This is a genomic window from Mycobacterium sp. (assembly GCF_035640695.1).
Classification (GTDB): domain Bacteria; phylum Actinomycetota; class Actinomycetes; order Mycobacteriales; family Mycobacteriaceae; genus Mycobacterium.
In genome coordinates this window covers 56,832-114,502 of sequence record NZ_DASQVQ010000111.1, presented here as the reverse complement: position 1 = coordinate 114,502, position 57,671 = coordinate 56,832, and the positions used below count along the sequence as shown (strand labels likewise).

General features: G+C 67.1%; 51 protein-coding genes and 3 pseudogenes (2 of these 54 cut by a window edge). 34 read left to right on the top strand and 20 right to left on the bottom strand.

Annotation, left to right across the window (positions count from 1 at the left end):
* The 4 genes in view from iolD to iolC are tightly spaced (at most 11 nt apart) and all read right to left on the bottom strand, a layout consistent with a single transcriptional unit that may run on beyond the window.
* A protein-coding gene (gene iolD, locus VE759_RS13060) for a 3D-(3,5/4)-trihydroxycyclohexane-1,2-dione acylhydrolase (decyclizing) (protein ID WP_324932818.1) crosses the window boundary here: on the bottom strand, nucleotides 1-1,350 show its 5' portion. Its footprint begins 564 nt before the window's first position; only the first 1,350 of its 1,914 coding nucleotides appear in the window; the start codon lies at nucleotides 1,348-1,350; its stop codon lies beyond the left edge, outside the window.
* 2 nt (nucleotides 1,351-1,352) lie between these two features.
* Complete coding sequence (gene iolB / locus VE759_RS13055) at nucleotides 1,353-2,225, bottom strand: 5-deoxy-glucuronate isomerase (RefSeq protein WP_324932815.1); 873 nt, start codon at nucleotides 2,223-2,225, stop codon at nucleotides 1,353-1,355.
* Nucleotides 2,226-2,236: 11 nt separating this feature from the next.
* Complete coding sequence (locus tag VE759_RS13050; RefSeq protein ID WP_324932812.1) at nucleotides 2,237-3,121, bottom strand: Cgl0159 family (beta/alpha)8-fold protein; 885 nt, start codon at nucleotides 3,119-3,121, stop codon at nucleotides 2,237-2,239.
* Entirely contained in the window at nucleotides 3,114-4,082 is a 969-nt protein-coding gene (gene iolC, locus VE759_RS13045; protein ID WP_324932809.1) for a 5-dehydro-2-deoxygluconokinase, read from the bottom strand. Before iolC ends, VE759_RS13050 begins: the two co-directional genes overlap by 8 nt.
* A 155-nt stretch (nucleotides 4,083-4,237) precedes the next feature.
* On the opposite strand from iolC, the gene VE759_RS13040 reads away from it, so the two are divergent.
* From VE759_RS13040 to VE759_RS13020, 5 genes are all read left to right on the top strand, one after another.
* The gene (locus VE759_RS13040) at nucleotides 4,238-4,969 is read left to right on the top strand and encodes a GntR family transcriptional regulator (protein WP_324932806.1); all 732 of its coding nucleotides are present in this window, start codon (nucleotides 4,238-4,240) and stop codon (nucleotides 4,967-4,969) included.
* A 59-nt stretch (nucleotides 4,970-5,028) separates the two neighbouring features.
* On the top strand, nucleotides 5,029-5,466 hold the full coding sequence (locus tag VE759_RS13035) for a type II toxin-antitoxin system Rv0910 family toxin (protein ID WP_324932874.1): 438 nt from the start codon (nucleotides 5,029-5,031) through the stop codon (nucleotides 5,464-5,466).
* Between the two features lie 229 nt (nucleotides 5,467-5,695).
* Nucleotides 5,696-6,682, top strand: coding sequence for a substrate-binding domain-containing protein (locus VE759_RS13030; RefSeq protein ID WP_324932803.1), 987 nt, complete (start codon nucleotides 5,696-5,698; stop codon nucleotides 6,680-6,682).
* The gene (locus VE759_RS13025; RefSeq protein WP_324932801.1) at nucleotides 6,682-7,731 is read left to right on the top strand and encodes an ABC transporter permease; all 1,050 of its coding nucleotides are present in this window, start codon (nucleotides 6,682-6,684) and stop codon (nucleotides 7,729-7,731) included. The genes VE759_RS13030 and VE759_RS13025 overlap by 1 nt, the downstream gene beginning before the upstream one ends.
* 4 nt (nucleotides 7,732-7,735) lie before the next feature.
* Nucleotides 7,736-8,560, top strand: a complete 825-nt coding sequence (locus tag VE759_RS13020) for an ATP-binding cassette domain-containing protein (RefSeq protein ID WP_324932798.1) — start codon at nucleotides 7,736-7,738, stop codon at nucleotides 8,558-8,560.
* Nucleotides 8,561-8,612: 52 nt separating this feature from the next.
* On the opposite strand, the gene VE759_RS13015 is transcribed toward VE759_RS13020, so the two are convergent.
* Nucleotides 8,613-10,871 carry a YncE family protein gene (locus VE759_RS13015; protein WP_324932795.1) on the bottom strand — a complete coding sequence of 753 codons (2,259 nt, stop codon included), beginning with the start codon at nucleotides 10,869-10,871 and terminating at the stop codon, nucleotides 8,613-8,615.
* A 647-nt stretch (nucleotides 10,872-11,518) separates the two neighbouring features.
* On the opposite strand from VE759_RS13015, the gene VE759_RS13010 reads away from it, so the two are divergent.
* The 5 genes and pseudogenes from VE759_RS13010 to VE759_RS12990 all read left to right on the top strand — a co-directional run bounded on the left by VE759_RS13010 (nucleotide 11,519) and on the right by VE759_RS12990 (nucleotide 17,129).
* Nucleotides 11,519-13,489, top strand: a complete 1,971-nt coding sequence (locus VE759_RS13010) for a 2-oxoacid:acceptor oxidoreductase subunit alpha (RefSeq protein ID WP_414687903.1) — start codon at nucleotides 11,519-11,521, stop codon at nucleotides 13,487-13,489.
* Entirely contained in the window at nucleotides 13,486-14,553 is a 1,068-nt protein-coding gene (locus tag VE759_RS13005) for a 2-oxoacid:ferredoxin oxidoreductase subunit beta (protein WP_324932792.1), read from the top strand. The genes VE759_RS13010 and VE759_RS13005 overlap by 4 nt, the downstream gene beginning before the upstream one ends.
* A gap of 1 nt (nucleotide 14,554) precedes the next feature.
* The gene (mobA, locus tag VE759_RS13000; protein WP_324932789.1) at nucleotides 14,555-15,133 is read left to right on the top strand and encodes a molybdenum cofactor guanylyltransferase; all 579 of its coding nucleotides are present in this window, start codon (nucleotides 14,555-14,557) and stop codon (nucleotides 15,131-15,133) included.
* A 1,045-nt stretch (nucleotides 15,134-16,178) separates the two neighbouring features.
* Nucleotides 16,179-16,412 (top strand): annotated as a pseudogene (locus VE759_RS12995) (transglycosylase family protein); the annotation flags it as partial.
* A 282-nt stretch (nucleotides 16,413-16,694) separates the two neighbouring features.
* Entirely contained in the window at nucleotides 16,695-17,129 is a 435-nt protein-coding gene (locus VE759_RS12990; protein WP_324932786.1) for a transglycosylase family protein, read from the top strand.
* A gap of 39 nt (nucleotides 17,130-17,168) precedes the next feature.
* Here VE759_RS12990 and VE759_RS12985 read toward each other — a convergent pair whose 3' ends face one another.
* Nucleotides 17,169-18,338, bottom strand: a complete 1,170-nt coding sequence (locus tag VE759_RS12985; protein WP_324932783.1) for an FAD-dependent oxidoreductase — start codon at nucleotides 18,336-18,338, stop codon at nucleotides 17,169-17,171.
* Nucleotides 18,339-18,363: 25 nt separating this feature from the next.
* Here VE759_RS12985 and VE759_RS12980 point away from each other — a divergent pair, with 25 nt between their 5' ends.
* The 12 genes from VE759_RS12980 to proB all read left to right on the top strand — a co-directional run bounded on the left by VE759_RS12980 (nucleotide 18,364) and on the right by proB (nucleotide 33,878).
* Nucleotides 18,364-20,337: a S9 family peptidase gene (locus VE759_RS12980; protein ID WP_324932779.1), complete on the top strand. Its 1,974-nt coding sequence runs from the start codon at nucleotides 18,364-18,366 to the stop codon at nucleotides 20,335-20,337.
* An 11-nt stretch (nucleotides 20,338-20,348) separates the two neighbouring features.
* Nucleotides 20,349-21,617 carry a trans-acting enoyl reductase family protein gene (locus tag VE759_RS12975; RefSeq protein ID WP_324932776.1) on the top strand — a complete coding sequence of 423 codons (1,269 nt, stop codon included), beginning with the start codon at nucleotides 20,349-20,351 and terminating at the stop codon, nucleotides 21,615-21,617.
* Between the two features lie 97 nt (nucleotides 21,618-21,714).
* Entirely contained in the window at nucleotides 21,715-22,332 is a 618-nt protein-coding gene (locus tag VE759_RS12970; RefSeq protein WP_324932773.1) for a DUF937 domain-containing protein, read from the top strand.
* 40 nt (nucleotides 22,333-22,372) lie between these two features.
* Nucleotides 22,373-25,024, top strand: a complete 2,652-nt coding sequence (locus VE759_RS12965) for a valine--tRNA ligase (protein ID WP_324932770.1) — start codon at nucleotides 22,373-22,375, stop codon at nucleotides 25,022-25,024.
* On the top strand, nucleotides 25,021-26,427 hold the full coding sequence (gene folC / locus VE759_RS12960) for a bifunctional tetrahydrofolate synthase/dihydrofolate synthase (protein WP_324932767.1): 1,407 nt from the start codon (nucleotides 25,021-25,023) through the stop codon (nucleotides 26,425-26,427). Before VE759_RS12965 ends, folC begins: the two co-directional genes overlap by 4 nt.
* Nucleotides 26,424-26,825 (top strand): DUF4233 domain-containing protein, encoded by a 402-nt coding sequence (locus tag VE759_RS12955; protein ID WP_324932763.1) that lies wholly within the window; start codon nucleotides 26,424-26,426, stop codon nucleotides 26,823-26,825. The genes folC and VE759_RS12955 overlap by 4 nt, the downstream gene beginning before the upstream one ends.
* A 103-nt stretch (nucleotides 26,826-26,928) precedes the next feature.
* Nucleotides 26,929-27,339, top strand: a complete 411-nt coding sequence (gene ndk, locus VE759_RS12950) for a nucleoside-diphosphate kinase (protein ID WP_324932760.1) — start codon at nucleotides 26,929-26,931, stop codon at nucleotides 27,337-27,339.
* A 297-nt stretch (nucleotides 27,340-27,636) separates the two neighbouring features.
* On the top strand, nucleotides 27,637-30,411 hold the full coding sequence (locus tag VE759_RS12945) for an Rne/Rng family ribonuclease (RefSeq protein ID WP_324932757.1): 2,775 nt from the start codon (nucleotides 27,637-27,639) through the stop codon (nucleotides 30,409-30,411).
* 201 nt (nucleotides 30,412-30,612) lie between these two features.
* Entirely contained in the window at nucleotides 30,613-30,936 is a 324-nt protein-coding gene (gene rplU / locus VE759_RS12940) for a 50S ribosomal protein L21 (protein WP_324932755.1), read from the top strand.
* A 14-nt stretch (nucleotides 30,937-30,950) separates the two neighbouring features.
* A complete protein-coding gene (gene rpmA, locus VE759_RS12935; protein WP_324932751.1) occupies nucleotides 30,951-31,217 on the top strand; it encodes a 50S ribosomal protein L27 in 267 nt (88 codons plus the stop codon).
* Nucleotides 31,218-31,314: 97 nt separating this feature from the next.
* Entirely contained in the window at nucleotides 31,315-32,766 is a 1,452-nt protein-coding gene (gene obgE / locus VE759_RS12930; protein WP_324932748.1) for a GTPase ObgE, read from the top strand.
* On the top strand, nucleotides 32,763-33,878 hold the full coding sequence (gene proB, locus VE759_RS12925; RefSeq protein ID WP_324932744.1) for a glutamate 5-kinase: 1,116 nt from the start codon (nucleotides 32,763-32,765) through the stop codon (nucleotides 33,876-33,878). Before obgE ends, proB begins: the two co-directional genes overlap by 4 nt.
* On the opposite strand, the gene VE759_RS12920 is transcribed toward proB, so the two are convergent.
* The 7 genes and pseudogenes from VE759_RS12920 to VE759_RS12895 form a co-directional block, all read right to left on the bottom strand.
* Nucleotides 33,875-34,267, bottom strand: coding sequence for a DUF1330 domain-containing protein (locus VE759_RS12920; RefSeq protein WP_324932741.1), 393 nt, complete (start codon nucleotides 34,265-34,267; stop codon nucleotides 33,875-33,877). The genes proB and VE759_RS12920 overlap by 4 nt on opposite strands.
* 136 nt (nucleotides 34,268-34,403) lie before the next feature.
* Complete coding sequence (locus VE759_RS12915) at nucleotides 34,404-35,252, bottom strand: NAD-dependent protein deacetylase (RefSeq protein ID WP_324932738.1); 849 nt, start codon at nucleotides 35,250-35,252, stop codon at nucleotides 34,404-34,406.
* 39 nt (nucleotides 35,253-35,291) lie between these two features.
* Nucleotides 35,292-35,744 carry an Hsp20/alpha crystallin family protein gene (locus VE759_RS12910; RefSeq protein WP_324932868.1) on the bottom strand — a complete coding sequence of 151 codons (453 nt, stop codon included), beginning with the start codon at nucleotides 35,742-35,744 and terminating at the stop codon, nucleotides 35,292-35,294.
* A gap of 109 nt (nucleotides 35,745-35,853) precedes the next feature.
* A pseudogene (locus VE759_RS12905) lies at nucleotides 35,854-36,060 on the bottom strand (hypothetical protein); the annotation flags it as partial.
* Nucleotides 36,056-36,235 (bottom strand): annotated as a pseudogene (locus VE759_RS22915) (hypothetical protein); the annotation flags it as partial. The pseudogenes VE759_RS22915 and VE759_RS12905, both read right to left, overlap by 5 nt.
* Nucleotides 36,236-36,279: 44 nt before the next feature.
* Nucleotides 36,280-37,815 (bottom strand): DUF4407 domain-containing protein, encoded by a 1,536-nt coding sequence (locus VE759_RS12900; RefSeq protein WP_324932735.1) that lies wholly within the window; start codon nucleotides 37,813-37,815, stop codon nucleotides 36,280-36,282.
* 163 nt (nucleotides 37,816-37,978) lie between these two features.
* The gene (locus VE759_RS12895; RefSeq protein ID WP_324932732.1) at nucleotides 37,979-38,518 is read right to left on the bottom strand and encodes an isochorismatase family cysteine hydrolase; all 540 of its coding nucleotides are present in this window, start codon (nucleotides 38,516-38,518) and stop codon (nucleotides 37,979-37,981) included.
* A gap of 57 nt (nucleotides 38,519-38,575) precedes the next feature.
* Between VE759_RS12895 and VE759_RS12890 the strand changes: the two genes are divergently transcribed.
* On the top strand, nucleotides 38,576-40,630 hold the full coding sequence (locus VE759_RS12890; protein ID WP_324932729.1) for an NAD(+) synthase: 2,055 nt from the start codon (nucleotides 38,576-38,578) through the stop codon (nucleotides 40,628-40,630).
* Nucleotides 40,631-40,643: 13 nt separating this feature from the next.
* Here the strand turns inward: VE759_RS12890 and VE759_RS12885 are convergent, their stop codons facing one another.
* Entirely contained in the window at nucleotides 40,644-41,501 is an 858-nt protein-coding gene (locus tag VE759_RS12885; protein ID WP_324932726.1) for a ribokinase, read from the bottom strand.
* 76 nt (nucleotides 41,502-41,577) lie between these two features.
* Here VE759_RS12885 and VE759_RS12880 point away from each other — a divergent pair, with 76 nt between their 5' ends.
* The 8 genes from VE759_RS12880 (at nucleotide 41,578) to VE759_RS12845 (ending at nucleotide 48,558) form a co-directional block, all read left to right on the top strand.
* On the top strand, nucleotides 41,578-42,828 hold the full coding sequence (locus VE759_RS12880; protein WP_324932723.1) for a glutamate-5-semialdehyde dehydrogenase: 1,251 nt from the start codon (nucleotides 41,578-41,580) through the stop codon (nucleotides 42,826-42,828).
* 28 nt (nucleotides 42,829-42,856) lie between these two features.
* Nucleotides 42,857-43,756: a MoxR family ATPase gene (locus VE759_RS12875; RefSeq protein WP_324932720.1), complete on the top strand. Its 900-nt coding sequence runs from the start codon at nucleotides 42,857-42,859 to the stop codon at nucleotides 43,754-43,756.
* The gene (locus tag VE759_RS12870; RefSeq protein ID WP_324932717.1) at nucleotides 43,756-45,204 is read left to right on the top strand and encodes a VWA domain-containing protein; all 1,449 of its coding nucleotides are present in this window, start codon (nucleotides 43,756-43,758) and stop codon (nucleotides 45,202-45,204) included. Before VE759_RS12875 ends, VE759_RS12870 begins: the two co-directional genes overlap by 1 nt.
* A 94-nt stretch (nucleotides 45,205-45,298) precedes the next feature.
* Entirely contained in the window at nucleotides 45,299-45,931 is a 633-nt protein-coding gene (gene nadD / locus VE759_RS12865) for a nicotinate-nucleotide adenylyltransferase (protein WP_414687902.1), read from the top strand.
* The gene (gene rsfS, locus VE759_RS12860; RefSeq protein WP_324932714.1) at nucleotides 45,928-46,296 is read left to right on the top strand and encodes a ribosome silencing factor; all 369 of its coding nucleotides are present in this window, start codon (nucleotides 45,928-45,930) and stop codon (nucleotides 46,294-46,296) included. The genes nadD and rsfS overlap by 4 nt, the downstream gene beginning before the upstream one ends.
* The gene (gene gpgP / locus VE759_RS12855) at nucleotides 46,293-46,964 is read left to right on the top strand and encodes a glucosyl-3-phosphoglycerate phosphatase (protein WP_324932712.1); all 672 of its coding nucleotides are present in this window, start codon (nucleotides 46,293-46,295) and stop codon (nucleotides 46,962-46,964) included. Before rsfS ends, gpgP begins: the two co-directional genes overlap by 4 nt.
* Entirely contained in the window at nucleotides 46,954-47,718 is a 765-nt protein-coding gene (octT, locus tag VE759_RS12850) for a diglucosylglycerate octanoyltransferase (RefSeq protein WP_324932708.1), read from the top strand. Before gpgP ends, octT begins: the two co-directional genes overlap by 11 nt.
* Before the next feature lie 3 nt (nucleotides 47,719-47,721).
* Nucleotides 47,722-48,558 carry a DegV family protein gene (locus VE759_RS12845; protein ID WP_324932707.1) on the top strand — a complete coding sequence of 279 codons (837 nt, stop codon included), beginning with the start codon at nucleotides 47,722-47,724 and terminating at the stop codon, nucleotides 48,556-48,558.
* Between the two features lie 21 nt (nucleotides 48,559-48,579).
* Here VE759_RS12845 and VE759_RS12840 read toward each other — a convergent pair whose 3' ends face one another.
* The 4 genes from VE759_RS12840 to VE759_RS12825 are packed head-to-tail and all read right to left on the bottom strand — an operon-like array spanning nucleotide 48,580 to nucleotide 53,334.
* Nucleotides 48,580-49,638, bottom strand: coding sequence for a dihydrodipicolinate reductase (locus VE759_RS12840; RefSeq protein WP_324932704.1), 1,059 nt, complete (start codon nucleotides 49,636-49,638; stop codon nucleotides 48,580-48,582).
* 49 nt (nucleotides 49,639-49,687) lie between these two features.
* Nucleotides 49,688-50,752 carry an ABC transporter ATP-binding protein gene (locus tag VE759_RS12835; protein WP_324932702.1) on the bottom strand — a complete coding sequence of 355 codons (1,065 nt, stop codon included), beginning with the start codon at nucleotides 50,750-50,752 and terminating at the stop codon, nucleotides 49,688-49,690.
* On the bottom strand, nucleotides 50,749-52,320 hold the full coding sequence (locus VE759_RS12830) for an iron ABC transporter permease (RefSeq protein ID WP_324932699.1): 1,572 nt from the start codon (nucleotides 52,318-52,320) through the stop codon (nucleotides 50,749-50,751). Before VE759_RS12830 ends, VE759_RS12835 begins: the two co-directional genes overlap by 4 nt.
* Nucleotides 52,321-53,334, bottom strand: a complete 1,014-nt coding sequence (locus VE759_RS12825; protein ID WP_324932696.1) for an iron ABC transporter substrate-binding protein — start codon at nucleotides 53,332-53,334, stop codon at nucleotides 52,321-52,323.
* 192 nt (nucleotides 53,335-53,526) lie between these two features.
* On the opposite strand from VE759_RS12825, the gene holA reads away from it, so the two are divergent.
* Nucleotides 53,527-54,468: a DNA polymerase III subunit delta gene (gene holA / locus VE759_RS12820; RefSeq protein WP_324932862.1), complete on the top strand. Its 942-nt coding sequence runs from the start codon at nucleotides 53,527-53,529 to the stop codon at nucleotides 54,466-54,468.
* Between the two features lie 10 nt (nucleotides 54,469-54,478).
* Here holA and VE759_RS12815 read toward each other — a convergent pair whose 3' ends face one another.
* Together VE759_RS12815 and rpsT are read right to left on the bottom strand one after the other, a co-directional pair.
* Nucleotides 54,479-55,864, bottom strand: coding sequence for a cytochrome P450 (locus VE759_RS12815; RefSeq protein WP_324932693.1), 1,386 nt, complete (start codon nucleotides 55,862-55,864; stop codon nucleotides 54,479-54,481).
* A gap of 69 nt (nucleotides 55,865-55,933) precedes the next feature.
* A complete protein-coding gene (gene rpsT, locus VE759_RS12810) occupies nucleotides 55,934-56,197 on the bottom strand; it encodes a 30S ribosomal protein S20 (RefSeq protein ID WP_324932691.1) in 264 nt (87 codons plus the stop codon).
* 212 nt (nucleotides 56,198-56,409) lie between these two features.
* On the opposite strand from rpsT, the gene VE759_RS12805 reads away from it, so the two are divergent.
* Nucleotides 56,410-56,817, top strand: a complete 408-nt coding sequence (locus tag VE759_RS12805) for a PPOX class F420-dependent oxidoreductase (protein ID WP_324932689.1) — start codon at nucleotides 56,410-56,412, stop codon at nucleotides 56,815-56,817.
* A 173-nt stretch (nucleotides 56,818-56,990) separates the two neighbouring features.
* A protein-coding gene (locus VE759_RS12800) for an esterase/lipase family protein (RefSeq protein ID WP_324932686.1) crosses the window boundary here: on the top strand, nucleotides 56,991-57,671 show its 5' portion. 561 nt of this gene lie beyond the right edge of the window; only the first 681 of its 1,242 coding nucleotides appear in the window; its start codon is at nucleotides 56,991-56,993; the stop codon falls past the right edge of the window.

The window sequence follows — 57,671 nt, the reverse complement described above, 5'->3', positions numbered from 1 at the left end:
GGAGTAGCCATACTCGACGTGATAGCCCTTGGGGTCTCGGGTGCGCCACAGCTTATGCAGGTCCCCGGGCATCGAGCCCGCCGCGCATACCATGACGTCGTGCGGGTCGGACAGCGTGTTGACCAATCCGATGACCTGGTTCTGGTTCAGGCCGACGCTGTCGTCGTCGACGCGGTAGGCCGTGGCGACGGTGTTGTCCCACTCCGCGTTCAGCCGCGCGACCTCGTCAAGCATGTCGGTGGCGACGGCGTAATCGGGCAGCGCGGCGTCGAGCGCCTCGATCGTTTCGCGGGCGTCCGCGACGATCGAAAACCCGCTGTGCTTCACCGAATCCAGGGGAGCAACGTTGATGTTGACGAACCGCACGTCAGGGTTCGTGAACGCGCTGCGCGACGCGGTCGTGAAATCGCTGTACCGAGTTCCGATCCCCACCACGACATCGGCATCGGCGGCCACCGCGTTGGCGGCCGTGGTGCCCGTCGACCCGATTGCGCCGAGCGACCTGGGATGGTCATACGGCAGCGAACCCTTGCCGGCCTGGCTCTGCCCGACGGGGATGCCGGTGCGGGTGCAGAACCGGTCGAGCGCTTCGGTGGCGCCGCTGTAGATCACGCCGCCGCCGGCGACAATCAGCGGCCGTTTGGCCGAAGCGACGATCGACGCGGCGCGCTCGACCTCCGCACGTTCGGGCACCGGTCGGCGAATGTGCCAAGCACGTTCGGCGAACAGCGATTCTGGCCAGTCGAATGCCTCAGCCTGCACATCCTGAGGCATCGCGATCGTGACGGCGCCGGTATCGGCGGGATCGGTGAGCACCCGCATCGCTCCGATCAACGCGGCCGGCAACTGCTCGGGCCGCCAGACTCGGTCGAAGAACCGCGATACCGGCCGGAACGCGTCGTTGACCGTGACGTCGCCCGCGTCGGACCGCTCGAGTTCTTGCAGCACGGGAGCGCTGACCCGAGTGGCAAACGTGTCGGCCGGCAGCAGCAGCACCGGGAGCCGGTTGATGGTGGCCAATGCGGCCCCGGTCACCATGTTCGTCGCGCCCGGCCCGATCGACGTGGTGACGGCCCACGTCCGCAGCCGGTCCGTCATCCGCGCATACGCGACCGCGGAGTGGACCATCGCCTGCTCGTTACGACCCAGCACGTAGGGCAGTGTCGTCGGGTCCTCGAGTTCTTCCTGCAACAGCGCCTGCCCGAGGCCGGCCACGTTGCCATGGCCGAAGATGCCGAAGCAGCCGGCAAAGAAGCGGTGTCGTTCGCGGTCGCGCTCGACGTACTGGGCGGCAAGGAATTTGACGGTCGCCTGCGCTACGGTGAGCCGGACAGTGGGTTCTGTTGCCATGGCTAGTCTCCTGCTCGCAACGGGAGTCGCGGGTCGACCTGTTGGTGGTCCCAGGTATCGCGGAGCCAATCCTGATGCGGGTCGAAACTGATCAGCCAGGCCCGCTTCGGGCCGGAGCCCGCCATCACGTTGAGGTAATACATGTGGTGGCCCGGTGCGGCGATCGACGGGCCGTGGTAGCCGTGCGGTACCAGAACGACGTCCCCCGACCGCACTTCCTCGAGCACCTCGATCGGGCGTGCGGGCGTGCCATACACCCGGTGATAGCCGAACCCCGGTGTGCCGGTTGGCCCGTCGTGGATCTCGAAGTAGTAGATCTCCTCGAGCTGTGTCTCGACCGCGGTGTTCTCGTCGTGCTTGTGAGCCGGATAGGACGACCAGTTGCCCGCTGGCGTGATCACCTCGCACGCGATGATCGAGTCGGCCTCGAAGACGTCGGCGGTGGCGAAGTTGTGCACCTCGCGACTGCAGTTGCCGGCACCGCGCAGTTCGACCGCCACGTTGGCCGCGGCACCGTAGCGGAACGGCAGCTGCCGGCCGGCCCGCGCGCCGCACAACGCGACCCTAGCACCGGTTGCGCTGGAGATGCGGAAGTCGTTGTCGCGGCCGACGTAGGCGAAGTCCGTCGGTCCGTGGAACACCGATTGCCTTCCCGCCAGATCGAACTCGTCGCCGTCGCACGAAACGTCGGCCGAGCCGGAAAGCGGCACGACAAGAATCTCGTCATCACCCGACTGGCGATCGATCGATTCACTCGGGCCCAGTTCGACCACCCACAGACTGGATTCGGCCCAACCCGCCGACTCCGGCGTGATCGACACCGTGAACGGGTGGGTTCCGCTCGACTCCGCGGGCACGTACAGCTTGCCGTTCACGTTTGAATCCCTCAGCGCACCAAAGACACCGCGGTGTCGACCGCGGCGGAGACGTTGTCGTCAGCGGGGTACAACAAGGTCCGACCGACGACCAGTCCACGAACCGACGGGAGCGTCAGCGCCTTGGCCCAGCTGGCGAACGTTGCGTCGGCGTCGGTAGGGTCACCGCCGAGCAGCAGCGTCGGCAGCGTCGTCGCATCCATGACGCGCTCCATCTCGTCGACCACGGGCAGTTTCATCCAGGTATACGCCGACGTCGAGCCGAGACCCTGCGCGATGTGGATGGACTTGATCACCGCGTCTGGGCTCAGGTCATTTCGCACCTTACCGTCGACCCGGTTCGACATGAACGGCTCGAGCATCGCCATCAGCCCGTGCTCGGCCAGTTCGTCGACGGCGCGGGCACATTCGGTGAGCATCGACAGGGTGCCCGGGTCCTGCGGATCAATGCGGCACAGCATCTTCGCGCCGTTCATGCGGGCTCGCGCGCTGGCGGCCGCGGTGGTGCCGGTCATCCGGTCGTCGAGTTCGAAGCTGGCGCCTGCCAGGCCGCCGCGGTTCATCGACGAGATGACGACCTTGTCCTGCAGCGCGCCGAGCAGCAACAGGTCTTCCAGGATGTCGCTGGTGGCCAGCACGCCGTCGACGCCCGGATTGGCCAGCGCGGTGCGCAGCCGGTCGAGCAGGTCGGTGCGGCTGTTCATCGCGGTCGGGCGGTCGCCGACCGACAGCGCGCCGCGCGCCGGGTGGTCGGCGGCGACGATCATCAGCCGGCCGTCGCCGCACACGGTCGGCCGGGTGCGACGGGCGGCCCAGGCCCGCGCGATGGCGGCCGGATCCGCCATGCGGAGATCGGTCAGTTCGGCGTAGGTGGTGGCGAAGCCGCGGTCAGGCATTGGCCGCCTCCGTGGCAGATTCGGCGAGATCGGCCACCTCGGAAGCGGTTGGCATCGCCGTCGAGCACTCCAGCCGAGCCGCGACGATCGCGCCGGCAGCGTTGGCGTAGCGCAACGTCTTCTCGAGTGGCCAGCCACCGAGGAGACCGTGGCACAGACTGCCGCCGAAGCTGTCGCCCGCGCCGAGGCCGTTGACCACCTTCACCGGAACCGGTGCGACGGTGACACTTTCGTTGCGGGTGCGACCGAGGACACCCTTGGGGCCCTGCTTGACGATCGCCAGCTCGACGCCGAGGTCTAGCAGCGCGTCGGCGGCGCGACCCGGATCGGACTCGCCGACCGCGACCGCGCACTCCTCCCGGTTGCCGACCGCGACGGTGACGTGCCCGAGCGCGCGGCGAATGTGTTCGCCGGCCGCGGCGGGGGATGCCCAGAACATCGGCCGCCAGTCCAAGTCCAGTACGGTGAACGGCTTGCGTGCGCGCGCCTGGAACGCCGCAAGATGCGTGCTGCGGCTTGGCTCTTCGGACAACCCGGTGACGGTGGACCAGTACAGCCGCGCGTCGTGAACCGCACGCATATCGATATCCTCGGCACGCACCTGCAGGTCGGGCGCCGTCGGCTTGCGGTAGAAGTACAGGGGGAAGTTGTCCGGCGGGAAGATCTCGCAGAACGTGACGGGCGTCGAGTTCTCGGTATCGGTCACCAGACGAGAGTTGTCGACGCCGAGCCGCGCCAGCTCGCGCGACACGAAACGGCCGAACGGGTCGTCACCGACGCCGGAAATGAGCGCCACCTGCCGGCCCAGCCGCGCGGCGGCAACGGCCACGTTCGCCGCGGTGCCGCCGAGGAACTTGCCAAACGACGTCACGTCTTCCAGGCCGACGCCGACCTGAAGCGGGTAGATGTCGACACCGCTGCGGCCGATGGCGAGGACGTCCAGTGCCTGCGTGCTGGTCAAATCGGCTCCCGGGCATTGTGGCGAGTGATTGATTACGACTGTGCACTGTGTCACCCGATCGTGTCAACCATTTGTCCTGACATTCGGACTTTCAATCATGACGATGTTACGATGCAGCTACTCTTATCTGGTCCGAGTACGAGATCGGAGACGACGTGCCGCTGTCGGTTGAACTCGACAGGTCAAGCCCTGTGCCGCTCTACTACCAATTGGCACAAGCGATCGAGGCGGCCATCCGCGACGGGGAGCTGTCGCCGGGCGATCGCTTCGAGAACGAGCTGGCGCTGGCGAAGCGGCTCACGCTGTCGCGGCCGACCACCCGCCGGGCGATCCAGGAACTCGTCGACAAGGGTCTGCTGGTGCGCAAGCGCGGTGTCGGCACGCAGGTGGTGCAAAGTTCCGTGCACCGGCGGGTAGAACTCACCAGCCTGTTCGACGACCTCGTCCGGGCCGGCCAGGAGCCGACCACCCAGCTGCTGGACTACCAGGTCGGAAGGCCAGATGAAGAGGTGGCGCGGGAACTGAACGTGTCTGGCGACCACGACGTGGTGGCGATCCACCGGTTGCGCCGCGCGAACGGCGAGCCGTTGGCGCTGATGATGAACTACCTGCCCGTGGAGATCGCGCCGGAGCCAACCGAGCTGGAGCACACCGGGCTCTACCAGTCACTGCGCGGGCGCGGCGTGCACATCCGGCTGGCCCGCCAGCGTATCGGCGCCCGCGGCGCGACCAGGGCCGAGGCTCGTCTGCTGGAAGAGAAGCCCGGTGCGCCGCTGCTGACCATGAACCGCACCGCGTTCGACGACTCGGGCAGCGCCGTCGAGTACGGTACGCACTGCTATCGCGCGTCCCGCTACTACTTCGACACCACGCTCGTCGACCGGTAGTGGCCGACGCCTGGCGCGCATCCGTTATCGCGCCCACGGCACCGGGTACGTCCCTCGGCATGGCAACGGTCAATGTGACGGTGCGCTCGGACATCGAGCCCTCCCAGGCGTGGGCATTGGCGTCGGACCTCAAGCGCTTCGGCGAGTGGATGACGATTTTCGGTGGCTGGCGAGGCGAGGTGCCGACGACGATCGGCGAAGGCACTTGCGTGTCCTCCTGCATCAAGGTCAAGGGTTTTCGCAACGTCATTCACTGGACGATCACCCGGTACGAGGAACCGCACCTAATCGAGTTGACCGGGCGAGGCCGCGGCGGCATCCGTATCGCCTTGAGAATGATCATCACGGATTGCCGGCCGGGCTCGGCGTTTCATCTGATTGCCGATCTGTCGGGCGGTCTTCTCGCCGGGCCCATCGGCCGGTTAGTGGCCAAGATCATCGAGGCGGATGTGCGCAAGTCGGTTGCCAATCTCGCCGCGTTGCAAGGCGCGCGGTGAACGCGTCGCGAGAACCTCTGCGGCGCCACCACGCTGTCGCCCGTCGATCCGCCGGACGCGCTCGAGGATCGGCGGGTCGCCGAACACCATCTGCGTGCACACTGCAACGATGCAGACGAGCATTTGACATGCAGTCTTAATGTCCGAACAAAGTCTTGACTTTCAGCTGTAAGCCGTATTACATCGATTCCTATCGGGTGTCGTCGGCCCTGAAGGGCAAGGAGTAACGATGAGGTTTCGTCCACTCGCCGCGATCGCCGGAGCAAGCATTCTCATCGTCGGCCTCGCGGCGTGTTCGAGCACGGGCGGCAAACCCCGCGAAACGGGCGGCGGGATGGGCGCGGGGACCGCGGACACCCCACGGATGACGGTCGCGATGATCACGCATGAAGCGCCCGGCGACTCGTTCTGGGATCTGATCCGCAAGGGTGCCCAGACCGCCGCGAAGAAGGACAACATCGAACTGCGCTACTCGAACGACCCCGAGGCTCCCAACCAAGCCAACCTTGTGCAGACCGCCATCGACAGCGGCGTCAAGGGAATCGCGGTCACATTGGCTAAACCCGACGCGATGCGGGCCGCCGTCGCAACCGCCGAGTCGAAGGGAATTCCGGTCGTGGCCTTCAACTCCGGGCTGAAGGACTGGCAGGCGATGGGCGTGAAGGAGTACTTCGGCCAGGACGAGTTCATCGCCGGGCAGGCCGCCGGCGACCGGCTGGCAAAGGACGGCATCAAGAAGACGCTGTGTGTGATCCAGGAGCAGGGCCACGTCGGACTGGAATCCCGCTGCGCGGGCGTCAAGAGCAGCTTCGCGCAAACGGAGAACCTCAACGTCAACGGCAAGGACATGCCTTCGGTCGAGTCGACGATCACCGCGAAGCTGCAGCAGGATCCGGGCGTCGACAGCGTTCTGGCGCTGGGCGCACCATTCGCGCTGACCGCCGTGCAGTCGGTCAAGAACGCCGGCAGTTCGGCGAAGGTGGAAACCTTCGACACGAACGCCGCGCTCGTGCAGTCCATCAAGAATGGCGAAGTTCAGTGGGCGGTCGATCAGCAGCCTTTCCTGCAGGGTTATCTCGCCGTTGACTCGTTGTGGCTGTACCTGAACAACGGCAACGTGATCGGTGGCGGACAGCCCACGCTGACCGGACCGGCCTTCATAGACAAGTCGAACATCAACGCCGTCGCCGACTACGCCAAGAACGGAACGCGCTAATGACTACTCAGGTCGAGATCTCCCATGAAGTCGTCCGCGACGAGCGAGTCAAGGAACGAAACAAGCTGCAGCGTCTGCTGATTCGCCCCGAGATGGGTGCGCTGATCGGGGCTGTCGCGATCTTCGTCTTCTTCATGATCGTGGCACCGCCGTTCCGCAGCCCAGAGGCGCTGGCCACGGTGCTGTACGCCAGCTCGACGATCGGGATCATGGCGTGTGCCGTGGCGCTGTTGATGATCGGCGGCGAGTTCGACCTATCGGCCGGCGTCGCGGTGACCACCAGCTCGCTCGCCGCGTCGATGCTTGCCTACAACTTGCACCTGAATCTGTGGACCGGTGCGGGTCTGGCACTGATCGTGGCGCTGGCGATCGGGTTCTTGAACGGGTATCTGGTGATGAAGACGAAAATCCCCAGCTTCCTGATCACGCTGAGCACGTTCCTGATGCTCACGGGCGTCAACCTCGCTGTCACCAAACTGATTTCGGGCCAGGTGGCCACACCGAGCGTGTCCGACATGCAGGGCTGGGATTCCGCGCGGGCGGTGTTCTCGTCGACGTTCACGTTCGTCGGTGTGCAGGTGCGAATCACCGTGTTGTGGTGGCTGTTGTTTACCGCCGTTGCGTCGTACGTGTTGTTCAAGACCCGCATCGGCAACTGGATCTTTGCCGTCGGCGGCGATCAGGACAGTGCCCGCGCTGTCGGTGTGCCGGTGAACAAGGTGAAGATTGGCCTGTTCATGTTCGTCGGCGTCTGCGCCTGGTTCGTCGGCATGCACCTGTTGTTCGCGTTCAACACCGTGCAGTCGGGTCAGGGCGTCGGTAACGAGTTCCTCTACATCATCGCCGCGGTCATCGGCGGCTGCCTGCTCACCGGCGGCTACGGCACCGCGATCGGCGCAGCGATCGGTGCGTTCATCTTCGGCATGACGAATCAGGGAATCGTCTATGCCGGCTGGAACCCCGACTGGTTCAAGTTTTTCCTCGGCGCGATGCTGCTGTTCGCGGTGATCGCCAACAACGCCTTCCGTGCCTACGCCGCGAAGAGGTGACCCCGTGACCGCAACCGTCGATCGTCCCGTGGAGGAAGCTCCGTCCGGGGGCAAGGTGCCGCTGGTCGAGATGAAGAGTGTGGGCAAGACTTACGGCAATATTGTTGCGTTGAAGGATATTTCGCTGCGGTGCCACGCCGGTGAGGTGACGTGCATCCTCGGCGACAATGGGGCGGGCAAGTCCACGCTGATCAAAATCATCGCCGGCCTGCACCAGCCGACAGAGGGTGAGTTCTTCGTCGACGGCGAGGCGACGAGGTTCAACTCGCCGGCCGAGGCGCTGGCCAAGGGCATCGCGACCGTGTACCAGAACCTGGCCGTGGTCCCGCTGATGCCCGTGTGGCGCAATTTCTTCCTGGGTCAGGAGATTCGGAAGAAGAGCTTCCCGTATTCGTTGGACGCCAATGCAATGCGGGCAACCACGCTGTCGGAGCTGTCGAAGATGGGCATCGACCTCCCCGACGTCGACGTACCGATCCAGTCGCTCTCGGGCGGCCAGCGGCAGTGCGTCGCGATCGCGCGGGCCGTGTTCTTCGGAGCGCGCGTGTTGATCCTCGACGAGCCGACCGCCGCACTGGGCGTCAAGCAATCGGGGGTTGTGCTCAAGTACATCACCGCGGCCAAGGAAGCCGGTTTCGGCGTGGTGTTCATCACCCACAACCCGCACCACGCGCACATGGTGGGCAACCACTTCGTGCTGCTGAACCGCGGCAGGCAGCGGCTTGACTGCACCTACGACGACATCACGCTGGAGCATCTGACCGCCGAGATGGCCGGCGGCGACGAACTCGAGGCGCTGTCACACGAACTGCGCGGCGGCCAAGGGTAGATCGCCCTGCGCTCGAGCGTGCGTGTCGCGCCAACGACGCGCCGTCCGGGTATCAGGTCGAGATCACCGACACGCCGTCGCCGTGGTGCACATAGACCCGTGATCCGTCGGAACTGAGGGTCAGGTCAAACGGGTCGGCGCCGACCGCGATCGTCGATGCGACGGTGCCGCCGGCGGTGTCGATTACCGAAACCGAGTCGTCGCGGGTGTTGGCGACATACGCACGTGACCCGTCGGGGCTGACCGCGATGCGGCAGGGCTGACCACCGACCGCGATCGTGGCGGTGACGGTGCCGTTGTCGGTCTCGATCGCCGAGACGGAGTCGTCACGGAGGTTGACGGCGTAGGCCCGACTGCTGTCCGGACTGACCGCGACGTCCCAGGGGTGGCGGCCGACCTTAATCGTGGTGACCACGCTGGTTTCGGTATCGATCATCGACACGGCATGGCGATTCGTAGACGTGACGTACGCACGGGCGCTGTCCGGGCTAAACACCAAGGGAGACAGCTCATCACCGAACCTGAGGGTTGCGATCACGTTGTGGTACGCGTCGCTGCGCGGGTCCGCGTCGATCACATGCAGCGATCCGTGGTGAGTGGTGTTGACGTAGACGCGGTGACCGTCGGGGCTGACCGCCACGCGGTACGGGCGACCGCGTACCGGGATTGTCGCGATCGCGTTCGTATCCATCTCGATCGCGGTCACGGCGTTGTTGCCGCGACCGATCGCGTAGACCCGCGTTCCATCCGGCGTCAACCGCACGTCCGCGGGCGAATCGGTGAGGTCGATCCGGGTAATGACGGTGTTGCAGCTCGGACTGCGGGGGTCGGTGTCGATTATCGAAATGTAGGCCTCGTTCTCGTTGATCGCGTACGCGCGAGTGCCACCGAGACCCGGCACCACGCCGGTGCACCATGCGGCACCCACATCGATGGTGGCGATCACTGTGCGGTAGGTGCCGCTGCGGCGATCCGTGTCGATGACCGAAATCGACCCGTCGTGGTAGTTACTGACGTAAGCGCGGGTGCTGTCGGGGCTGATCACCACAGCCGACGGATACGCGCCGACCGCTACGCTGACCGGCTCGGCCGACGCATCTTGCACCGTGACCGACTCGTTGTCGGTGTCGGTGGTGTAAATGCGGTCGGCGTTCGCATCGAGCGTGACGTCGCAGACGGCCCTGTCCACGTCGACCGTTCGCACTGTTTGCTTCGGACGCCAGCCTTGGGTGACCGTTCGCCGCCGGTCCGGCGCGATCACCGAGACGGCGTTCGACGAGAAGTCAGTGAAATAGGCCCAGCCGGTGCGCGGGTCCACCGTGATGTCGTACGGCGCACCGGCGGAGATGGTTGTGACGGCTGCCGTTGCGAGATCGATCACCGAGATCGAGCCCGCTTGTCGCGACGTGTCCAGCTCGGTGACGAAGGCGAACCTGTTATCGCTGCCGATCGCGACACCGATGGGGTGAGCACCAACCAGGATGGTCTCGTCAACCGTTCCGGTGAACAGGTCGATCACCGACACCGAGCCGCTCCCAACATTGGTCACGTACGCGCGATCTCCGTCGGGGCCGACGGCCACGCGGCCCGGATTCTTGCCGACCCGCACCGTCGTGGTCACGGAATGTGTGGTGGCCTCGATGAGCGAAACGGAGTCGTCGTCGTTGTTGACGACGTAGATGTACTTGCCGTCGGGGGTGATCGCCACACCCGTCGGGCCGGCGCCGACCGCAACGGTGTCGCACACGGCGCCGAGCGCGGTGTCGATCACTGAAACCGAGTTGTCGGACTGAGTAGTGATGTACGCACGTGCGCCGTCCGGGCTGACGACAACCCCGAATGGGTTGTTTCCTACCGGAACCGTGGCCGTGACGACGCGGCTGGCCGTGTCGATCACCGAGACCGAATTATCGGCGGCGTTAGCAACATATCCACGGGTGCTATCCGGGTCCATCGCTATGCCATACGGGCCGCTGCCAACGCGGATCGTTGCCGTGACTGTTCTGGTTGCGGTATTGACAACCGACACCGATGCATCGGCACTATTCACCACGTATGCGCGGGTACCGGCGGGGTCGAGCGTAATCGCGGTGGGGAAGGCGCCGACTGGCACGGCTGCGCCCAAGATCTTGAAATTTCTGTGGGTTTCGGCGTAGTCGACGGATTCGGCAGTCGCCGGTTTGACGAGTGTCTGCCGCCGACGGGCGTGGCGGTGCGGTGTGCGGCGAAACGTCCCACCGACCCGATCGAGCACCGGCGGCGGCGTTGCTGACGCGACGGCGCTAGCAATAGCTGGCGGCACGAAGCTCATGGGCCCCGCCCGGATTGGCAAATCCCGACCCATGGTTATTGAGCATATGTTCGACACATGCGTACGGCATGCGTAATGCACTACCCGAATTTGCGCGCCTTCGAATTCAACTGCTTCAAACTAGCCAGGGTGATGCCAGCCACTGGTGGGCCGCGTCGGCGGTGCCGAGCGGCGGCGGCGCCACGGCACATGTCGTGCGTGAACTACACGCTGGCCTGACCTCGCCCGAGCGCCTCGCACACCCCAGGAGATCGGCGGCCCCGGCGATTTCACTGCCCGATCTGCTGGACCGGCGCGTGCCGCCGCCGTGTTGCCTGCGGAGCCGCTTCGACCGTCGCCGGTTCAGGTGGTGACGCCGTTGCACATGCCCGGCTAGTGCCCGCCCCGCAACGAGCCAGCTCGGCTGAGAAGTGCTAGCTGAGCTAGCAAGCGTCCTTAGAATTCGCACGACACAACAGTGACGAAAACCACAGTTCCAGCGTGCGGGGCGCGTGTCACGCTCGGTGACCTCCCTATTTTGGTGCACCCTGAGTGTGGAGCTATACGCGAGGGCGGCGAAGGATACCTAAGGAAAGTGCAATAATGGTACTGACAGTGACAGAAAATTGGTGGCACGCCAGCGAGCAGCGGTGAAAGGTGGGTTGTCCGTGGGCCTCAGCGGCAACGGCGCCAAGTTAGACAGTTCAGACACTGAGGTAGGCGGCGGCTCCGCAGGCTCGGCGCCGGGGCGCCAGAAACTGGAAAAGGTCGTTATCCGATTCGCGGGCGACTCCGGCGACGGCATGCAGCTGACCGGCGACCGATTCACGTCTGAAGCAGCGCTTTTCGGCAACGACCTGGCCACCCAACCGAACTTTCCCGCCGAGATTCGCGCCCCGCAGGGCACGCTGCCCGGCGTGTCGTCGTTCCAGATTCAGATCGCCGATTACGACATTCTCACCGCCGGCGACCGCCCCGACGTCTTGGTCGCGATGAATCCGGCCGCGCTGAAGGCCAACGTCGCCGACCTGCCCCGCGGCGGATTGATCATTGCCAACTCCGACGAGTTCACCAAGCGCAACCTCGCCAAGGTCGGTTACGAGTCCAACCCGCTGGAATCCGACGGCCTGTCGGACTATGTCGTGCAATCCGTACCGATGACGTCGCTGACGCTTGGCGCGGTCGAGTCGATCGGCGCCTCTAAGAAGGACGGCCAGCGCGCCAAGAATATGTTCGCGCTCGGGCTGCTCTCGTGGATGTACGGCCGCGAGCTCGAGCACAGCGAGGCGTTCATCAGGGAGAAATTCGGCCGTAAGCCCGACGTCGCCCAGGCCAACGTGCTGGCGCTGCGCGCCGGCTGGAACTACGGCGAGACCACCGAGGCGTTCGGCACCACCTATGAGGTACCTCCGGCCAAGCTGCAACCGGGCGAGTACCGGCAGATCTCCGGTAACACCGCGCTGGCCTACGGCATCATCACGGCCGGCCAGCTTGCGGGCATCCGGGTCGTGCTCGGTAGTTACCCGATCACGCCAGCGTCCGACATCCTGCACGAGCTGTCCAAGCACAAGAACTTCAACGTCATCACGCTGCAGGCCGAAGACGAGATCGCAGGCATCGGCGCGGCGCTGGGCGCGTCCTACGGCGGCGCGATCGGCGTGACGAGTACGTCGGGCCCCGGCCTGTCGCTGAAGTCCGAGGCGATCGGCCTCGCCGTGATGACCGAGCTGCCGCTGTTGGTTATCGACGTGCAACGCGGTGGCCCGTCCACGGGTCTGCCCACCAAGACCGAGCAGGCCGATCTGCTGCAGGCGTTATATGGGCGCAACGGCGAATCGCCGGTCGCGGTGCTGGCCCCGCGGTCGCCGTCGGACTGCTTCCGGGCCGCCCTGGAGGCGGTGCGTATCGCGCTGACCTATCACACACCGGTGCTGCTGCTGTCCGACGGAGCAATCGCCAACGGCTCCGAGCCGTGGCGCATCCCGGATGTCAGCACGTTCGAACCGATCGAGCACACGTTGGCCCAGCCCGACACGCCCTTCCAGCCCTATGCCCGGGATCCCGAGACGCTGGCGCGTCAATTCGCCGTTCCCGGCACGCCCGGTCTCGAACATCGCATCGGTGGACTGGAGGCGGCCAACGGCTCCGGAAACATCTCTTACGAGCCGGCCAACCACGACCTGATGGTCCGGTTGCGCCGAGCCAAGATCGACGGTATTACGGTTCCCGACCTCGAGGTCGACGACCCGACCGGCGACGCCGACCTGCTGATGCTGGGTTGGGGCAGCAGCTACGGTCCGATCGGCGAAGCCTGCCGGCGCGCGCGCCGCAAAGGCCTGAAGGTGGCTCAGGCGCATCTACGTCACCTGAACCCCTTCCCGGCCAACCTCGGTGACGTGCTGCGTGGTTACCAGAGGGTCGTGCTGCCGGAGATGAACCTCGGTCAGTTGGCGCTACTGCTGCGCGGGAAGTATCTGGTCGATGTGCAATCGGTGACCAAGGTGGCCGGGATGGCGTTTCTGGCCGACGAGGTCGAGGGCATCATCGATGCCGCCCTGGACGGGACGCTTGCCGGGAAGGAAAGTGACAAGGCCAAGTTCGCCAGGCTGGCGGCGGCCACCATAGGAGCTAGTGCATGACTGACGCGATAGGTACGGATCTGGGCCTGACCGCTACCAGCGGTGTGCCCGCCACCGACCAGCCGCAGAAGGCCAAGGACTTCACCAGCGACCAGGAGGTCCGCTGGTGCCCCGGCTGCGGCGACTACGTCATCCTCAACACGATCCGCAACTTCCTGCCCGAGTTGGGGTTGCGCCGCGAGAACATCGTGTTCGTCAGCGGCATCGGATGCTCGAGCCGCTTCCCCTACTACTTGGAGACCTACGGCCTGCACTCCATTCACGGTCGCGCGCCGGCCATCGCTACCGGGCTTGCCGTGGCGCGGGAGGACCTGTCGGTCTGGGTCGTGACGGGTGACGGCGACGCCCTCTCGATCGGCGGCAATCACCTGATCCACGCGCTGCGCCGCAACGTCAACATGACCATTCTGCTGTTCAACAACCGGATCTACGGCCTTACCAAGGGCCAGTACTCGCCGACGTCCGAGGTCGGCAAGATCACCAAGTCGACGCCGATGGGTTCACTGGACTATCCGTTCAACCCGGTCTCGCTTGCACTGGGCGCGGAGGCGACGTTCGTGGCCCGTGCGTTGGACTCCGACCGCAAGGGGTTGTCCGAGGTGCTGCGCGCCGCCGCCGCCCACCGCGGCTCGGCGCTCGTGGAAATCCTGCAGGATTGCCCCATTTTCAACGACGGATCGTTCGACTTGCTGCGCAAGGACGGCGCGGAGGAGCGCGTGATCAACGTCGCCCAGGGCCAACCGATCACCTTCGGCAACAACGGCGAGTACTGCGTGGTGCCGTCCGGGTTCGGGCTCGAGGTGGCCAAGACGGCGGACGTTTCGGTCGGCGAGATCGTCGTGCACGACGCCACCCTCGAGGACTCGGCCTACGCATTCGCACTCTCGCGGCTGTCGGAGCAGAATCTCGAGCACTCCGTGATGGGTATCTTCCGCAACATCACCAGACCGACGTACGACGATGCGGCGCGGGCCCAGGTCCACGGCGCCGTCGAGGCGAAGGCACACGACAGCGCGGCGCTGCAGCAGCTGCTGAGCGGCCGCGACACATGGACGGTCAACTGACGTGACCGCCGCCGCTCCGCTCGCCGGGGTGGTGCTGGCGGGTGGAGCGTCGCGCCGCATGGGCCGCGACAAGGCCACTCTGCCGTACCGCGGCGCGACACTCGTCGAATACGTGGTCGGGGTCGTGAAGCACCGCTTCGATCCCGTTTTCGTCGTCGCCGCGCCGGGCCAGCGGTTACCGGCGGTCCAGGCCAAGATCCTGCGTGACGAGGTGCGCGGCGTCGGACCACTGGCCGCGACGGGGATTGGCTTGCGCGCCGCCCGACAGGTCGGCGCCGAATGGGCGTTTGTCTGCGCCACCGACATGCCGTTCCTGGACACTGAATACCTCGACATGTTGCTGGGCTGCTCGCGGAACCTGGCCGCCGACGTGGTGCTGCCCTGGGACGGGCGAGACCACTACCTGGCCGCGCTGTATCGTACGACGCTGGCAGAGCGCATCGACGCGCTCGTTGCCGACGGCGAACGCAGCATGGCCGCGTTGGTCAATGTCGTCGACGCGCAGCGCATCGTGACCGACCGCTCCATACCGCTGACCAACGTCAACAGCGCCACCGACCTGAGCGCCATCAGCTCCTAGCCCCAAATAAATCAGCAAATTCTCTTAGCAACATTATTTGATGTCCGTCAGGCTAATAGCTGTTGTGGCTTATCACGCGCATCGTTATCTTATCGCTACTTGTGGCGAGGTGTCTCTGCCGAAACACCTTAAAACCATTGACGATTGAACCGACGGTGGGCGGGAACCCCGTCCGTCCGACCAAGATCGCAATTTGGATGCTCGGCCGCCAAAGTGGGGCCTTCATAATAACTTTCGGCGAGCATCGAGTTAACCTAGCGCCGTGTCCGTTGAGGCGAGGGTACGTCCCACGGTGCACGTTATCTCCATAATCCGTTGCGCTGAAGGCGATTTGAGTTCCGCAGGTGACTACCGCCGAATTGTGCTCACATGCGAGCCAACGTGTCTGAAACAGGCTGTGGCACAATCAGTTTAGGTGTATTGACCACGAATTAACCGGCTGTGCAGCATCCTACGAGGGTCATGGGCAGCTTGGCGACCAATGTCGGTGTCGCCGAACAATCTTGACGATGCTGATTGGGGTGGCCCACGTCACAGATTCCGGGTGATTTGAGTCACGCTGCGCTCCGTGAAGCCGCGTGTCGTACCGAACGCAAATTGACGTGGTGACCTGCGGGAACCATAAGTTTCCCTCGCCGTGATCGTTCCGTTACCTGCTTGCGATCTGTGCGTCGCCGATGTGACTTACCGCGAACTGGTTTGTACGGTCCCCTTCGTCCCGCAATGGGCAAACAAATTCAAATCGCGGAACCTGCGTGTGAGTTGGGGCTGCGGAGGGCCGAACGGCCCTCGGTGGCCGCCGGGTGCGAGGCCCGGTGAGGCCGGTGGTGCCTCCCCGTCGGGCCTGACCGAGACGGCCCGATCCGATCAACTACCCGCCGACGGAAGGCAGTCAAAGCCGGATGTGGGCGGTGTGCGGCGCGCGCTTGGCGAAAGGAATGAAGTGACGAAGATCCGTAAGCCGTTCACCAGGGCGCTCACGCTTGCCGGCGTTGGCGGCGCGCTCGCCGTCGCCCCCCTGGCGATGTCCACGAGTACCGCGCACGCAGACAGCGTGAATTGGGACGCCATCGCCGCATGCGAGTCCGGCGGCAACTGGTCGACCAGCACCGGCAACGGCTACCACGGCGGCCTGCAGTTCACGTTGGGCACGTGGCGCGCCAACGGCGGCGCCGGCACGCCGGAGAACGCGTCGCGTGAGGAGCAGATCCGGGTGGCCGAGAACGTGCTGTACACACAGGGGCTGGGCGCCTGGCCGGTTTGCGGCAGGCGCGGCTAACCACAGCGTCCGACGGGAGTGTGACGGCGTCGGGTGCTTTGCCCGGCGCCGTCGTGCTTTGCCCGGTGCCGTCGTGCTTTGCCCGGCGCCGTCGACCTGCTAGACCTCACCAGTTCCATCAAACACATCTGCTATCTCAGATAACTCTGAACGCGGCTGTAACGGCTGCCTCAAATAACACGATCTACACCACGACCGCACCCTGGGAAGGCGCCTCCTCACTCGCGGCCTTTGTTTTGGCGCGTCGGCGACGCGCTCGGCGAAAGGATCGAAGTGAGGAGCATGCGCGCGCCTCTTGGCATGGCCGCGTTCACTGTTGCGCTCATTGCCGTCCCGATGGCGCTATCGACCGCCACGGCGAAGGCGGACAGCGTCGACTGGGACGCGATCGCACAGTGCGAATCCGGCGGCAACTGGGCAACCAACACTGGCAATGGCCGTTACGGCGGCCTGCAGTTCAAGCAGTCCACCTGGGCCGCCAATGGCGGCGTCGGCTCGCCGGCCAACGCGACGCGTGAGGAGCAGATCCGGGTCGCCGAGAACGTGCTGCACACACAGGGGGTGGGCGCCTGGCCACGGTGCGGCACAAGTGGCGGAGGTCCTTCGCTGTGGAGCACCTCGGCCCCGTCGAGCTGCCAACTGCTACCGGGCGGCCTGCTACCCGTGGTGAACCTGCAGCGCCTGTGCTCTTCCGTGCTGAGCCCGCTCGGCCTGTAGAGCCCCGCACGAGCAGCCCGGCCCAGGCGAGTCCGGCGGTCACGCCGGCTCGGGGTCGCGGTCGGCCGGCATCGTGAAGGCCGCCGAGGAAGCGACGGCGGCCAGATGCCGGGTGAGCACCGCCTCGGGCACGAGAACTGTGACGCGGCTGGCGGCGGCGCCGAGAAACGCCGGACGCAGGTTCACGATGCGACCGATCAGCGCCGACTCGCGGACCAGCGGCTGGATCCGGTGACGACGGAACGCCTCGAAACTCGCAAACGCGGTCGGCAGGTCATCGCCGTCGCCGACGAACGCGGCGAGTATCGCCGCGTCTTCCAGCCCCTGGCAGCCACCCTGACCCAGATGCGGCCGCATCGGATGCGCGGCATCGCCAACGAGCACGATCCGTGCGCTGGACCAGTGCCGTGCGGTGGCGCGGTCATAGAGGTCATTCCTCAGCACGGCCGCCGGATCGGTGGTTGTCAGGATCGCGGGCATCGGCTGCGCCCAGCTCAGATACTTCCGCTGGAGATATGCCAGCTCGCCTTCGGCTGCGGCGGATCCCTCGGGCGTGCGTTCGGTGGCGAACCAATAGGTGCGGCCGGCTCCCATCGGCACGTGTCCGAACTCCACGCCGGCGCCGAGCGTCTCGCCGGCCAAATCCGGGTCGATGTCACAGTCGGCGACGCCACGCCACGCGGTGTAGCCGGCATACCGGACGGGCAGCGGTCCATTGAGGTGCCGGGCCACCACAGAGCGGACGCCGTCGGCGCCGACAACCGCCGCGGCCGCGCGCGTGCTGCCGTCCGAGAGCCGCAACCGGACCCCGTCGGTGGTGGCCGTCAGATCCCGCACCGCAATGCCGTACTGGATGCCGTCTGCGGCCAGTCCGCTGGACAATATCTCGGTCAGCGTGCAGCGCCGTATCACCACCAACGGTTCCCCCAGCGCGCTGACGATGCGGTCGCGCTGCGGCCGGCGCAACCACGTGCCGTCGCGCCAGCGCAGCGCTCCCGCCGTAACACGGCCCCCCGCCGCACGCACGGCGTCGCCCAGCCCGATCTGATCAAGTGCGGCCAGGGCGTTGGGCCAGATGGTGATGCCCGCACCCGACGACGTGTCGGTGCGCTCCTCGAGCACCGTGACGTCGTGACCGCGACGCTGCAGCGCAACCGCGGTCGCCAGCCCGGCGATCCCGGCCCCCACCACGACGATGCCCCGCGCCATGGGTCGACTGTGCTACCAACGGGGAATGGACGCAACGCCGTTCGGTGAGCTCGACGACTATCTCGCACTGCCGCGGGTGTCCGGCCTGGCCATGTCGGCTGACGGATCACGGATGGTGACGACGATCGCCGAATTGAACGAAAAACGTACGGAATTCGTCGCTGCGATCTGGGAAGTCGACCCGCAAGGCCGACGGCCCGCGCGCCGCCTCACCCGCGGCGCCAGGGGTGAATCCTCGCCGTCGTTCACCGCGGACGGGGACGTGCTGTTCATCGCGTCGCGACCGAGACCCGACGACGACAAACCACCCGCCGCGCTGTGGCGGCTACCCGCCGACGGCGGAGAGGCGGTCGAAGTACTGAACACGCCCGGCGGCATCACCGCGGTGCGCACCGCCAGGGACGCCGGTACCGCCGTGGTCGCCACGCCAATCCTGCCCTCGGCCGAGAGCATCGACGACGACCGGCGATTGCGGCGGCTGCGCAAGGACAACGAGGTGACAGCGATTTTGCACACCGGCTACCCGGTACGGTTCTGGGACTCCGAGCTCGGACCCGATCAGCCCCATCTGGTCGAGGCTAACGTCAGAAGCGACCTCACCCCGCAGCCCGGAGATGCATTGCGGGAGGCCCATTACGACATCAGCCCCGACGGACAGTTCGTCGTGACCACCTGGCGGGCGCCCGCACCGGGTGCATCGGTGCGCTCGGTGCTACTCCGCATCGATCTCGAGACAGGTGAGCGTTACGTGATCGCCGGCGATCCCGGTGCGGACTTGGAGCATCCGGCAATCGCACCGGACGGTTCCGCCGTCGCGTTCACCCGCGAAACCGTCTCGACACCACAACAGTCACCGCGAATCACCCTGTGCCGGCTGGCGTTCGGCCACGACGCGGTGTGTGCCACACCGGGCTGGGACCGCTGGCCCGCGTCGGTGGCCTGGTCGCACGACGGCGCCGCGTTGATCGTCACCGCCGACCAGGCGGGGCGCACACCGATATTCCGGATCGACCTGGGCACTTCGACGATCACCCAACTCACCGACGACGAGTTTGCATACACCGATGTCACACCGGCGCCCGACGGCGTGCTCTACGCGCTGCGTAGCTCGTACCGAACTCCGCCGCACCCCGTGCGTATCGACGCCGACGGAGCCGTCACCGTGCTGAGATGCATCGAATTGCCAGCTCTGCCCGGCGAATTGACCGAGATCACGGCCGCCGCAGCCGATGGGCCGCCGGTGCGGTCCTGGCTGGTGCTGCCCGACCGCGTTGACCCTGCCCCGCTGCTGCTGTGGATACACGGCGGACCGCTGGGTAGCTGGAACAGCTGGCACTGGCGGTGGAACCCGTGGCTGTTCGCCGCCCAGGGCTACGCCGTGCTGCTTCCCGACCCCGCGCTGTCCACCGGATACGGGCAAGACTTCGTCCAGCGCGGCTGGGGTGCTTGGGGCAAAGCGCCATACGACGACTTGATGGCCGCCACCGACGCGGCGGTCGCACACCCGCGGATCGACGCCGCCCGTACCGCGGCCATGGGCGGTTCGTTCGGCGGTTACATGGCCAATTGGATTGCGGGCCACACCGATCGGTTTGGGGCAATCGTCTCGCATGCCGGCCTGTGGGCACTGGATCAGTTCGGGTCGACGACCGACACCGCGTACTATTGGCGGCGCGAGATGACGCCGGAGATGGCCGAGGCGAACTCGCCGCACCGCTTCGTCGACCGGATCGCCACGCCGATGCTGGTGATCCACGGCAACAAGGACTTTCGCGTGCCGATCGGCGAGGGACTGCGGCTGTGGTACGAACTGCTGGCCCGTTCGGCGCTACCCGCGGACGAGCACGGTGGCAGTCCGCACCGGTTCTTGCATTTTCCTACCGAGCACCACTGGGTGCTCGCTCCGCAGCACACCAAGATCTGGTATCAGGCGGTGATCGGTTTCCTCGCACGTCACGTACTCGGCCAAGACATCCAATTGCCCGAACTGCTCGGGTAGCGTCGACCGCCATGAACGCCGCGCAGCGTGAGTTCGACATCGTCCTGTACGGCGCGACCGGCTTCGTCGGCAAGCTCACCGCGGAATACCTGGCCCGCGCCGGCGGAGAGGCCCGTATCGCCTTGGCGGGCCGCTCGTCCGAGCGACTCCGGGCGGTCCGGGACAGCCTTGCCGACACTGCGAAGGGTTGGCCGGTAATCGTGGCCGACGCATCGCAGCCGTCGACGCTCAATGCGATGGCCCAGCGGGGCCAGGTGGTGGTGACGACGGTCGGGCCCTACACGCGCTACGGGCTGCCGCTGGTCGAGGCCTGCGCGACGGCCGGCACCGACTATGCGGACCTCACCGGTGAGCCGATGTTCGTCCGCAACAGCATTGATCTGTACCACAAACAGGCCGTCGCTAGCGGCGCGCGAATCGTGCACTCGTGCGGGTTCGACTCCATCCCCTCGGATCTGACTGTTTATCAACTCCACCGCCACGCGAAAGACGATGGCGCCGGCGAACTTACCGACACCACCTTAGTGGTGCGTGGCTTCGCCGGCGCGTTGTCCGGCGGCACGATCGCGTCCGGCATGGAGATGATGCGCGCCGCGTCGAGCGACCCGGAGGTACGACGTGTGGTGGGCGACCCATACACCCTGAGCCCAGACCGTGTCGCCGAACCGGAGTTGGGCTCTCAGCGTGACCTGACCCTGCGCCGTGGCAGCGAGATTGCCCCTGAGCTGACTGGCATCTGGACGGGCGGATTCTTACTGGCGCCGCACAACACTCGTATTGTCCGGCGCAGCAACGCATTACAAGAGTGGGCCTACGGCAGGAAGTTCCGCTATACGGAGACGATGAGTCTCGGCTCGTCGTTTGTCGCGCCGGTCGGCGCGGCTATGGCTACGGGCGGCTTGACGGCGTTTTTCGGGCTTGGGAACCGATTCCTGAAGTATTTGCCGCGCCAGCTCGTGGAAAGGGCCGCGCCGGCTCCTGGCAGCGGGCCCAGCGAAAACACCCGCGAGCGCGGCTACTACAAAGTCGAGACATACACCACCACGACCACCGGGGCGCGCTACGTCGCCACGATGGCGCAGCGAGGCGATCCGGGGTACAAGGCGACGTCGGTGCTGCTGGGGGAGAGCGCGCTGGCTCTCGCGCTCGACCGCGAGCGGCTGTCCGATCTGCGTGGCGTGCTCACTCCGGCCGCGGCGATGGGCGACGTGCTGTCGGAACGGCTACCGGCCGCCGACGTGTCGATGGGTACGAGGCGGCTGCAAGAGCGTTCGAGCTAGAAGAATCTCGTTGTGATCGAACCGGATACACCGGGTTCGAACTCGATTATCGTCATCATCGATGGTCTCGAATCCCAGCAACGAAGGTGGAGCAGTCATGGCCAATCTCGACGAACTCTTTGCCGAAATTCCGACCCAGGAAATCGCGAACAAGCTCGGCGCGGACGCCGGCGAGGTCGACAACGCCATCAAGACGCTGGTGCCGGTGCTCGTAGGCGGGCTGCAGCAGAACGCCCAGGATCCCGACCACGCTTCGAAGATCGAGTCGGTTGCCAACAATCACGCCGCGAGCGGCCTGCTGGACGGCGGGGTCAGCGTGGACCAGGTCGACGAGAACGAAGGCCGGCAGGCGGTCGCGCGAATCTTCGGCGGCAACGACACCAACCAGGTCGCATCGGCGCTTTCCGGTGGCGGCGTCGGCAATAGCGATCTGCTCAAGAAGCTGCTGCCGATCCTCGCGCCGATCGTGCTGGCCTACATTGGCAAGCAGCTCACGCAGCGGACCCAGGCCCCGGCGCCCACACCGGCGCCCGCGCCGCAACAGCAGTCCGCCGGCGGTGGTGGGCTCGGCGACGTTCTTGGCAGCATCCTTGGCGGCTCGTCGAGCGGCGGAGGCAACAACCCGCTCGGCAGCATCCTGGGCAGCGTGCTCGGCGGCAGCCAGGGCAACGCGGTCGGCGAGATCCTCGGTGGCCTGCTCGGCGGCAAGAAGTAGCCCGTTCGTCGCGCGGCGCCGTCGTTCCTAGAATTGACTGGTGCCCGCCCGTTCGAGTACCGACCCGGCTAACGCCCTTCCCAAAACGTGGGACCCGGGCGCGGCGGAAAGCGCGCTCTATCAGGGCTGGGTGGACGCGGGCTACTTCAAGGCCGATCCGCACAGCGACAAACCGGCCTACTCCATCGTGCTGCCGCCGCCGAACGTCACCGGCACTCTGCACATGGGCCATGCGCTCGACCACACGCTGATGGACGCGCTGACCCGGCGCAAGCGCATGCAAGGGTTTGAGGTGCTCTGGCTTCCCGGCATGGACCACGCCGGCATTGCGACGCAGACGGTGGTGGAAAGGCAGCTCGCCGTCGACGGCAAGACGAAGGAAGACTTCGGCCGGGAACTGTTCATCCAGAAGGTGTGGGACTGGAAGCATGACGCCGGTGGCGCCATCGACGCCCAGATGCGCCGCCTCGGTGACGGCGTCGACTGGAGCCGCGGCCGGTTCACGATGGACGACGGCCTGTCCCGCGCGGTGCGCACGATCTTCAAGCGCCTCTACGACGCCGGGCTCATCTATCGCGCCGAGCGGCTGGTGAACTGGTCGCCGGTGCTGCAGACCGCGGTCTCGGACCTCGAGGTCAGATACGAAGACGTTGAAGGGGAACTGGTGTCGTTCCGGTACGGCTCGCTAGACGACAGCGAGCCGCACATCGTGGTCGCCACCACTCGTGTCGAAACGATGCTCGGCGATACCGCGATCGCCGTGCATCCCGACGACGACCGCTACCGACACCTGGTCGGAACGACGCTGCCGCACCCGTTCGTCGACCGGCAGCTCATCATCGTCGCCGACGAACACGTCGATCCCGAGTTCGGCACCGGTGCGGTCAAAGTCACGCCCGCCCATGACCCGAATGACTTCGAGATCGGACTGCGGCACGGCCTGCCGATGCCGAACATCATGGACACCAAGGCCCGGATTACCGACACCGGGACCGTGTTCGACGGTATGGACCGGTTCGAGGCGCGCGTCAAAGTCCGTGAGGCGCTTGCCGAGCAGGGCCGCGTCGTCGAGGAAAAACGACCCTATCTGCACAGCGTCGGGCATTCCGAGCGCAGCGGCGAGGTGATCGAGCCGCGGCTGTCGCTGCAGTGGTGGGTGAAGGTTGACTCGCTGGCCAAGGCCGCCGGCGACGCGGTCCGCAACAGCGAGACCGTTATTCACCCGGCAAGCCTCCAGCCGCGCTGGTTCGACTGGGTCGACAACATGCACGACTGGTGCATTTCCCGCCAACTGTGGTGGGGCCACCGGATCCCGATCTGGCACGGCCCGGACGGCCAGATGGTTTGCGTCGGGCCCGACGAAACCCCGCCCGAGGGCTGGGAGCAGGATCCCGATGTGCTCGACACATGGTTCTCGTCGGCATTGTGGCCGTTCTCCACGATGGGTTGGCCGGCGCACACGCCTGAACTGAAAAAGTTCTATCCAACAACCGTTTTGGTCACCGGTTACGACATTCTGTTTTTCTGGGTGGCCCGGATGATGATGTTCGGCATGTTCGTCGCCGACGACGACGCGATCACCAACTATGGCAAGCGCGGTCCTCAGGTGCCGTTCAAGAACGTGTTCCTGCATGGACTGATTCGCGACGAGTTCGGCCGCAAGATGAGCAAGTCGCGCGGCAACGGGATCGACCCGCTGGACTGGGTGGACAAGTTCGGCGCCGACGCGTTGCGATTCACGCTGGCCCGCGGCGCCAGCCCGGGCGGTGACCTGTCGATCGGCGAAGATCACGCCCGCGCGTCGCGCAACTTCGCCACCAAGCTCTTCAACGCCACCCGCTTCGCGCTGATGAACGGCACGCGGCCGGCGCCGCTACCCGATCTTGCGGCGATGACCGACGCCGACCGCTGGATGCTCGGCCGTCTTGAGGATGTTCGCGCCGAAGTGGATTCGGCCTTCGACGCTTACGAGTTCAACCGTGCCTGCGAGGCGCTGTACCACTTCGCCTGGGACGAGTTCTGCGACTGGTACGTCGAACTGGCCAAGGTGCAGCTGAGCAACCGAGTGGAGCACACCACTGCGGTGCTCGCCGCCGTGCTGGACACGCTGCTGCGGCTGCTGCACCCGGTGATGCCGTTCGTCACCGAGGCGTTGTGGAAGGAGATGACCGGCGGCGAGTCGCTGGTGATCGCCGCTTGGCCGACGCCATCCGGGTTCGCACGGGATCCAGTTGCGGCCCGACGCATCTCGGATATGCAGAAGCTGGTGACCGAGGTCCGCCGGTTCCGCAGCGATCAGGGGCTGGCCGACCGCCAGAAAGTTCCCGCGCGGATCTCCGGCATCGACACCGCCGACCTGGCAGGCCTCATCCCGGCCGTCACGTCGTTGGCCTGGCTGACGGATGCGACGGACGGCTTCAGCCCGACCGCGTCGGTGGAGGTGCGGCTGAGCACGGCCACCGTCATCGTCGAACTCGACACGTCGGGAAGCGTCGATGTCGAGGCCGAACGCCGCCGTCTGGAAAAGGATTTGGCCGCGGCCCACAAGGAACTCGCCGGCACCAGCGCAAAACTCGACAACACGGCGTTTCTGGAAAAGGCGCCCGCCGCGGTGGTGGACAAGATCCGCGCCCGCCACCAGTTCGCCCGCGAGGAAGTCGAGCGGATCACCGGCCGCCTGGCTGTCCTGTGAATTCTCCGCGCGCCGCGCCGACCCCCGACGAGATCGCGTCGCTGTGGCAGGTCGAGCATCTGCTCGACCAACGCTGGCCGGAAACGCGCATCGAACCAAGCCTGACTCGCATCGCGGCGCTGATGGACCTGCTCGGCTCGCCGCAGCTGAGCTACCCGTCCATCCACATCGCCGGCACCAACGGCAAGACGTCGGTGGCCCGGATGATCGACTCGCTGCTGACCGCGTTGCATCGGCGAACCGGCCGCACCACCAGCCCGCACCTGCAGTCTGCGGTCGAGCGGATCGCCGTCGACGGTGTACCGGTTACGCCCGCGCAGTATGTCGAGACCTACCGCGAGCTCGAGCCGTTCGTGCAGCTGGTCGACCGGCGTTCGGAGGCCGACGGCGGGCCGGCGATGAGCAAGTTCGAGGTGGTGACCGCGATGGCGTTCGCGGCGTTCGCCGACGCACCGGTCGACGTGGCCGTCGTCGAAGTCGGGCTCGGCGGCCGTTGGGACGCGACCAACGTCGTCAACGCACCGGTCGCTGTGATCACCCCGATCGGGGTGGACCACACCCAGTACCTCGGCGACAACATCGCCGACATCGCCGGCGAAAAGGCCGGCATCATCACCAAATCACCCGACTCGCCGGTGCCGGTCGACACCGTCGCGGTCATCGGCCGACAGGTGCCCGAGGCGATGGAGGTGCTGCTGGCACAGACCGTGCGCGCCGACGCCGCCGTCGCCCGTGAGGGTTCCGAGTTCGCGGTGCTGGACCGGCGAATCGCCGTCGGCGGTCAGGTACTGCAACTGCAGGGCCTCGGCGGGGTTTATTCGGATCTCTTCTTGCCGCTGCACGGGGAACATCAGGCGCACAACGCGGTGCTGGCGCTGGCCGCGGTGGAGGCGTTCTTCGGCGCGGGCGCACAGCGGCAACTCGACCTCGACGCGGTCCGCGCCGGGTTCGCCGCCGCGACCAGTCCCGGCCGGCTGGAACGGGTGCGCAGCGCGCCGACAGTGTTTCTCGACGCCGCGCACAACCCGGCCGGGGCCGCCGCGCTTGCCCAGGCGCTGTCCAGTGAGTTCGAGTTCCGGCATCTGGTCGGCGTGGTCTCGGTGATGGCCGACAAGGATGCTGCCGGCATTCTTGCCGCGCTCGAGCCGGTGTTCGACGAGGTAGTGGTTACCAACAACGGCTCACCGCGCGCGCTCGACGTCGAGGCGCTCGCCGAGGTGGCCGCCGAACGGTTCGGGGCCGCACGGGTCGTCACGGCGGCGACGCTGCCCGATGCGATCGAGTCGGCGACGGCGCTCGTGGAGGCGTCGTCGGAGACGTTCTCGGGCACCGGCATCGTGGTTACCGGGTCGGTGGTGACAGCGGGCGCGGCCCGCACACTGTTCGGCAAGGATCCGGAATGACTGAACCGCCGACGTCACCCCGGCCGGCGGTCCCCGATCCGTGGAAGAGCTTCCGCGGCGTGATGGCCGGCACGCTGGTGCTCGAGGCCATCGTGGTCCTGCTTGCGCTGCCGGTCGTTGCGGTCGTCGGCCGGGGACTGACGGCGGCGTCCGGCATTTACCTGGTCGGGCTGGCGGTCGCGCTGATCGGGCTGGCCGGGCTACAGCGCAGGCCGTGGGCGATCTGGGTCAACCTCGCGGTGCAACTGGTAGTAATCGCCGGCGTTGTAATGCACCCGTCGATCGGCTTCATCGGTGCGATCTTCGCCGCAGTCTGGCTACTCATCCTCTACCTGCGCTTCGAGGTGCTTCGCAGGCAGAAGCGCGGGCTGCTGCCCGGCCAACAGCCGCCCGATTAGCGACGCCGACCGAGTTCGGATCGGCCCACCGCGATTGTCGGCACCAGCATGCCGATTCCGAGCGGGAAGTGCCGCGAGGTATCTCGCAGGTACGCTGTGCGCCGTGACTGAGCGGACCCTTGTTCTGATCAAGCCCGACGCTGTCGGCCGCAAGCTGGTTGGCGAGGTCATCAGCCGCATCGAGCGCAAGGGCCTCACGCTGGCCGCGCTCGAATTGAAAAATGTCGGCGAGGAGCTGGCCCGCCGGCACTACGCCGAGCACGAGGGCAAACCGTTCTTTCCGTCGCTGCTGGAGTTCATCACGTCGGGTCCGGTGGTCGCCGCGATCGTGGAGGGGCCACGAGCCGTCGCCGCGTTCCGGCAGCTCGCCGGTGCGACCGATCCGGTGGACAAGGCAGCACCCGGCACCATCCGCGGTGACCTGGCACTTGTGATCCAGGACAACCTCGTGCACGGGTCCGATTCGCTGGAATCCGCCGAGCGCGAGATCGCGCTGTGGTTCCCCGGCGAATAGCGCTGCAAGCAAACCCGTAGCCCGATGTGGGATACTGACGTCGGGTAGCCGACGCCACGGCGCTTGCCGCAAGGTGTCGGAGACCCGAATGAAGACTTCGACGGGAGCGCGACCACCGCCACGAAAGCGATGCGGCGCCGACCGTCCAGCCGTCATTCAGCCAGGCACCGGGTGGGCTCTTCACGAGTCGCCCGGAGCGAGACCATACAAGCTCGGCGCACGTGAGCCGAGCGTATAGCGATAGTCCTCGCGTGGCCGCGTCGTACGCGACGCGCCCGGGGGCTCCTAGGAGAATACGTGGCCGACGATGACCTATCACATGACCGACCTGAGAGTTCGACACCGCGCGACGAGGTTTCGCCAAGCGCGCTGAGCGTGGACACGCTGGCTCAGGAGCTCGGCACCACCAGCAAACGAATCCTGGACGCGCTGACCGAATTGGAGGGTCGGCCTCGGGATCCGGATGCCACCGTCGGACAGGACATTGCCGCACGGGTGCGGGCGGTGCTGGCCGCGGATTCCGATGGTGGCGCCGATAGCGACATCGGCGACGACACCGTGGTCGACGCCTCGATCGAGGTGGCCGTTGCGGTAACCCGTCCCGACTACATGCCGCTGTTCGTCGAACCGACGCCGATTGCGCCGAGCCGCCGCGACGACTCGGACGACTCGGACGACTCGGACGGCTCCGAGGATGACGACTCCGCCGAGATGGATGAGGGCGACGAGGAGCCGAGCCGGCCGGCGAACCGGCGTCGCAGGCGGGGACGTCGCGGCCGCGGCCGCGGGCGCGGCGAGCAGGGCGGAGGCGACGTCGATGAGCCGGGGGAATCCGACGGCGACCTCGACGCCGCGGCCGACAGGGACGACCAGTCCGACGACTCCGACGAGGGCGACGAGGACGCTGAGGACACCGGCGCACAAGAGGGCGCCACCCGTCGCCGCCGCCGGCGGCGGCGCCGCAAGGCCGGTGCCGGTGACGACAACGACGTCGAAGCATCGCCCGACGATCCGCCGAACACCGTCGTGCACGAGCGGGTCCCGCGCAGCGGCGACAAGTCGGACAAGGACAAGCAAAAAGACGACGGGGAGATCCAGGGCATCAACGGGTCCACCCGGCTGGAGGCTAAGCGGCAGCGCCGTCGCGATGGCCGTGACGCCGGCCGGCGTCGATCACCGATCCTGAGCGAGGCCGAGTTCCTGGCTCGGCGCGAGGCGGTGGAACGCGTAATGGTGGTGCGAGACAAGGTGCGCACCGAACCGCCGCACGAGGGCGCTCGCTACACGCAGATCGCCGTGCTCGAGGACGGTGTCATCGTCGAGCATTTCGTCACCAGCCCCGCGTCGGCGTCGCTGGTCGGCAACATCTATCTCGGCATCGTGCAAAACGTGCTGCCGTCGATGGAGGCCGCGTTCATTGACATCGGCCGCGGCCGCAACGGCGTGCTGTACGCCGGCGAGGTGAACTGGGAGGCCGCCGGGCTCGGCGGGGCGAGCCGAAAGATCGAGCAGGCCCTCAAGCCCGGCGACTACGTCGTCGTACAGGTCAGCAAGGACCCGGTGGGCCACAAGGGCGCTCGACTGACCACCCAGGTGTCGCTGGCCGGGCGGTACCTGGTGTATGTGCCGGGCGCGTCGTCCACGGGCATCAGCCGCAAGCTGCCCGACACCGAACGCCAGCGACTCAAGGAGATCCTGCGCGAAGTGGTGCCGTCGGACGCCGGCGTGATCATCCGCACCGCGTCCGAAGGCGTCAAGGAAGAAGACATCCGCGCCGACGTGGAGCGCCTGCAGACACGCTGGGCCGAGATCGATGCCAAGGCTACCGAGACCAAGGAGAAGGCGGCCGGTGCCGCGATCGCCCTCTACGAGGAACCCGACGTGCTGGTCAAGGTGATCCGCGACTTGTTCAACGAGGACTTCTCCGGGCTCATCATCTCCGGCGACGAGGCGTGGACCACCATCAACGGCTACGTGAATTCGGTTGCGCCCGACCTGGTTCCGAAACTACAGAAATACGAGCCGGCCAGCCCGGACGGGCCGGACGTGTTCGCGGTGCATCGCATCGACGAACAGCTGGCCAAGGCGATGGACCGAAAGGTGTGGCTGCCGTCGGGCGGCACCCTGGTGATCGACCGCACCGAGGCGATGACGGTCATCGACGTCAACACCGGCAAGTTCACCGGCTCGGGCGGCAACCTCGAACAAACCGTGACGCGCAACAACCTCGAGGCCGCCGAGGAGATCGTGCGCCAGCTGCGGTTGCGCGACATCGGCGGCATCGTCGTCATCGACTTCATCGACATGGTGCTGGAATCCAACCGTGACCTGGTGCTGCGGCGGCTGACCGAGGCGCTCGCCCGCGACCGGACCCGCCATCAGGTGTCCGAGGTGACCTCGCTCGGGCTGGTTCAGCTGACCCGGAAGCGGTTGGGCACCGGGCTGATCGAGGCGTTCTCGACGGCCTGTCCGCACTGCGGCGGCCGGGGCATCCTGCTGCACGCCGATCCCGTCGACTCGGCGCAGGCGGCCGGACGGAAAGCGGAAGCAGGCGGTCGGCGCGGCAAGCGTTCGCGCAAGAACCGCAGCGAAGACCTCCCGGTGGCACGGGTGCCCGCCCATGCACCCGGTGAGCACCCGATGTTCAAGGCGATGGCCGCCGCGAACGGCCGCCACACCGACGAGGAATCGGATGACGACGAGGCCGGGCGCCAGGACGTCGAGGACGTCGCAAACGTCGAACCCGAGGTCATCGCCGAGGCCGCCAAGGAGCTTGCCGAGGAAGACCTCGTCGATGACGACTTGGACGAGGATGAGGACGAGGACGAGTCGGAAGACACCGACGACGAGGACGAGATCGACGTCGACCTCGACGAGGATGACGAACTTGATGACGATCTCGACATCGTCGACGAGGGCGAGTCCGACGAGGATGATTCGGCCGAAGACGTCGTCGGCACCGAAGACGAAGAAGCCGAGCCACCTGTGATCAGCACGGTTTCGCTGGCCGGGCCGCATCGCCGCCGGCGCGCGGCCGCCCGGCCCGCGGGACCGCCGATCCACGACGATTAGACGGCTTTCGGCGACGAGGAGATCGCGTTTCTGCGGTCACAGCCGGCGGCGGTTTGACCCTGTAGCCGCTGGTCACGTACCCTTGATCAGTTGTCCCCAGGCTGACGCCGGCGACAGCGGGCCGTCAGGTGCCCGCACCCCTAGACCCGCGCTCGCACCCACCCGGGTAGCGCGCGCCCCGCAGAGCGAACAGAGGTAACGATGGCAGCCGAAACGGCCACGTACGCGATCGTCAGGACAGGCGGCAAGCAGTACAAGGTCGCCGTCGGAGACGTCGTCAAGGTCGAGAAACTCGACTCCGAGCCGGGCTCGTCCGTCAAGCTGCCCGTCGCCCTGGTCGTCGACGGCGCGAACGTGACCACCGACGCCGAGGACTTGGCGAAGGTCTCGGTCACCGGGGAGGTGCTCGAGCACACCAAGGGCCCGAAGATCCGTATCCACAAGTTCAAGAACAAGACCGGCTACCACAAGCGGCAGGGTCACCGCCAGCAGCTGACCGTGCTGAAGGTCACCGGGATCAAGTAGCAAAGGCGGTCACGATGGCACACAAGAAGGGCGCGTCCAGCTCGCGCAACGGCCGCGATTCGGCCGCCCAGCGGCTCGGCGTCAAGCGGTTCGGCGGGCAGGTGGTGAAGGCCGGCGAAATCCTGGTTCGGCAGCGCGGCACCCACTTCCACCCCGGCGTCAACGTCGGGCGCGGCGGCGACGACACGCTGTTCGCGAAGGCTGCCGGCGCGGTTCAGTTCGGGCTGAAGCGCGGACGCAAGACGGTCAACATCGTGCCCGCTGCGCGCCCGCAGAGCTAGGAGTTCCAGGACTCCTCCACGAATGTGAAGCTGCCGCGAGTTGTTCCCGGCGGCGGTTTCGCGACAGCTTCACAATCGGCAGGTGAAAGGCAGTCCGATGCCCCGATTTGTCGACCGCGTCGTCATCCACGTCAGGGCGGGCGACGGCGGTAACGGATGCGCCTCGGTCCACCGCGAAAAGTTCAAGCCGCTCGGCGGCCCCGATGGCGGCAACGGCGGCCGCGGCGGCGGCGTTTTTCTGCTCGTCGACCCGCAGGTGCACACGCTGCTCGACTTCCACTTCCACCCGCACATCACGGCGCCAAACGGCAGGCCCGGCATGGGCAGCAACCGTGACGGCGCCGCGGGCGAGGACCTGGAAGTCAAGGTGCCCGATGGCACCGTCGTGCTCGACGAGAACGGCCGGCTGCTGGCCGACCTGGTCGGCGCGGGCACCCGCTTCGAAGCCGCCGCGGGCGGACGCGGCGGCCTGGGCAACGCCGCTCTTGCGTCGCGGGCGCGCAAGGCCCCGGGATTTGCGCTGCTGGGGGAGAAGGGCCAGGCCCGCGACCTGACGCTGGAGTTGAAGACGGTCGCCGACGTCGGGCTGATCGGCTTCCCGTCGGCGGGCAAGTCGTCGCTGGTCTCGGTGCTGTCGGCCGCCAAGCCGAAGATCGCCGACTATCCCTTCACGACGCTGTCACCGAACCTCGGCGTGGTGTCGGCCGGCGAGCATTCATTCACGATCGCCGACGTGCCGGGTTTGATCCCCGGCGCGTCACAGGGCCGTGGTCTCGGGCTGGAGTTCCTGCGCCACATCGAGCGCTGCGCGGTTCTGGTGCACGTCGTTGACTGTGCCACGCTGGAACCCGGCCGCGACCCCATCTCCGACATCGACGCCCTCGAGGCAGAGCTCGCCGCGTATACGCCGACACTGCAAGGCGATTCGACGCTGGGCGACCTGTCGGGCCGGCCGCGGGCGGTGGTGCTCAACAAGGTCGACGTGCCGGAGGCGCGGGAGCTTGCCGACCTCGTGCGCGACGAGATCGCGCGGCGATTCGGCTGGCCGGTGTACGAAGTGTCGACCGCCACGCATGAAGGCTTGCGGGCGTTGGCTTTCGCGCTATGGGAGATGGTGTCGGCCTACCGGGCGGCGCAACCTGCCGCGATAGCGCGGCGGCCGGTGATCCGCCCGGTTCCAGTCGACGATAAGGGCTTCACGGTCGAACCCGACCCGCACAACCCCGGCGCGTTTGTTGTACGCGGCGCTCGGCCGGAGCGCTGGGTCGGCCAGACCGACTTCGAGAACGACGAGGCCGTCGGCTATCTCGCCGACCGGCTGGCCCGGCTGGGCGTGGAAGACACGCTGCTTCGGCTGGGCGCCCGGCCCGGCTGCGAGGTGACAATCGGCGACGTGACCTTCGACTGGGAGCCGTCCACGCCCGCCGGTGTTGACCACACGCTGTCCGGGCGGGGCACCGATGCGCGGCTGGACCGCACCGAGCGGGTGTCGGCCGCAGAACGCAAGGCCGCGCGCCGCGAACGACGCGGTCGTGGGGAACAGCCATGAGGCCGGTGTCTCCGCACCGCGAGGCGATTCGCACGGCGCGCAGCGTCGTCGTGAAGATCGGTACCACCGCGCTGACGGCACCGACCGGAATGTTCGACGTCGGCCGGCTGGAGACGTTCGCCGACGCCCTCGAGGCGCGGATGAAGGCCGGCTCAGATGTCGTGATCGTGTCCTCGGGCGCGATCGCCGCAGGCCTCGAGCCGCTCGGACTGACCCGGCGCCCAGCCGATTTGGCCACAAAGCAAGCAACGGCCAGCGTCGGGCAGGTGGCGCTGATCAACTGCTGGAGCGCGGCCTTCGCCCGCTACCACCGCAATGTCGGCCAGGTGCTGTTGACCGCGCACGACATCTCGATGCGAGTGCAACACACCAACGCCCAGCGCACGCTGGACCGGTTGCGCGCGCTGCATGCGGTCGCGATCGTGAACGAGAACGACACCGTGGCCACCAACGAGATCCGTTTCGGCGACAACGATCGGCTCTCGGCCCTGGTCGCACATCTGGTGGGCGCCGACGCGCTGGTACTGCTCTCCGACATCGACGGGCTCTACACATCGGATCCGCGAAAGGGCGACGCAGAATTCATTCCAGAGGTGTCGGGGCCTTCCGACGTCGACGGCGTCGTGGCCGGCCGCGGCAGTCGCCTGGGCACCGGCGGGATGGCGTCCAAGCTGTCGTCGGCGCTGCTGGCCTCCGACGCCGGGGTGCCGGTGCTGTTGGCCGCCGCGGCGGACGTGGCCGCCGCACTGGGCGACGCGTCGGTGGGTACGGTGTTCGCGGCGCGCCCCGACCGGATGTCGGCGCGCCGATTCTGGATGCGCTACGCGGCGGAAGCGGCGGGCGCGCTGACCCTCGACGAGGGTGCGGTGCGGGCCGTAATGCGGCATCGCCGTTCACTGTTGGCGGCGGGTATCACCGCGGCGTCGGGCCGGTTCCACGGTGGGGACGTCGTCGAACTGCGCGGCCCCGACGGGGTGATGGTCGGCCGCGGTGTCGTGGCCTACGACGCCGCTGAACTCGCGACGATGATGGGCCGCTCGACGTCCGAGCTGCCCGCCGAGCTGCGTCGGCCGGCGGTGCATGCGGACGACTTGGTGCCGGTGCGGGCCTAGTCGGCCGCGGGCGGCCACGCCGACGTCGCGATGAGATCCCCGCGCACCAGGGCCGCGGCGCGATGAACATGGATCTGCCGGTAATCGTCGGCGCTCACCATCTCGAGAAAAGCTGACGGCGAAGGGTATTCCACCACGATGATGGCGTCCCACCAGGGCCGGTCGGCATCGCCGATGACAAACTGCGGAGCGGCTGCGGCATAGCGGATCTTCGCTCCGACGCGTTCGAGGTGCGGTGCCACCGCCTCGCCGTACTGCAGGTAGCGCTGCTCACCGCCGGGCTTGCGGAATTGCAGCAAGTTGACCATCAATACCGGGGAGTCGGCAGGCCGAGCGGCCAGCGCGGCGAGCTGTTCGGGGGTTGGCTCGAGCACGGATTCTGTCGTCATCCCCGCAAAAGTACGCTTGGGCGTTTGCCGTGGCGGACGCGCTAGATGCAGTAATACGCGCCGGTGCAGGGTCCCGACTGAATTGTGCCGGGCGGTGCGCTTGGGGTGGCGGCGGAGACGCTGCCGAGGTATCCGGTTACCGGCTAGCCGTAACGGGGACAGTCGGGCTCGGCGCAGGCGCGAGCTCGTCGGCAAGCAGCGTCAGAATCGGCGAGCAGCCGCCGTCGACCTTGACCGTCGCCAGGTCGTCACCGCGTGTCGGACCGCGGTTGACGATCGCGATCGGGATGCCGCGGGCGGCGGCATGGCGGACGAACCGGTAGCCGGAGAACACCGTCAGCGATGACCCGGCCACCAGCAGAGCATCCGCGGCGTCGACCAACGAATATGCGTGCTCCACGCGGTCTTTCGGGACATTCTCGCCGAAATACACGATGTTGGGCTTCAGCATCCCGCCACAGCAGGGACAGTCGACAATCCGAAACGACGACGTGTCGGCGACCACCGCGTCGGCGTCGGGCGCCACCGCCGATCCGTCCGCTCGCTCGGCGAAGCCGGGATTGGCGGCCTGCAACAAGCCGGCGAGATGCTCGCGGGTCATTGTGTCGCCGCAATCCAGGCACGCCACCTCGGCGTAGGTGCCGTGCAGGTTGACCACCGTGCGGCTGCCGGCCTTGGTGTGCAGCAGGTCGACGTTCTGGGTGATCACCCCGCAGACCACACCGGCACGTTCCAGCGCGGCGAGTGCGCGGTGCCCGGCGTTGGGCAGCGTGTTCTCCATATGCCGCCAGCCGACGTGATTTCGGGCCCAGTACCGCTGCCGAAACACCGGATCGGAGGTGAACTGGCGGATCGTCATCGGATTGCTCGGCGGCGAGTCCGGGCCGCGATAGTCCGGGATCCCCGAATCGGTCGAGATCCCGGCGCCGGTCAGCACCACGATGGGACGGCCGACCAGCGCCGCTACCAGTTCGGGGGCATCCACGCCTACGAGCGTAGGCGCCGGCTGGTCGGCTCGTTCATGTCACTTCGCGGCTTGAACCTCGATGTGCTTCCCGGCGTCCTCGGTCCCCGGGACCGGTATCGAGACGGTGAGGATGCCGTCTTCGTAGGTGGCCGTGATGTCGTCCTCGTTCGCCCCGACCGGCAATGACACCGTGCGCACGAACGAGCCGTACGCGAACTCGGAGCGTCCGTTGGTCTCGATCTTCTTGGTGCGCTCGGCCTTGATCGTCAGTTGCCCGTCCCGCACGGTGACGTCGACATCGTTGGCCGGGTCAACGCCAGGAAGTTCGGCACGAATCTCGTAGCGGCCCTCCGACAATTCCTCTTCGAGGCGCAACAGGTGATTGTCGAAGATCGGACGCAGGCCCGCGAACGCCGGAAAGCCGCCGAAGGCCGGGAAGCCGGTAAAGAAGTCGGAGAGCTCCGGGATCAAGGACCGTGACTGACGCTGAACCGGAAGCTTGTTCATGATTCCTCCAGGTGGGCATTGAGTGATGCGACTCCACAATGAGTGCGTCAGGCAAAGCCCCAGGGTCGTGCATTCGGCCAGCGGAAGAACTGGAGGCCAACACAATTCGCCGTCAGTTCATCAGCACCTGCGGCGACAACTCCTTCAGCATTGCGTTCGCCGATCGCATCTGTCGCAGTGTTTCGGGATGGCAGCGTGCGGCCACCTCGACCAATTGCGAATTCCTGGCCGCCGGTGCGCCCTGGGCGATCAGTTCCCAATCCAGCGAGACACCGGCCGCCATGCGGTGCAACCGCCGCAGGTCGGCCAGCAGCAGCAGTGCGGAGCGCGTCTCCGTTGGAGTGCAGCACGGACGCCGACTGGACCCACCGGTCCACCGCCTGGGGCGTCACGTCGTCGCGGAGGTACATGTCGACGCGTTCCGGCCAGCGCCCACCCTGGTCATAGGGGGTCCGGGCGCCCCAGGGCTGCGCGATCCGATCCCTCGCCGGCACACTGAGCACCTACCCGGGGTTAGCCCTCCAGAAACCGGCGCCGCCTAGTCGGCAGGCGGCAGTTCGCGCGGGTCGGCCCCGGTGTTGGTGACTGCCGACCCGTGCTGCCGCGGCAGCTCGGGGCTTTCGTCGGAGACGGTAACCTTGCGCGTCCGCTTGAGCCGGAACGTTATTTCCTCGGTCTCTTCAAAAACCTGGCGCACGCTCCGCACCGGATGGGTCGTGGTGTCAATCGCGCGCGCGATCAGCGGGGGAACGAGTGGGCGGATCCAGCGGGCGGCGGCCTTCGTGACGTCCGGAATGGTTGGGACGGCCAGGCTGCCGCGCTCGCGGCGCGGTTCCGCTTCGACCCGGGCCGGCAGATTGTCAACCTCGTCGGCGGCTTCCGCGTCGGCGCTCGGCAGCTGGTCTGGTACACCGGCCGAAAACTGCCGCTGCGACCCAACGCGGACCGGTCCGTCGAGCGCCTCAACGACGCGCCGACGATGCTGCGCGCGGGCGATCTCCGTTTCGGCCTCGACGGCGAGCCGGGCCTCTTCGAGTTGCTGCTGGGCCCGCATCGTCTCGGTCGACGCACGAATCTCGGCGCGCTTGATCGCGATCGCGGTGTCCGCAGCGAGTTCGGCGCGATCGCGCTCGGCGCGGGCGGCCGCCTGGCGATCGTGGCTCGTCTCGCCCCGCCACACGGCGAGGATCAGCGGCAGCAGGCTCAGCAGCGCAAAGAAGGCAAGACAAAGAAGCCGCAGCAGCAGCGCGCCGGTGCCGGCAAGGTCGTTCATCGCAACCCAGCGCGCACCGAGGCCACGATCGGCCCCGGCCATCGCGGCCTCGCGCGCCCTGGCGAGGGTCTGCTCGTCGGCGCCGATCCGCGCATCCAATTCGGGGGCCAGGCGGTCGCGGGTGGCCAGCGCGTTGTCAAGTTCGCGCTGCGCGCCCGCCAGAAGCTCGTTTGCCGTGCGTGTTTCGGCTCCGGCGCCGGGCACGCCGGTAATGCGTGTCGGCGGGCAGGCGGGCGTTGGGTTGAACTCGCATCGTGCGACGACCAGGGCCTCGTCGCGGTGTCCGCGGGCTTGTTCAACCGCGGCGTCCAGCGCGGTGCGGGCATCGCGCGCCCGATTGAGGTTGCCCGCCGCCTGGGCAACGGCGGGCACGGATTCGGCCTCGCCCGCAACCTGCAGGTCGAGACGGCGGTCGATCGCGCCGGAGAACATGGCCAGCGCGGCGAGCTCGCCGACGACGACGCCGACGGCTACCGCGACCGCGCCGCGACCGACAATGCTCGGCCAGCTGCGCCTTGGGCCGCCGGCGACGGCGCGGGTCACCGCACCGACGAGCAGGCTGAAGAGGAGGGTCGACACAACTACCGCCGGCATCGGCCAGCGTGTCGACTCGGCGACCGCAAGGGCGGCGACGAGCCACGCCAGCGCCCCGCCGAGAAGCACGAGCAAGCCGGCGATCGCGTGCGTCGACCGCTGGTGGCGTTCATCGAGTTCACTGGTGTGTCCGCCCCCGAGCCAGACCAGCACCGCTTCGATCCGGGAGCCGGCTGACCGGGGTTGGGGAAATTTCTGGGCGCACATGGGGACTCCAAACATCTCCAGGTTCTGCCAGCGTGACAGGGCGGTGGCCGATTTACGAATCCACGACTGGTCCTGTGGTGCGGCTCACAGCTGGCAACCGGCGCGGCTCGCGCCGGTGCGACACCCACATAATCTCACAGCCGCCGGCCCGGCGAAAATTCCGTCAGGGCAAGCACTTCGCGGCGGCGGTGACGTCGGCGTCCATGTTCCTGTGCATCATTGTCAGTGCCGCGTCGCTGAGTTCCGGGTCAATGTGTGCCACCGCATCCGGCGGGATGACCACCGGAAAATGTCGGACAAACGCGTCGAGGGCGCTGTACAGAATGCACTGCTCGGTGACCTGGCCAGTCAGGATCAGCCGGTGGGGTTTCAGCTGACCCAGCAAGTAGCCCAACGGAGTTGAGTAGAACGCGCTGTGCCGGACCTTGGTGAGGAATCGCGAGCCTGCCTCCGGCAGGATCGGCTTGACCAAGTCGGGCCGTTCACCCTCGAGGGCCGACCGGATGATGTCGCGGTGGTCGGCGGTGAAGTCGCCGTAGTTGTCGTTGACATAGATCAGGTCCACATCGTCGCGTTTGCGCGCGTCGGCGATCAGCCCGGCCAGCGAGTCGATGATCTTCTCGACGTTGCGGGTCAGGTGGTCCGCGTCTTTGTGCCGGTACGTATTGAGCATGTCAATGACCAGCACGGCGGTATCGGCCATCGTTCGTGCATACCCCGTGACCGGATGTTGACACTTTGCAGGGGACAATAAGAAGCGATGGACTTCTACAACGCATATCGGCAGGGCTTCGTGCGCGTCGCGGCCTGCACCCACCACAGCGCCATCGGTGAACCCGCGTCCAACGCCGAAACGGTGCTGCGGCTGGCCCGCCACTGCCACGACGACAACGTCGCGCTGGCAATCTTCCCCGAGCTGACGCTGTCCGGGTATTCGATCGAAGACATCTTGATGCAGGACACGTTGCTCGACGCGGTCGAGCAGGCGCTGCTCGACGTCGTCGCGGCGTCGGCGGAGCTGCTGCCGGTCTTGGTGGTCGGTGCGCCGCTGCGACATCTGCACCGCGTCTACAACACCGCCGTGGTCGTGCACCGCGGCTCGATTCTCGGCATAGTCCCGAAGTCGTACCTGCCGACCTATCGCGAGTTCTACGAGGGCAGGCAGTTGGCGCCCGGCGACGACGAGCGCGGCACGATCCGACTGCCGGGCGCATTTGGGGAAGCACAACTGCCGTTCGGCCCGGATCTGCTGTTCGCCGCGTCCGATCTACCCGGCTTCGTGCTGCACGTGGAGATCTGCGAGGACATGTTCGTCCCGATAACGCCGGGTTCGCAGGCCGCGCTGGCGGGAGCGACGGTACTGACGAACTTGTCCGGCAGCCCGATCACGATCGCCCGCGCGGAAGACCGTTGCCTGCTGGCGCGTTCGGCGTCGGCGCGGTGCTTGGCCGCGTACGTGTATGCCGCGGCGGGCGAGGGCGAATCGACCACCGATCTGGCCTGGGATGGCCAGACGATGATCTGGGAGAACGGGCGGCTGCTGGCCGAGAGCGAACGGTTCCCGAAGGGCGAGCGGCGCTCGGTCGCCGACGTCGACCTCGAGCTGTTGCGTTCGGAGCGGCTGCGGATGGGCACGTTCGACGACAACCGCAGGCATCACCGCGGGCTCATCGAATCGTTCCGCCGGGTTGAGTTCCGGCTCGATCCACCGGCGGGCGACATCGGCCTACGCCGGGACGTCGAGCGGTTCCCGTTCGTGCCATCTGATCGCTCACGGCTGCAACAGGATTGCTACGAGGCCTACAACATCCAGGTGTCCGGGCTGGAACAGCGGCTGCGGGCGCTGGACTACCCGAAGGTCGTCATCGGGGTGTCGGGCGGTCTGGATTCGACGCACGCGCTGATCGTTGCGGCACGGGCGATGGATCGGGAAGGCCGGCCGCGCAGCGACATTCTTGCCTTCACGCTGCCCGGTTTCGCGACCGGTGAACGCACCAAGGGAAACGCGATCCGGCTTGCACGCGCCTTGGGTGTGACGTTCGAAGAGCTCGACATCAAGCCGACCGCCGAGCTGATGCTGAAACAGATCCAACATCCATTCTCGCGCGGCGAGCGGGTGTACGACGTCACGTTCGAGAACGTCCAGGCCGGGCTGCGCACCGACTATTTGTTCCGTATCGCCAACCAACGCGGCGGGATCGTGCTCGGCACCGGCGACCTGTCCGAGCTGGCGCTGGGCTGGTCGACCTACGGCGTCGGCGACCAGATGTCGCACTACAACGTGAACGGCGGCGTGCCGAAGACGTTGATCCAGCACCTGATTCGCTGGGTGATCTCCTCGGGCCAATTCGACCGGGAAGTGTGTGACGTGCTGCAGTCGGTGCTCGACACCGAGATCACCCCGGAGCTGGTGCCGACCGGCGAGGATGAGGAAATCCAAAGCAGCGAGGCCAAGGTCGGTCCGTATTCGCTGCAAGACTTTTCGCTGTTTCAGGTGCTGCGCTATGGCTTCCGGCCGTCGAAGATCGCTTTCCTGGCGTGGCACGCGTGGAGCGACTCGGAGCGGGGCGACTGGCCCCCGGGCTATCCGCCGGATAGGCGGCCCACATATTCACTCAAGGAGATACGGCACTGGCTCGGCGTTTTCGCGCAGCGGTTCTATTCTTTCAGCCAGTTCAAGCGGTCGGCGTTGCCGAACGGCCCCAAGGTGTCGGCCGGCGGGTCGCTGTCACCGCGCGGTGACTGGCGGGCGCCGTCGGACATGTCGGCGAAGACGTGGCTGGACGAAATCGAGCGCGCGGTTCCCGAGGCCTGAGCCCAGCGCGGCTTCAGGTTGGCAGCGCGTCCTCGATTGCTTCGTCGCGCGGCGCGCAGTCGCCGGCGCCCGGCACCAGCGTCGCCAACGCGCCCGCCGCGCACGCGCGTCGCAACGCGTGTTCGTGATCATCCGGCCAGGCCGCGGCGAGGACCCCGGCGAACACGTCACCGGCGCCGGTGGTGTCGACGGGCTCGACCGCGGGTGCGGGTACTTCGAGTTCACGCTCCCCGCCGAGATAGCGCGCACCCCGCGCCCCTTGCGTGATCACCAGATGCGGTACCGGCCACCGCCATTGGGCCGCCTCGGCTTCGTTGACCACGACAACGTCGGTCGCCGCCGCCAGCTCGGCCAGCTGCGGCGAATCGCTTGCCGGTGACGCGTTGACGACGACGGTCGCACCGGCGGCGCGGGCCGTCCTCGCCGCGGCGACGGCGGTCGGCACGGGGATCTCCATCTGCAGCAACACCACGTCGGAATCGGCCACCACCTCGCGCCGATCCGCGGAATCGAGCGTCAGATGCGCGTTCGCGCCCGGCGCGACGACGATCATGTTTTCGGCGTCGGCGTCCACGACGATCGCGGCCATGCCGCTCGGACCCCGCAGTGTCACCAACCCGTCGAGGCCAACTCCGTTCGCGCGAAGGTGCGCCCGGAGCATATCGGCGGACGCGTCGCTGCCCAGCGCCCCAACGAACTGCACTTGCGCGCCGGCGCGCGCGGCGGCGACCGCCTGGTTGGCGCCCTTGCCACCCGGCGACGAGACCAGTGACGACGACAGCACCGTCTCGCCGGCCCGAGGCAGCGCCTGAACGGTGAAGGTCAGGTCGGTGTTGACGCTTCCCACCACACACAACCGTGTCGCCGACACAGACGTCCACGCTAGACCAGGGCGGCTGCGTCGGAGCGATGGAAAGGCGCGCCAGCAGGTCCGATACGCTGGACTAATGAGTCTGCAGGCACCGTCGCTTCCAGACCTGCGCGAACGGGTCCACGATGCCGCGCGGCGCGCCCGCATCGCCGCGCGGGTGCTGGGCACATTGAGCACCGACACCAAGGACCGCGCCCTGCATGCTGCGGCCGACCAGGTGCTTCGCGACGCGCATACGGTGCTGGAGGCCAACCAGCGGGACCTGGCCGCGGCCAGGGCCGCGGGCACGCCGGACGCGATGCTCGACAGACTGGCCCTGAACCCGAACCGTATCGACGGCATCGCCGCGGGTTTGCGTCAGGTCGCCGGGCTGGCCGATCCGATAGGGGAGGTGCTGCGCGGCCGGACGCTGCCAAACGGGCTGCAACTGCGCCAGCAGCGGGTTCCGCTCGGCGTGGTCGGCATGGTCTACGAGGGACGGCCCAACGTCACCGTCGACGCGTTCGGATTGACGCTGAAGTCCGGCAACGCCGTGGTGCTGCGCGGCAGCTCGTCCGCGGCGCGCTCCAACGAGGCGCTGGTGAACGCGTTGCGCGCGGCGCTGGCCATCGAGAACCTGCCCGTCGACGGGGTCCAGTTGCTGCCGAGCGAGGACCGGGCGAGCGTCACCCACCTGATCCAGGCGAGGGGACTCGTGGATGTGGTGATACCGCGGGGCGGCGCGGGCCTGATCGACGCGGTGTGCCGCGAAGCGTGGGTGCCGACGATCGAGACGGGTGTCGGCAATTGCCATGTGTACGTGCACGACTCGGCCGACCTCGACGTCGCCGAGCGCGTGCTGCTGAACTCAAAGACCCGTCGCCCCAGCGTGTGCAACGCCGCCGAGACGCTGTTGGTGGACGCCGCGATCGCCGACAAGGCGCTACCGCGGCTGGTTGGAGCCCTGCAGGACGCCGGCGTGACCGTGCATTCCGATCCGTCGGAGGGCGAGCTGCGCGCGGAATTCCTCTCGATGGACATCGCGCTGGCGGTGGTCGACGGAGTCGACGCCGCGATTGCCCACGTCAACGAGTACGGCACCGGGCACACCGAGGCCATCGTCACCAGGGACCTTGCTGCCGCGGTACGGTTCAGCGAGCAGGTGGACGCCGCCGCGGTTATGGTCAACGCGTCGACCGCTTTCACCGACGGAGAGCAGTTTGGTTTCGGCGCCGAGATCGGCATCTCCACCCAGAAGCTGCACGCCCGTGGCCCGATGGGATTACCGGAATTGACCTCAACGAAGTGGATCGTGTGGGGAGACGGCCACATCCGTCCGGCCTCGTGACGGGCGACGCCCAAGAAAGGGGTGCACGGTGAGTGTCCCCGCCCGGCCCACGCCGTTGTTCGCCGACATCGACGATGTCGCCCGTCGACTCGCCGACACCGGCTACCTGCCCGACACCGCAACAGCGACAGCGGTTTTCCTCGCCGACCGCCTCGGTAAGCCGCTGCTGGTCGAGGGCCCGGCCGGTGTCGGCAAGACCGAGCTGGCGCGCGCCGTCGCGGACGCCACCGGTTCAGGGCTGGTCCGGCTGCAATGCTATGAGGGCGTCGACGAATCTCGCGCCCTGTACGAGTGGAACCACGCCAAGCAGATCCTGCGGATCCAAACCGGGCGTGGTTCGGCTGCCGGCTCGGCGGGCGACGACTGGGATCAGACCAAGCACGACGTGTTCTCCGAGGAGTTCCTGCTGTCGCGTCCGCTGTTGACGGCGATCCGGCGCACAGAACCGACCGTTCTGCTCATCGACGAAACCGACAAGGCCGACATCGAAATCGAGGGCCTGCTGCTTGAGGTGCTCAGCGACTTCGCGGTCACCGTCCCGGAGCTGGGCACGATCACCGCAACACGGGCGCCGTTCGTGGTGCTCACCTCCAACGCCACGCGCGAGTTGTCGGAGGCGCTCAAGCGCCGTTGCCTGTTCTTGTACATCGATTTTCCGGATTCGGACCTGGAGCGGCGCATCCTGCTGTCGCGGGTTCCGGAGCTGCCCGAGAAAATCGCCGACGAACTCGTCCGCATCGTCGGCGTACTGCGCGGCATGCAACTCAAGAAGCTGCCGTCGATTGCCGAGACCATCGACTGGGGACGCACCGTGCTCGCGCTGGGGCTCGACACCATCGACGACGCGACAATCGCCCAGACGCTGGGTGTGGTGCTCAAGCACCAATCCGATCAGACCCGTGCCGCCTCGGAGCTAAGGCTCAACTGATGGCGGTTCGCCGCACCCGCCCGCCGCAGCCGTTGGCCCCGCACGGGATTCCGGGCCACGTCGTCGGTTTCGTGGAAGCCCTACGGGCGCAAGGAATTGCGGTGGGTCCGTCGGAAACCGTCGACGCCGGGCGGGTGGTTGCGACGCTGGGCCTTGGTGACCGCGAGGTGCTGCGCGAGGGCATCGCGTGCGCGGTGCTGCGACGCCCCGACCATCGCGACACCTACGACGCGGTTTTCGACTTGTGGTTTCCCGCGGCGCTGGGGTCGCGCACCTTCGAGCCGAACGAATCGGCGGACCAGCCGTCCGCCGACATCGAGGCCCTGCGTGCGGCGCTGGTCGAGCTGCTCGGCGACAATGGCTTCGGCGATGACTCCGGCGATCACGACACCGACCGTGACGATCGGCTGGAGAGCCTGATCGCGCAGATCGTCGAGGCCTACGGGCGGTACAGTTCCAGCCGCGGCCCGTCATATTCGTCGTATCAGGCGCTCAAGGCGATCGCGCTGGACCAGCTCGAGGGACGACTGCTGGCCGGGTTGTTGGCACCCTACGGTCAAGAGCCCACCCCCACTCAGGAGCAGATCGCGAAAGCCCTTGCCACGCAACGCATTGCCCGGATCCGACGACTTGTGGAGGCCGAGACCAAGCGGCGCACCGCCGAGCAACTCGGCCGCGACCACGTCACGATGTACGGCGTTCCGCAGCTGTCGGAGAACGTCGAGTTTCTGCGCGCGTCCGCCGAGCAACTGCGCCAGATGCGACGGGTTGTGGCGCCGCTGGCTCGCACGCTGGCCACCCGGTTGGCGGCCCGGCGCCGCCGATCGCGCGCCGGTGAGATCGATCTGCGCCGCACGTTGCGCAAGTCGATGAACACGGGCGGAGTGCCCATCGACGTGGTGTTGCGCAAGCCGCGGCCGGCGCGCCCGGAGCTTGTGGTGTTGTGCGACGTGTCCGGCTCGGTCGCCGGGTTCAGCCATTTCACGCTGCTGCTTGTGCACGCGCTGCGCCAGCAATTCTCCCGCGTGCGCGTCTTCGCTTTCATTGACACCACCGACGAGGTGACCCATCTGTTCGGGCCCGAGGCCGACCTGGCCCTGGCGGTGCAGCGCATCACCCGCGACTCCGAGGTCTACACCCGCGACGGCCACAGCGACTACGGCAACGCGTTCGTTTCGTTCACCGAGAAATATCCGACGGTGCTGTCGCCGCGGGCCTCGCTGCTGGTGCTCGGCGACGCCCGCAACAACTACCGCAACCCGACGGTCGAGGTGCTGCAGCGGATGGTGACCGAAAGCAGGCACGCCCATTGGCTCAACCCCGAGCCGCGGCACCTGTGGGGCAGCGGCGACTCCGCCGCGCCGCGCTATCAGGACGTCATCGCGATGCACGAAGCGCGATCGGCCAAGCAGCTGGCCGCGGTGATTGACCAACTGTTGCCGGTGTGACTTGCGATAAGCGCGCGGCACCGCGGGGCAAAAACGCGCCGGTCCCGGTGCCGTAAGCTCGCTATTCGTGCGATCTCGACGCAGGCTGGGAGTGATGGGCGGGACATTCGACCCGATCCACCACGGCCACCTGGTCGCCGCGAGCGAGGCCGCCGACCTGTTCGAGCTTGACGAGGTCGTGTTCGTGCCGACCGGTGAACCGTGGCAGAAGGAAGGCCGCCACGTCAGCCCGCCCGAGGACCGCTACTTGATGACCGTCATCGCGACCGCGTCCAACCCCAGGTTTTCGGTGAGCCGCGTCGACATCGATCGCGGCGGCCGCACCTACACCAAGGACACGCTCACCGAGCTACGCGCACTCAATCCCGACACCGACTTGTACTTCATCACCGGCGCCGATGCGCTGGCATCGATTCTGTCCTGGCAGAACGTCGAGGAACTGTTCGAGCTAGCGCGGTTCGTCGGTGTGAGTAGGCCGGGATACACCCTCAACGGGGATCACGTTCTTGCCGCCTTGGATTCGCTATCGCCCGACGCGCTGAGCCTGGTCGAGGTGCCCGCGTTGGCCATTTCGTCGTCGGACTGCCGCGCGCGGGCCGCAGAGGGGCGCCCGATCTGGTACCTGGTGCCGGACGGGGTCGTGCAGTACGTGTCCAAGCGGAGGCTCTACCACGGGATCGCTGCCGGGGAGCGGCCCAAGCTCGCCGACACCAAGCGGAAATCATGACCGCGTCTGACGAGTCCGTCCACATGGCCGCGGTGGCTGCGAGGGCGGCGGCATCCAAGCTGGCCAACGACGTGATCGTGATCGACGTGTCGGGCCAGCTCGTTATCACCGACTGCTTCGTGATCGCATCGGCGTCCAACGAACGGCAGGTCAATGCGATCGTCGACGAGGTCGAGGAGAAGATGCGGCTGGCTGGCTACAAACCCGCACGCCGGGAGGGCGCCCGTGAGGGCCGATGGACGCTTCTGGACTACATCGACATCGTCGTGCACGTCCAACACCAGGACGAGCGCAACTTCTACGCGCTCGACAGACTGTGGCGGGACTGCCCGACGGTCCCGGTCGAGCTGGACGGTCACGTGTGAGTGTCCGGCGATTGGTGATGTTGCGTCACGGCCAGACCGAGTTCAACGCCGGCAGCCGGATGCAGGGCCAGCTCGACACGGAGCTGACCGACCTGGGCCGGGCTCAGGCCGTCGCGGCCGCCGAAGTGCTGGGTAAACGCCAGCCGCTGGTCATCGTGTCGTCGGATCTGCGCAGGGCGTACGACACCGCCGTGGTGCTCGGCGAGCAGACCGGGTTGCCGGTGCACGTCGACACCCGGCTGCGTGAGACACATTTGGGTGACTGGCAGGGCCTGACGCACCAGCAGGTCGACGCCGAGTATCCGGGTGCCCGGCTGGCCTGGCGCGACGACGCCCGCTGGGCGCCGCACGGCGGGGAGAGCCGCGTCGACGTGGCCGACCGGGCGCTGCCGGTGATCGCTGAACTGGTCGCCGATCAGCCGGAATGGGGCGCCGACAAGCCCGAGCGTCCGGTGGTGCTGGTGGCGCACGGCGGGCTGATCGCGGCGGTGACCGCGGGCCTGCTTGGCCTGCCGGTCGTCAACTGGCCGGTGCTGGGCGGCATGGGCAACGCGAGCTGGGTTCAGCTGTCCGGCCATTCCGCGGATAGCGCTTCGACGCTCGACGGCATCCGGTGGCGGTTGGACGTATGGAACGCCTCGGCACAGGTCGCCAACGATGTGCTCTGATCGGCCCGTGTTGCTGATCTTCGCCGATTCGCTGGCGTACTACGGCCCCGGTGGCGGCCTGCCGGCGGATGATCCCCGAATCTGGCCGAATATTGTTGGGGCACAGCTAGGTTGGGATGTGGAATTGATCGGCAGGATCGGCTGGACATGCCGCGATGTGTGGTGGGCGGCCACCCAGGATCCGCGGGCGTGGGCCGCGTTGCCGCGTGCGGGCGCGGTGGTCTTCGCGACCGGCGGCATGGATTCGCTGCCGTCGGTGTTGCCCACCGCGTTGCGTGAATTGATCCGGTACGTGCGGCCGCCGTGGCTGCGGCGCTGGGTGCGGGAAGGCTACGGCTGGGTGCAGCCCCGGCTGTCCCCGGTGGCCCGGCCGGCGTTGCCGGCGCACGTCAGCGTCGAGTACCTGGAATTGACGCGTGGAGCAATCGAATTCAACCGCCCGGGGATCCCGATTGTCGCGTCGCTGCCGTCAGTGCACATCGCCGAGACGTACCGCCGAGCACACCACGGCCGCGAGGCCACCGCGGCCGCGATCACGCACTGGGCCGAGCAGCACCACGTTGCACTGGTCGACCTGAAAGCCGCCGTGGCCGAACATGTCTTCGCCGGCCGCGGCAATCCGGACGGCATCCATTGGAACTTCGAGGCACACCAGGCGGTGGCCGACCTGATGCTCAAGGCGCTGGTCGAGGCGGGAGTCGCCGGGCCGACGACGTCGGGCCCGGGTGTACGGCAACGGAACGACCGCGGCTGAGCGATGGCTGTCGCGGTGGTCACCGACTCGTCGTCGCGGCTGTGCGCCGACGACTGCAGCCGGTGGTCGATCCGCCAGGTGCCGCTGCACATTCTGGTCGACGGCGAGAATCTGCGCGACGGCGTCGACGAGGTTCCCGCCGGCATTCACGAGCGGGGGGGCGTCACCACGGCCGGTGCCACACCTGCCGAGCTGGCTGACGCGTATCGGTGCGCGCTGCGCGACAGCGGCGGCGATGGCGTGGTCGCAGTGCATATTTCGGGTGCGTTGTCGAGCACGATGACGGCCGCCGAGCAGGCGGCGCGTGAGTTCGGCGCTGCGGTGCGGGTGGTCGATTCGAAATCGGCGGCGATGGGCACGGGTTTCGTCGCGCTCGCCGCCGCACGCGCGGCCGCCGAGGGCATGGATCTGGGCGGTGTTGTCGCGCAGGCGCTTTCGGCGGCCAGGCGGGTTCGTGCGTTCATCGTGGTGCAGCGGCTGGACAACCTGCGCCGCAGCGGCCGGGTCGGAACCGCGGCGGCGTGGCTTTCCACGGCGCTCGCGATCAAGCCGCTGCTGCGCGTCGACGACACCGGCAAGCTGGTGCTTGCCCAACGCGTCCGGACGGTGACCAAGGCGCACGCCGCGATGATCGATCAGGTCGTCGACGCCGTGGGCGGCGGCACCGCGGCCATCGCCGTGCATCACGTCGACAACGCCGCCGCGGCGTCCGAAGTCGCTAAAGCCCTGGCGGAACGCCTCCCTGCGGTCGACGCCCCGACGGTGTCGGACATGGGCCCGGTGCTGGCCGTGCATGTCGGCGCCGGTGCGGTCGGCGTCTGCGTCGATGTCACGGCTTGAGCGGGGCCGTCGATCGTCCCCTCAAATCGCGGGCCGGCCGGTGATCGGCGGCAGGTCCTTCAGCGTGACGATGCCGGGGTCGGCGGCAACCACGGCCGGCACCGCGTTGGTCACCGGCATCGCGGTGTAGATCATGCCGAGGCCCATGAAGCCTGGCTCGGTCCAGTCGTCGGGCGGTAGGCAGTGGATGACGGTGCGCATGTTGGGCAGGCCGAACACCTGGATCACGTGGCCGTGGGCCAGCGGCTTCGGCGGCGTGACGTGATTGCCCATGGTCCAGTTGAATCCGACGCTGACGAGGTTGCGGTCGCCGACCCAGCCCCGGTGGTAGCCGTAGACGCCCGCGACCGTGCCCTTCGGGATCTGCATGAAGCCGAGGTCGGAGTCGTCGGTCGCGGGCGTGAATGTCACGTCGAAGCCGATCCGGTCGAGGGTGACCCCCATCGCGTCGGCCATCATCGCGGCGGATTCGGCGAACACCTCGCTCTCCCGACGCACGCTCTCGGCTAGGCCCGGCGTGTCCGGCGGTTGCGAAAAGCCCATCGCCGTCTGGGTTTCCGCCGACTCGTATGTCGAGCAGTCCACCGACTCGGTGATCCGGATTTCGTCGACGCGCTCGCAGGAGCCGCTCAGCACCATGCCGACCAGGTTCGTCATGCCGGGATGCGCGCCGCTGCCGAACATCGTCGAGTTGCCCCGCTGACATGCCTTGCGGACGCGGTCGAGGTCTTCGGGACTCTGCTTGCCGCCGGTGATCCAGGCGGCGCTGGAACACACGTTGATGCCCGCCTCGAGGAGGCGGACGAGCTCATCGATGTTTGGCCACAACGGGTTGTAGCAGCAGGCGTGCGGTTGCTGCGCGATCACCTCGTCGATGTCGTTGGTGGCCAGCACGCCGGTGGGTTCCGGCCAGCCCGCCAGGTCGGCGGCGTCCTTGCCGACCTTGTCGGCGCCGTGCGCGTAGACGCCCACAAGCTCCATGTCGGGCCGGCCGATGATCGCATGCAGCGATCTGCGCCCGATGTTCCCGGTGGTCCATTGGACGACTCGAAGCGGCCGCTCGGTCGAGGATGCCGTCACCTAGTTCTCCTTTGCGTTGCTAGCCCGTCGACGGGTCGGCGCACACCGGTCACCGATCTCGGGGCGGGAAGATCACCGCGGCGCCGCGCACGTCGATGTGTACCTTCGCATCGACCGGCGGCGGGGTCATGCTGGCCTGGCGCACAGTGATTGGCACGCCATCGCCCAGCGGGTCGATGGTCAGCAGGACGTCGTGGCCGAGAAACTCTGCGGCGATCACGGTTCCGACGCCGCTGCGCTGTTCGCTGTCCGAAACGACCGTTGCGATGAGCTGTTCGGGCCGAAGCATTGCTGTCGCCGGGCCGTCGGCGGTGGGGGCGGCGACGGGAATGCGGCCGAACACGCATTCGGCGGTCCCGCCCGTCACCGTGCACGGCAGAAACACGCAGTCGCCGAGGAACTCTGCGGTGAATCGATCGCTGGGCTCGGAGTACAGCCGGCGCGGCGTGCCGACCTGAGTGAAGCGCCCTTCGCGCATCACCGCGACCTGGTCGGCAATGGACAGCGCCTCCTCTTGGTCATGGGTGACCAAGAGCGTCGTCACGCCGGCTTCGGTCAGGGTCTGCGCAACGGCCCGTCGGGTCGACGCCCGCAGGCCGGTGTCGAGCGCACTGAATGGCTCGTCGAGAAGCATCAGCACCGGCTCGCGTGCCAGCGCCCGGGCCAGCGCGACCCGCTGTTGCTGTCCACCGGAAAGTTGATGCGGCTGCCGGGCAATGAATTCCGCGTCGAGCGACACGGTCTTTAGCAGCTGCGCCACCCGTGCGCGCACCCGCGGATTACGCAGCCCGCCGCGAAGGCCGTAGGCGATGTTCTGCCCGACGGTCAGATGCGGGAACAGCGCACCGTCCTGGGCGACGTAGCCGACCTTGCGCCGGTGCGCGGGCACGCAAGCGGTCGGGCTCGCCACCTGCTGACCCGCGATCGTGACGGTGCCGCGGTCGGGGGTCTCGAAGCCGGCGAGCAGCCGCAGCAGGGTGGTTTTGCCGCAGCCCGATGATCCGACGACCACCGTGGTGCTACCCGCCTGCAGCCGCAAGTCGATGCCGTCGAGCACGGTGGCCCCGCCGAATGATTTCGCGAGATCGTGCCCTTCAAGGACCGGAGGTGTCACAGTGCTGCCACCTTGGTGGCCTGCCGGTACAGCAGCAGCGTCACCGGTGCCGACAATAAAACCAGGATCAGTGCGTAGGGTGCTGCCGCGGCGTAGTCAAGTTCGCTGGCCAGCGACCAGAAGCGCATTGACAACGTTCGGGTTCCGGTCGGCGCAAGCAGCAGCGTCGCGGTCAATTCCGTTGCAACAGCGACGAATACAAGCGAGGCACCCGCGGCGGCTGCCGGTGCGGTCAGTCGCACTGTCACGCGGGCGAAGGTGCCGGCGGCGCTGACCCCGAGTGACCGCGAGGCTTCCTCGAGGGTGACCGGGACTTGCGCGAGGCCTGCTCGTACGCTTACCAGCGCGCGCGGAATGAACATCAGCACGTAGGCGCATGCCAGCACCACGACGGTCTGATACAGCGGCGGAGCCACCCGGATGCTGACCGTGACCAGCGCCAGCGCGGTGACGATGCCGGGCAGTGAGCTGGTGATGAAGTTGGAGCCCTCGACGATACGGGCGAGCGCGCCGTGGGACCGCACCGCGACCCATGCGACGGGAAAGGCCAGCACGGTTGTCAGCACTGCCGCGACGGTCGCCAGCCCGACGGTCTGAGCGAGCGCCGAACCGATGTCGTCGAGCGGCCACACGTCGGCGCCTCCCGTCCACAGCCAGCGCAGCATCGTCCACACCGGTACGCCGAGCGCCAGGACGGCCAGTCCGGCCACGGCTGCCAGCGCGGCTAACGATTTGCCGCGCAGTGGGATCGGGGCGGCCGGCCACGGGACTCCCGACCCGATGCGGGCCCACCGCGCCCGGCCGCGCGCCGACGCCTCGGTCACCAGCATGACCAGGCAGCACAGCACCAGCAACGCGGCCAGCATGCTTCCGGCCGCCCCGTCGAACGACGCCTGAAACTGCTCGAAGATCGCGGTGGTGAAGGTGTTGAAGCGCAGCATCGCGAACGCGCCGTATTCGGCGAGCAAGTGCACGCCGATCAGTAGTGCGCCGCCCAGCATCGCCAGCCGGAGTTGCGGCAGCACCACCCGAAAGAACACCCCCACCGAATCGGATCCCAGCGCACGGGCCGACTCCTCGATCGCGGGGTCCAGCCGGCGCAGCGTGGCGGCCACCGGGAGGTAGATGAGAGGAAAGTATGACAGCGTCGCGACGAGCATGCCGGCGCTCAATCCGTGCAGTGACGGCACCACGCTCACCCACGCGTAACTGTTAACGAATGCGGGAATGGCCAACGGCGCGACCAGAACTGGTCGCCAGATCGCCTGGGCGGGGAGGTCGGTTCGTTCCACGAGCCATGCCGCACCGACCCCGATCACGGCGCACACTGGCACCGTTACAACAACCAAACCCACCGTGTTGAGCAGTAGTTCACCAACGCGGGGACGGGCCACCAGCTGGTAGGCCCGCTGCCACCCGATTGAACCGACCGACCAACACACATACCCGAGCGGGAGGAAGGTCGCCGCGACGAGCACAGCCACGGTGGCCGTCACCACCGGGCCGGGTCGGGTGCCGGCGCTGGATCGGGCGGGCGTGGTGGGCGCCAGCGGGGGAGCCGTGACCACTTACAACAGGCCCCCCCTCGTCATCATGTCGCTGACTTTCTTCGCATCGAGTGTCGATGGGTCGATGGTCGGCGCCTGCAGCTGGTCGAGCGGAACGAGGGCGGGATTCGCCGGAACACCGCTGCCGACGGGGTATTCGAACGTGTCGCCGTTCTGCAGCACCTGCTGTCCAGACTTGCCCGTGACGAAGCGGAGGAACTGCTGAGCCTTGTCCTGTTTCTTGCTTGATTTCAGAACTCCGCCGCCGGACAGGCTCACGAAGGCGCCCGGATCCTGGTTGCGGAAGTAGTGCAGCGCGGTGTTGCCGCTCATTTCTTTCGTCTTGGCTTGATCGCGGAACCAGTAGTAGTGGTAGATGACTCCGCCGTCGACCTGGCCGGAGTTGACAGCCTTGAGTGTGGCGACGTTGTCTTGATACGCAACGGCATTCGCCTTCATGCCGGCAAGCCACTGCGCGGTGGCGGGTTCACCCTCGAGCTGCAGCAGCGCGGCGACGATCGCCTGGAAGTCCGCCTTCGACGGCGGAGCGGCCCATCGGCCCTTCCATGCCGGCTGCTGCAGATCCAACAGCGATTTCGGCAGCTGATCTACGGGCAACTTGGCCGTGTTGTAGACGAATACGGTGGCTCTGGCGGCGACACCGGTCCACTTGTTGCTGGCGGGGCGGTATTGCGGCGGCACCTGGGCGGCGGTCTGTTGGTCGACATCGGCGAACAGTCCGGCATGTTCCACCGCGGCCATCGCGGGGGAGTTCTCGGTGATGAACACGTCGGCCGGTGATGCCGTGCCTTCTGCCACCAGCTGGTTCCCCAACTCGGTGTCGCCGCCTTGCCGGTAGTTCACCTTGATGCCGGTTTCCTTGGTGAACGCGTCGATCCACTCCTTGGCCAGCGACTCATGCTGGCCGTTGTAGACGAGCAGTTCGTTGCGCTGGCCTGAAGTCGAGCAGCCGATCGCGCCGACGGCCACCAGGAGGCCCACCGCAACCGCAACGCGCGGCCAACGTGTCCGCATACCGGTTCCCTTCCGCTCCATGTAGCACTCCAGGTCACCCGATAGCCTTAGCTAAGGTTTACCTAACGAACATACCGAACTGTCGCGGTCGGCGGAACGGTGGGGTCCGGGCGCTGTCCGGCGTGGTCACCGGCCGCCGCCGCGGGCGGTGTCCCTGACCCGTGGCACGATCGTCGGGTGAGCTCAGAGGCACTGCATGTGGTGCTTGGCGACGAAGAGCTGCTCGTCGAGCGCGCGGTGGCGGCGGTGCTACGGGCGGCGCGCGAGCGGGCCGGCATCGACGACGTCCCGGTGGATCGGCTGCGTGCCGGCGAGATTGACACCAACGAGTTCGCCGAACTGCTCAGCCCGTCACTGTTCGCCGACGAACGCGTGGTGGTGCTCGAGGCGGCCGCCGACGCCGGTAAGGACGCCGCCGCGCTGATCGCCGACGCGGCGGCGGACCTGCCGCCCGGCACCATGCTGGTCGTCCTGCACTCGGGCGGCGGGCGCGCGAAGGCACTCGCCGGCCGGCTGCGCGAACTCGGCGCCACCGTGCATCCCTGCGCACGAATCACGAGGGCGGCCGAGCGCGCCGACTTCGTCCGCGCCGAACTGCGATCGCTGGGCGTCACCGTCGATGACGGCATGGTGACCGCCCTGCTGGACGCCGTTGGCTCCGACCTGCGCGAATTAGCCTCGGCCTGTTCACAATTGGTCGCCGATACCGGCGGTCACGTCGACGCCGAAGCGGTGGGCCGGTACTACAGCGGCAAGGCGGAGGTGAAGGGTTTCGACATCGCCGACAAGGCGGTGGCTGGTGACGTCGGCGCCGCCGCGGAGGCGTTGCGCTGGGCCATGATGCGCGGTGAACCGCGTGTTGTGCTAGCCGACGCGCTGGCGGAGGCGGTGCATCTGATCGCCCGTGTCGGCCCATTGTCGGGCGGCCCCGATCGAGTGGCCGCCGAACTGGGGTTGCCGCCGTGGCGGGTGAAGAAGGTGCAGCGACAAGCTCGGCGCTGGTCGAACGAATCGGTCGCAACCGCAATGCGATTGGTCGCGACGCTGAACGCTGACGTCAAAGGCGCGGCGGCCGACGCCGACTACATCTTGGAAGCGACGGTGCGAAGGGTTGCCGAGCTGGCAAGGCCGTAGGTCGCAAACTTCAGGCCGGGACGAGCGTGCTGCGCCGTCGTACGTGAGCCCGAATTGGTCCACCCGCGACGAGCGTAAACGGCACCGCGACGGCGAAATCGTCGTCGTCCGAGCAAATTTCGACGGACCGGATGATCGTCGCCAAACCCAAGGTCGCTTCCAGCATCGCAAAGTGATCCCCAATGCACGACCTCGGTCCCGCACCAAACGGAATGTACTGCCAGCGGTCCCGCGATTTCGATTGTTCCGGTGCGAAGCGATCCGGGTCGAACGTCAGCGGGTCGGTCCACAGCTTCGGGTCGCGATGCATTGCATAGATTCCGACGACAACCAAGGTGCCCGCCGGCACCCGATATCCGTCGACCGCGATGTCCTTCATGGCGAGCCGAACGGTAATCGGTGCCGGCGGGCACAGCCGCAGCGCCTCGTTGAGGACCTGAACCGTGAACCCCAGGCTGGACACGTCGTCGGGCGTCAATTGGCGGTCACCCAACTCGGCGACCTCGGCCAGCACCCGATTCTGGATATCGGGATGGTGGCCCAGTGCCCACAATGCGTACGTCAGCGTCGTCGCGGTCGTATCGTGACCGGCCGCCATGAACACGACGAGTTCATGAGCAATGTCGTTGTCGGTCAATGGTCGACCGGTGGCCGGATCTGTCGCGGCGATCAGTGCACGAACGAGCGGAGCCTCGACATCGGGGTCACGCCGGCACGCGCCGATGATGTCCATGGCGAGTCGGTCGAATACGGCGATGGCCGAGCGTGCCCGTCGGCGGGCCGGCGTCGGAAACCACGATGGTGCCCGCACCGGCCGCCAGCCTCGGTCCGATACGTAGTCCTGGACGACGCGAAGAGCGTTGCCCAGATCGTCGGCCTGGCTGTCGAGGTCAACCGCCAGTACCGACCGACCCAACGCCCGCAACGTCAGTTTGCGAGCCTGCGCGTCGAGGTCGATGTCGGCGCCGTCGGGCCATGCCGAGGCCAGGTTGTTCGCCGCCTCGGCCATGTGGCCGCCGAACCTCGTCACGTGCTTCTTGGTGAACACCGGCTGCAGCAACCGGCGGCGCGGTAGCCACTCGGCGTGGTTGAAGTTGAACAACGCCCCGCCGGACAGGCGTTGTTGGTCGCGGAAGAGCGGGAGGTCCCGGTCGACGAACGGGTAACTGAGGCTGAGCACGTCGTGCGCCGCGCGCGGCGAGGTCGTCACGACGAAAGGCGGCGTCAGCCAGTTGGGCGCCAGCGCGTGCCGAGTGACAGGACCGCCCGCGTCGCGCAGCGCTTCCGAGCCGGTGTGATACATCCGTGCGGCTTTCATCCGCAACAGATACGGCAGGGGGTTCTTCGGGGCCAGCGGTAGCGCCGCGACATCGAGGGTTGGTGGCGGGATGACCATGTCAGGCCCCTATCGGTAGCAGCTGACGAAATACTCGTCGGCGCTGCCGGGGCCGGATAGAGTAGCCGACTACCCGATTTTGTTGAAGGTGCGGGCCAGCGCCGACTTGCGATTGGCGGCCTGGTTCTTGTGGATGACGCCCTTGCTGGCGGCCTTGTCCAGCTGGCGGCTCGCCGACAGCAACAACTCCTCGGCCGTTGCCTTGTCACCGGCTTCAGCGGCCGCACGGAACTTACGGGTTGCCGTATGAAGCGACGACTTCACCGACTTGTTGCGAAGCCGCCGGCGCTCGTTGGTGCGGTTGCGCTTCTCCTGCGACTTGATGTTGGCCACGCGTTAGTTCCTTCAAATTTCTCGAAGCTGGGATTGTCTGGAGGGCCGCCGGACGGGCGCCGATCGTTCAGGCTACCAGCCGCGCATCGAATCTCCCAATGCGGCAGCGGCGGCGGTAGTGGGTTTGTCGCCAGCCGGTGAAAGCACATGGTAACGGGCCGCCCGAAATGAAATCGGAATTAGAAGTCGCCGATCAGGTGTTGTCGGGAGTTATGGCGGTAGCTCTCCCTGATGAGGTGAAGAAGTACCTCGACGACCCCACGGTGTTGGCGACACTTGCCACGATCATGCCCGACGGGCGGCCGCACCTTACCGTTGTCTGGATCAAGCGCGATGGCAACGACCTGCTGATCTCCACCACCGTGGATCGGCAGCAGGGCAAGAACGTCGTTCGCGACCCGCGCGTCGCCGTGACCATCGCCGCACCCGACAACCCTTATTGGTACGCCGAAGTTCGGGGGACTGCCACCGTGACGTCAGACCCGGGCAGGGATCTGCCCAATGAGTTGTCCCGCAAATACACCGGCCAGGATTTCGTCAGGTTCAACCCGGCCTCAATAAACGACGCCGAGCGGCTCATAGTGCGCGTCACTCCGGAAAAGATCACGGGCCAACTCTGAGTCGCGACCCGCTCGCGCACAAGCTCGGCGACACCCGCTCAAACTGACCCACTACCGCGCACTGGCCTGCCGAAACGGCGCGGGTGGTGCAGCTTGGGCGGCGGGGGGCGAGAAATCGGTCATTAGAAGATACTGTGCGGTCATTGGGTGCTGTCTGTTCACGAGGGGTAGGGATGCAGGGACGTGATATCCGGGCGGTCGGCGAGTTGGCGGGTGAAGCATCGACTGTCGTGACGACGCTGGTGCATGACATGCATGCCGGCATCGCGCGACGCGTGTTCCGATCGATCGGCCCGTCGTCAAGGCCCACTCAGGTCATTCACGACGGCATCGCGCGGTCCATCTATGGCGCCGTGGACCACGGGTTACGCAGGGCGGCGCGGGGCGGTGGGGCGTTGGCGTCGCGGGTCTGGGGCTTCGACGACGACCCGGCGCTGGACTCAAGCGAGCGGGTGGCCGCAGCGATAGCCGCGGTCAACGGCATTTGCGGCGATCAATTGGCGTCACACCGAAACAGTCTGGCGGCGACAATGCAGATTCGGCAGCACGGGACGGTGATACCGCTCAGCGCGGAGTCACTCGCTGCGGCGTTCCCGCAAGCCACCGGTCGGGTCGCGGTCTTTCTGCATGGCTGGTGCCTCACCGAGCGATCTTGGCAACGCCGGCCGCGCACCGGCGACGAGGTGCGGACCTACGGCCAACGCCTCAAGGAGGATCTCGGCATTACGCCGATCTATCTGCGATACAACACCGGCCTGCATATCTCGCAAAACGGCCAAACGCTCGCCGACATGCTCGAGCAATTACAGCTGCTGTGGCCGGTGCCGATCGATGAACTCTTCTTGGTCGGCCAT

Bases quoted from the DNA above. Each gene is read 5' to 3' on its own strand.
- VE759_RS12825 (WP_324932696.1), bottom strand. From the start codon at position 53,334: ATGCGGACACGTTGGCCGCGCGTTGCGGTTGCGGTGGGCCTCCTGGTG.
- VE759_RS13050 (WP_324932812.1), bottom strand. From the start codon at position 3,121: ATGCCTGACCGCGGCTTCGCCACCACCTACGCCGAACTGACCGATCTC.
- VE759_RS12900 (WP_324932735.1), bottom strand. From the start codon at position 37,815: ATGTGCGCCCAGAAATTTCCCCAACCCCGGTCAGCCGGCTCCCGGATC.
- VE759_RS12975 (WP_324932776.1), top strand. From the start codon at position 20,349: ATGAACGCCGCGCAGCGTGAGTTCGACATCGTCCTGTACGGCGCGACC.
- VE759_RS13025 (WP_324932801.1), top strand. From the start codon at position 6,682: ATGACTACTCAGGTCGAGATCTCCCATGAAGTCGTCCGCGACGAGCGA.
- VE759_RS13030 (WP_324932803.1), top strand. From the start codon at position 5,696: ATGAGGTTTCGTCCACTCGCCGCGATCGCCGGAGCAAGCATTCTCATC.
- VE759_RS12890 (WP_324932729.1), top strand. From the start codon at position 38,576: ATGGACTTCTACAACGCATATCGGCAGGGCTTCGTGCGCGTCGCGGCC.
- VE759_RS12895 (WP_324932732.1), bottom strand. From the start codon at position 38,518: ATGGCCGATACCGCCGTGCTGGTCATTGACATGCTCAATACGTACCGG.
- VE759_RS12845 (WP_324932707.1), top strand. From the start codon at position 47,722: ATGGCTGTCGCGGTGGTCACCGACTCGTCGTCGCGGCTGTGCGCCGAC.
- VE759_RS13015 (WP_324932795.1), bottom strand. From the start codon at position 10,871: ATGAGCTTCGTGCCGCCAGCTATTGCTAGCGCCGTCGCGTCAGCAACG.
- proB (WP_324932744.1), top strand. From the start codon at position 32,763: ATGAGGCCGGTGTCTCCGCACCGCGAGGCGATTCGCACGGCGCGCAGC.
- VE759_RS12880 (WP_324932723.1), top strand. From the start codon at position 41,578: ATGAGTCTGCAGGCACCGTCGCTTCCAGACCTGCGCGAACGGGTCCAC.
- obgE (WP_324932748.1), top strand. From the start codon at position 31,315: ATGCCCCGATTTGTCGACCGCGTCGTCATCCACGTCAGGGCGGGCGAC.
- VE759_RS13005 (WP_324932792.1), top strand. From the start codon at position 13,486: ATGACTGACGCGATAGGTACGGATCTGGGCCTGACCGCTACCAGCGGT.
- VE759_RS12990 (WP_324932786.1), top strand. From the start codon at position 16,695: ATGCGCGCGCCTCTTGGCATGGCCGCGTTCACTGTTGCGCTCATTGCC.
- VE759_RS12815 (WP_324932693.1), bottom strand. From the start codon at position 55,864: ATGGTCATCCCGCCACCAACCCTCGATGTCGCGGCGCTACCGCTGGCC.
- rsfS (WP_324932714.1), top strand. From the start codon at position 45,928: ATGACCGCGTCTGACGAGTCCGTCCACATGGCCGCGGTGGCTGCGAGG.
- VE759_RS12955 (WP_324932763.1), top strand. From the start codon at position 26,424: ATGACTGAACCGCCGACGTCACCCCGGCCGGCGGTCCCCGATCCGTGG.
- rpmA (WP_324932751.1), top strand. From the start codon at position 30,951: ATGGCACACAAGAAGGGCGCGTCCAGCTCGCGCAACGGCCGCGATTCG.
- VE759_RS13035 (WP_324932874.1), top strand. From the start codon at position 5,029: ATGGCAACGGTCAATGTGACGGTGCGCTCGGACATCGAGCCCTCCCAG.
- VE759_RS12980 (WP_324932779.1), top strand. From the start codon at position 18,364: ATGGACGCAACGCCGTTCGGTGAGCTCGACGACTATCTCGCACTGCCG.
- VE759_RS12920 (WP_324932741.1), bottom strand. From the start codon at position 34,267: ATGACGACAGAATCCGTGCTCGAGCCAACCCCCGAACAGCTCGCCGCG.
- octT (WP_324932708.1), top strand. From the start codon at position 46,954: ATGTGCTCTGATCGGCCCGTGTTGCTGATCTTCGCCGATTCGCTGGCG.
- rplU (WP_324932755.1), top strand. From the start codon at position 30,613: ATGGCAGCCGAAACGGCCACGTACGCGATCGTCAGGACAGGCGGCAAG.
- VE759_RS12985 (WP_324932783.1), bottom strand. From the start codon at position 18,338: ATGGCGCGGGGCATCGTCGTGGTGGGGGCCGGGATCGCCGGGCTGGCG.
- VE759_RS12805 (WP_324932689.1), top strand. From the start codon at position 56,410: ATGGCGGTAGCTCTCCCTGATGAGGTGAAGAAGTACCTCGACGACCCC.
- VE759_RS12970 (WP_324932773.1), top strand. From the start codon at position 21,715: ATGGCCAATCTCGACGAACTCTTTGCCGAAATTCCGACCCAGGAAATC.
- VE759_RS12870 (WP_324932717.1), top strand. From the start codon at position 43,756: ATGGCGGTTCGCCGCACCCGCCCGCCGCAGCCGTTGGCCCCGCACGGG.
- nadD (WP_414687902.1), top strand. From the start codon at position 45,299: ATGGGCGGGACATTCGACCCGATCCACCACGGCCACCTGGTCGCCGCG.